Genomic DNA, 45,387 nt, shown 5'->3' with positions numbered 1-45,387 from the left:
TGCTTTTTTAATATCAAAAATTAAAATAACGGTCAGTGACTATTTCACCAACCGTTAAAAATATATAACCTTAATAATCATCTTAGCGCTTCCTCTTTATATTGGGATTTATTTCCCAGATGCTTTATATAATGAATAGTGTGTATGAGGCAATGAAGCGTTATTGATGTGCTTTCGCTTCTTGAAGTTGACGTTTGACTTCGTTTAAGTCTTGTTCAACAAAATCACCTGGTTTTTTCGTAACTTTTGAGACGAGTATTGTAACAATTAAACTTGCTAGAAAACCTGGAACGATCTCATATAAATTAAAGAAGTCATTGAACTTTCCATAAGGATGTGCAAAGACAATCCATAATATCACTGTGAGTGCACCAGCAATCATACCACTGATTGCGCCTGTTCGAGACAATCCTTTCCAATAAAGAGATAAAATCATTAAAGGACCAAATGCAGCACCAAAACCTGCCCACGCATTTCCTACTAAATTTAAAATCGTATCATTTGGTGTCCATGCAATTGCAATAGCAGCTAATGCTACAATGATTACTGAGATTCGACCGACTAAAACAAATTCTTTTTCATGCTTTTCTGTATCTGCTTTGTCCTGACGAATGAGCTTGTAGAAATCCTCTGTTAACGAACTAGATGTAACGAGTAATTGTGATGAAATTGTACTCATAATGGCTGCTAAAATAGCGGCTAACAAGAATCCGCCTACCAATGGATGGAAGAGGACTTGGCTCATCAATATGAACAAAGTTTCAGGGTCTTTAATTGTGACACCTTGAGCCGGTACAAATGCGATTCCTAATAAACCAACAAATACGGCACCTAATAAACCGACAGCCATCCAGCTAATACCGATACGGCGTGTGAAACGGAATAATTTAATCGAACGGATGGACATGAAACGAACGAGAATATGAGGTTGACCGAAGTAACCTAGTCCCCAAGCAAAGAATGAAATAATACCAATCAAAGTTGTACCACGGAATAAATCGAGGTTTGTCGGTTTCATCTCTGCGATGGAATGAAAAGTATCTAATCCGTTAAGTTTAAGTAAGACGACAATTGGCACCATGACCATTGCCACTAACATGATGACCCCTTGGAAGAAATCTGTAATTGAAACAGCAAGATAACCACCAAAGAAAGTATAGAGAATGACAATGACAGCGATAAGCACGAGGCCAGTATGATAATTTAAGCCAAATGCACTATCGAATAACTTTCCTCCTGAAACAAGTCCAGCATGCGTATAAAGTGTAAAGAAAACAACAATAATTAAACCAGAAATAATTTTAATTAAATTGGATTGATCGTTTAATCGGTTTTTAAAAAAGTCTGGCAATGTAATCGCATCGCCCGCTATTTCAGTGTGTACACGTAATCTTGGTGCAACGACTAAATAGTTAATATAAGCACCTAAAGTTAAACCGATGGCAAGCCACAACGCGGACAAACCTGTTGAGTACACTTCTCCCGGCAACCCCATAATCATCCAACCACTCATGTCGGATGCACCAGCAGATAATGCTGTGACCCACGGTCCAATATTTCTGCCACCTAACATGTATTCACTTAAGTTGCTTGTTGCTTGTTTGTATCCGTAGTAGCCAATGCCAAGTAAGATGGCAAAATAGATGATAATCATGATGTATGTTTGCCAGTCTGGATTGACTTGGCTAGATAAAGTAGAACCAACTAAAAACATATGAATCCTCCCCTTTTGATTTAAGTGACATATGGTTTATTATACAGAATAAAAAATGAATGAACAGCAGTATTTCGCTTTTTAAGATAAAAACAATTTCGAAATATGTTGGGAACAGTTGGTGATTATGAATCGATTGTATTATTCATTATAAAACAGTTTTAGCGGACGACTTGGAATCGACTAATTAAAACGTTTGAATTTTGACCGACCAAAGCTAAAGAGGGATAGCTTAGATAAAAAATCAAATTAAAGGCCAGTAAATGCTTTAATGAACTTTGAAATATTTTAGATTTTTAGCTTAGAATTTGGTACAATTTATAGATAAAAGAGTATTTTTAAGGAGGCTATATCATCATGGCTGAAATTACCAAAGACCAGGTTGCACATATTGCTAATCTTGCGCGTTTAAATGTGACTGAAGAAGAAACAAGTGATATGCAGCAAACATTAGAAGGTATTTTAAATTTTTGTCATCAAATTGATGCTGTCGATACAGAAGAAGTGAAACCAACGCATCATGTATTAGATCTACAAAATGTTTTACGTGAAGACGTGGCAGGACAAGGGTTGCCACAAGAAAAAGTATTGAGTAATGCAAAAGAAGTTGAGGCTGGACAATTTAAAGTACCGGCAGTTATGAATGGGGAGGACGCATAAATATGAGCATCCGTTATGAGTCTATTGAAAATCTGCAAAAGATGATCAAGGAGAATCAAATTAAGCCTTCAGAAATTGTGAAAGATATTTATCAAGCAATCGAAGAAACTGATCCTACAATCCAATCATTTTTAGCGTTAGATAAAGAAAATGCAATTAAAAAAGCCGAAGAATTAGATGAATTACAAGCGAAAGGCGAAATCAATGGTAAATTGTTTGGTATTCCAATGGGTATCAAAGACAATATTATCACAGAAGGTCTTGAGACAACTTGTGCAAGTAAAATGTTAGAAGGTTTTGTACCGATTTATGAGTCTACAGTGATGAAAAAGTTGCATCATGAAAATGGTGTGTTAATCGGTAAAGTCAACTTAGATGAGTTTGCTATGGGTGGATCTACAGAAACGTCTTACTTCAAAAAAACTGTTAACCCATTCGATCATAAAGCTGTACCTGGTGGCTCTTCAGGAGGTTCAGCAGCAGCAGTCGCAGCTGGTTTGGTGCCATTCACATTAGGTACTGACACAGGAGGTTCTATCCGGCAACCTGCAGCCTACTGTGGTGTTGTTGGTTTGAAACCTACTTATGGTCGTGTTTCTCGTTACGGCCTTGTCGCATTTGCCTCATCGTTAGACCAAATCGGTCCAATTACAAGAAATGTGAAAGATAATGCGCTTGTTTTAGAAGCCATTGTTGGTGAAGACGAAATGGATTCAACAAGTGCTCCAGATGGATCAACTGATTTCACATCAGAAATTGGGCAAGATATTAAAGGAATGAAAATAGGTTTACCTAAAGAATATATTGGCGAAGGTGTCGACCCAGAAGTCAAAGAAGCGGTATTGAAAGCGGCAGAAACGTTTAAATCTTTAGGTGCAATTGTTGAAGAAGTATCATTACCTAGAACATCTTATGGTATCCCTTCTTACTATGTGATTGCCTCAGCGGAAGCATCATCTAACTTAGCACGTTTTGATGGTATTCGTTACGGTTACCACTCTAAAGAAGCACAAACATTAGAAGAATTATACAAACTTTCAAGAAGTGAAGGTTTCGGTCAAGAAGTAAAACGTCGTATTTTATTAGGTACGTATGTATTAAGTTCAGGCTATTATGATGCCTATTATAAAAAAGCACAAAAAGTCCGTACATTAATCAAACAAGATTTTGAAAGTGTATTTGAAGACTATGATGTTATTTTAGGACCGACAACACCAACTGTCGCATTTGATATCGGAGCTGAAATCAACGATCCATTGACAATGTACGCGAACGATTTGTTAACTACGCCTGTCAACTTAGCAGGTTTACCTGGTATCTCTATACCTTGTGGTTTAGCAGAAAATGGTCGTCCTATCGGTTTACAAATCATTGGTAAGCCATTTGATGAAAAAACAGTTTACCGTGTGGCACATCAATACGAAACGCAATTTAATTTACACGATCAATATCAAAAATTATAAGGAGTGGCAATCAATGCATTTTGAAACAATAATCGGACTTGAAGTCCATGTTGAATTGAAAACAGACTCAAAAATGTTTTCGAATGCACCAGTAGCATACGGTGCTGAGCCAAATACAAACACAACCGTGATCGATTTAGGGTATCCTGGTGTCTTACCAACGGTTAACCGTCGTGCAGTGGATTGGTCAATGCGTGCAGCGATGGCCTTAAATATGGAAATTGCTACAGAATCTAAGTTTGACCGTAAAAACTATTTTTACCCAGACAATCCAAAAGCCTATCAAATCTCTCAATTAGATCAACCTATTGGAGAAAATGGTTATATTGATATTGAAGTGAACGGTAAAACAAAACGTATTGGTATTACAAGATTGCATATGGAAGAAGATGCAGGGAAATCGACACATAAAAACGGCTACTCACTTGTTGACCTAAACCGTCAAGGGACACCTCTTGTTGAAATCGTTTCAGAACCTGATATTCGTTCACCAGAAGAAGCATATGCTTATTTAGAAAAATTACGTTCTATCATTCAATATACAGGTGTATCTGACTGTAAAATGGAAGAGGGTTCGTTACGTTGTGATGCGAACATCTCTCTACGACCTTACGGACAAGAAAAATTTGGTACAAAAGCCGAATTGAAAAATTTAAATTCATTTAACAATGTTCGTAAAGGTTTAGAATATGAAGTTAAACGCCAAGAAGAAGAACTCTTAAATGGTGGCGAAATTCTACAAGAAACACGTCGTTTCGAGGAATCAACAGGTAAAACAATTTTGATGCGTGTTAAAGAAGCATCAGATGATTATCGTTATTTCCCAGAACCAGACATCGTGCCATTGTACATTGATGAAGACTGGAAAGCGCATGTTCGTGCCTCAATCCCTGAACTTCCAGATGCACGTAAAGATAAATATGTGAAAGAATATGGTTTACCTGAATACGATGCACACGTTTTAACATTAACAAAAGAAATGTCTGACTTCTTTGAAGAAGCAGTGGCTGAAGGTGCAGAAGTGAAGCTCATTTCAAACTGGTTAATGGGCGGGGTTAATGAATATTTAAATAAAAACCAAATTGAATTACAAGATACAGCACTTACACCATCGAACTTAGCAGGCATGATCAAATTGATTCAAGATGGTACGATGAGTAGTAAGATTGCGAAAAAAGTATTCCCTGAATTAGCTAAAAATGGTGGGGATGCTAAGCAAATCATGAAAGATAAAGGGCTTGTTCAAATTTCAGATGAAGGTGAAATTCTTAAATTTGTTCAAGAGGCAATTGCAAGTAATCCACAATCTGTTGAAGACTTTAAAAACGGAAAAGGAAAAGCGATGGGCTTCTTAGTAGGTCAAATCATGAAATTATCTAAAGGACAAGCTAATCCACAATTAGCAAACCAATTGTTAAAACAAGAATTAGAAAAGCAATAAGGGTTTAATTTCAATATAACAAACGGGACTGGGTTTTCACGCTCAGCCCCGTTTTTTCTATTAAAAAAAGACTTGCTCAAGTACAAACGTATTATCTAAAATTTAGTCTTAAAATCATAAATGTCCTATCTACTTTTTAAAAACCGATCGTTAGATTATAGATTCTTTTTAAAAAGCATATATACCCCATACACAGATGTATTAACAAGAAATGGTACTAAACAATAAGTAAAAATGACAAAAAAATCTCCATCGGCTTTCAAAATAAAGAAAAACAATATAAGTGAGAAACAGCTAATTATCAGTCCTAAAAAAGGTAAGCTTCTCATATAAATATACAAATTTTCCTTCGCCTTTTTCACTAAGTTACCTCCGATATTCATTTCATTGCAGAAATTCTTAAATAATGTTTATACACAAAAAATACATGATTAATTATATTTAATCAAATAAAATCATAACTATAAACTAGTTTCAAATAATTAATCTTGAAATAAAGGTTGATAATATACCAAATGTTTTAAGTGCATAGAAATAGTTAGATTTACAGCATCAAAAGCCTTTAACGTCAACCTTAAATGTCTATTTGTGATGGGAACAATAGAGGAGCAGTCGCTACTTTGAATAAATTTGATTAAATTTAGACGTTTTTAGCTTTCAATACAACAATGTTTACTATAATATAAGTTGTGAGTACTGAAAAATTGAGGGATAGAAATGAGAAAACGCGCGAGAATAATTTATAATCCTACATCAGGAAAAGAAATGTTTAAACGAGCTTTGCCTGACGTGCTTGTTAAAATGGAACAGGCTGGTTATGAAACAAGTGCCTATGCCACACAAAGGGTAGGCGATGCAACGGAAGAAGCTGCGCGAGCTATAGATGCGCATTATGATTTGTTAGTTGTTGCAGGTGGTGACGGGACATTAAATGAAGTCGTGAATGGTATTGCCGAAAAGCCACAACGTCCTAAGCTTGGATTGATTCCTATGGGAACAGTTAATGACTTTGGAAGAGCGCTCCATTTACCTACAGATATATTTGAAGCGGTTGATGTCATTTTGGAAGGCAAAACAGTTCAAGTCGATATTGGAAAAATGAATAGTCGCTATTTTATTAATTTAGCGGGTGGCGGAAAAATCACAGAGGTTTCGTACGAGGCACCTAGCAAGTTAAAATCAATAGTTGGCCCATTTGCATATTACATTAAAGGATTTGAAATGTTGCCACAGATGCATGCGGTTGATGTCCGAATTGAATATGATTCACATGTTTTTGAGGGTGAAATTATGTTGTTCCTACTTGGATTAACGAATTCAATGGCAGGATTTGAAAAACTAGTGCCGGATGCCAAATTAGATGACGGTAAATTTACTTTATTAATTGTGGAAAAAGCAAATTTAGCTGAACTCGGTCATATTATGACTTTGGCTTCTAGAGGGGAACATATTAAACATCCAAAAGTACACTACCATAAGGCACAGTCGATTAATATTTCTTCGTTCAGCGATATGCCATTAAATGTAGATGGTGAGTACGGGGGTCAGTTACCTGCGAACTTTTTAAACTTAGTTCGTCATATCGAGGTCTTTTCGCCAGGGCAAGATCGCAATGAATTACTGATTGACGAACCAACGCAGTCTGAATAAATTGGATGAAGTGTCACCATCGTATCGTGTTATACTATCTTGATGAAGCAACACATCAACGTGGGGTGGAATTTTAAATCTAGTGTTAGATTTGATTCCACTCCTTTATCTTTGGTTAAAAGGACTTCTAATTCGAAAAAGTGAGTTGAATAACATGGGTTTAGTCAAAAAAAATGAAGTTTATGAAGGGGAAGTTGTGGATCTCACACATGAAGGACATGGTGTAGTTAAAAAGGAACGTTATCCGATATTTATTCCACAAACTTTAGTCGATGAGAAAATAAAATATAAAGTTATTAAAGTTAAAAAGAATTTTGCGATAGGGAAGTTAATAGAAGTTCAATCACCAAGTCAAGACCGTGTCGAACCGCCTTGTGTCTATTATCAACAATGTGGTGGGTGTCAATTACAACATCTTTCTTATGAAGCGCAGTTGGAGATGAAAAGAAAACAAGTGATTAATCTTTACCATCACAAAGGGAAGATGACACATGTGCCTATTCATCCTACAGTTGGAATGGAGCACCCTTGGCATTATCGTAATAAGTCACAAATTCCTGTAGGTACAGGGCGTCATAATGAAGTCGAAATGGGATTTTATCGTCAACGCAGTCATCAAATTATTGATATGGAACAGTGTCTCATTCAATATGATGATCAAAATGAAATGATGAATATGGTGAAGGATTTATTGAAAAAATATCACATCGCGCCTTATGATGAACAACAACATAAAGGCTTAGTCCGTCATTTAGTTGTTAGAAAAGGCTATTATACACAAGAGATTATGGTTATCTTTGTGATAAATGGGACGAAACTTCCATATCAAGATGAAATTGTAGCGGCATTAACACAAAAATTTAAAAATATAAAAAGTATCAAGTTGAACTTTCAACATGATCGATCCAACGTGATTATGGGAAAAACATCTCGTACAATCTATGGTCAAGAAATCATTGAAGATCAATTGGAACAGCTTACTTTTGAAATTGGAGATTTGTCATTCTATCAAATTAATGTCACACAAACACAAAAGTTATACGCGAAAGCACTCGAATATGCTAAGTTAACAGGTCGTGAAACGGTGCTAGATGCATATTGTGGCATAGGGACAATTGGCTTATTTATGGCGCCGCATGCGAAACATGTGTATGGGGTAGAGGTGGTACCTGAAGCGATTGAAGATGCGCAACGAAACGCACAAAAAAATCATATTTCTAATACGACATTTGTTGCGGGTGCTGCTGAAGATGTTATCTTGAAGTGGCAGAAAGAAGGTATTCAACCCGATGTTGTTACCGTCGATCCCCCTCGTAAAGGCTGTGACGAAACATTTATTCAGACTTTGAATCAACTTGCACCTCAACGCATTGTATATGTCTCTTGTAATCCAAGTACGCAGTTAAGAGATATCGAAAGTCTCACCGATCAATATGAATTAAAAGAGATAACGCCAGTAGATATGTTTCCTCATACAACACATGTTGAAACTGTGGCACTTTTAGAAAGAAAATAGGGCTTTAGTCGCTACAACTGTATACAATTGTAAGTTATAATAGAGATAACAGATACATCATAAGAGGGTGAATGCATGTATAGAATTGACCTTTTTCATAATAGGCAAGTGATGAAGCGCTTCTTATTGCTTCAGGTTATAGTTGTGTTAGCTTTTATTGTATTGAGTTATAAATGGGCGATGATTGTCACTACAATTCAAGAACAACGCTTTTTTACAAATATAATTATCGGTATTTTAGGTTTTTTGGTTATCGTTTGTTTTCATGAGGGGATGAAAACATTACTTTTGAAGATGATTTCAAATGAGCAATCACGTTCCTATCAACTGAAAAACGGTGTACTTTTAACATTTTTGCCTAAGTATTTCTTTAATCGAATTACGTTTTTAACGGTAATGTTACTGCCATCCGTTTTAATTTGTTTATTGTTATTTGTTATTTTCATCAACCTGCCTTATACATCTGTTATATTTGTTTTTGCGATTTACATGGGTTATTGTTTAATTTCTTTTTACCTTGTTTTTATCGCGTTGAAAGATAAAAAAGCACAGTATTTTGAAATGACAGAAGACGGATTAATATTATATCAACAGAAGCCAACGCACTATACAAATAAAATGAATGATTAAAATCTTCAATGATAAATGCACATGTGAAGATCAACAATCGACCACACTAAAACGAATGGCATGTCACAGTGCACCGTTCATTAAAGTGTAGTCGATTTTTATTATGAAATGAGTTATAAAGTCAATGGGTCTAACATCATTATCCACGGGAATTCCGAAGCTAATTAGGTATTTATTTTTGCTGTGTCTTAGCAAATTTTCGTACTTTAATCTCTGTGGTGATAACGATGATAAAAGTGATGAAGATAATGACAAAAGCTTGTATGATGATTGATGTTTCTTGAATAAAGTGAAGCAAATCATAAATCAACCAACCGATGCCGATAATGAGTGAAATTATATTGATCTTGAGAAAATCCTTTAAAAATTGGCGCTGAGCAAATAGCCAAATTTCTTTCGATTTTAATGTCGTAGGCGTTCTAAAACCAATCCATAGGTTGGGTTGATCACCAATATGATTTTTTAGCGCAAAGTGTATTAATTTTATAACGAGTATATAAATCAAATTGATGACTGTTAATAACATAGGTTTTCATCTCCTTTGTTAGGTAGGCTGTATAGTTGCTAATCTCTCTTATTATAGTATTTTTTAGCAACTTATAGCATAATTATTTTTGGTAATTGGGCGATTGGTTTTAATTTGTTTTTCAATATTAAATGTTTTGATGTAGCTATAATCATATTTGTCTAAGTAAATAGAGCGCGATTTTCACGAGTTAGATTTAAAGAGCCAGTCAAATTGATAGAACAAAACCAACCTATCCGTTTAAATTAAAGTATGTGAAGGAAAGCGATGGATGAGAGGAGGGTGTTATATGGGTGAGCGTCGTATTATTCATATTGATATGGATTTCTTTTTTGCACAAGTGGAAGTACGTGACCATCCGAAATTACGAGGAAAGCCTGTTATTGTGGGTGGAAAGGCAAGTGGTCGGGGTGTGGTTTCTACAGCATCTTATGAAGCTAGAGCTTTTGGTGTACATTCAGCCATGCCTATGGCGAGAGCCCACCAGTTATGCCCGGATGGTTATTATGTTACGCCGAGATATGAAGTGTATCGAGAAGTTTCTCAACAAATTATGGATATATTTAAAAGTTATACAGATCAAGTGGAACCTTTGTCTTTAGATGAGGCTTTTTTAGACATTACTGATTTAGTACGACCCGACCTTCCTGCATCTCGTATCGCTCAATTTATACGGCGAGACATTTATGAGAAAACGAAGCTGACTTCAAGCGCAGGTGTCTCATATAATAAGTTTCTTGCCAAATTAGCCAGTGGGATGAATAAACCCAATGGACTCACAGTCATTGATTATGACAATGTACATGATATTTTAATGGGGTTAGATATCGGTGATTTTCCAGGTGTAGGGAAGGCATCAAAAGCGAAGATGCAACAACATGACATTTTTACTGGAAAAGATTTATATCAAAAATCAGAAAGAGAGCTTGTGCAACTTTTTGGAAAGAAAGGCCAACATCTTTATGAGCGTGTACGGGGGCGTGATCAGAGAAGTGTTAAATCAGAGCGGATTCGGAAAAGTGTGGGGGCAGAACGTACTTTTTCAATCGATACGAATGATGACGAAGAGATATTACAAAAAATTGAAATGCTGTGTGATAAAATTGCCGAGCGACTGGAAAAATTGAATCAAGCGGGACGAACTGTGACAGTGAAAATTAAGACGGACCGCTTTGAAAATTATTCCAAACAGCGAAGTTTAAATACACCGGTCAGGGAAGCGGAAGACATTTATCAAGTGGCTTACGAACTTTATTATGAGCTTAAAGAAGCAGATACGCCGATTCGATTAATCGGGGTTACAGTCGGTAGTTTGCAAGATGCGTTTTTTCGAAATATGACCATTTATGATTATTTATAATGAATCTTTATCGGTCAGTTGCTTACCGTAAATTTGAAGCACATTTTCTAAACTTGGATAGTGTTTTAAAAGGCGATAAGTAATCATGGCACATGCTTTAGCATCATTTAAAGCGTCATGGTGACCATGAAAATCCAATTTAAAATGTGACATCATATGTTTAAGACCGTGTCTTTTGGAAGCAACAGTACGTTTTGATAATTGATAAGAACAAAAGTAAGTCATTGGAGGCGTTTGCATATTTGCAGCTTGAATGCTAGCATGCAATACAGACATATCAAATGCAGCATTGTGCGCGACAACAGGTAAATTATCTATAAATTGCAACATATAAGGATACACATACGCAAAATCAGGTGCATCTTGTACATCGCTTTGATGAATACCATGTATTCTAATATTTTGCGGTGAGAAGTAATCTTTCGGATTGACTAATGTGTAAAATGTTTCAGTCAGCTGATTATCAATCACTTTGACCATACCCACTGAACAAATGCTTGTTCTTTTATAATTGGCAGTTTCAAAATCGAGTGCTACAAAGGCATTACTCGCCATGTCATTCAACTCCGTTAAAAAAGATATATAAATATTAACATAATCTAAGAAATCATAAAAATAATTTTCATAATGATAGATTGCATGATGAATATAAATAAGACATCCATCAAAACAATAGCGTAGAGATGGATGTCTCATTTAAATTTAAAAGTTTCGCATGATAAAAATATAAATCGTTGTTTAACAGCAACCGACTTTGCTGAATATAACTGATTCTTATTTCAATTATGCTTGGTCGTTAAATCGACGTGAAGCTAATTCTTTTTCGTATAGGTAAAGGGTATTTGCATCATCGCCAATACGTTTTAAATAATCGATATGCGTTTCAAACATCGCTTCTTCTTCAACTTGTTCATCTAAGAACCAGTTTAAAAATGAAATTGTGGCATAATCTTTTTCTTCACGTGCGATTTCAGAGAGTTCATAAAAATGTTTTGTGACATGTTGTTCTTGTTTGAGTCCATCTTCAAACGTTTCAAGTATAGAATTAAAGTCAACTTTAGGTGCATTCAAGTCACTGAATACAGCTTTTTCACCACGGTCATTGATGTAATCATAAATTTTTTGACCGTGAAAACGTTCTTCTTTAGCTTGTTCTATATAGAAATTTGCAAAGCCCTCATAAGAATGATAGTCACAATATGCAGCCATAGCCATATACGCATGAGCTGCAAAATATTCATGATTCATTTGTTGATTTAAAGCATCTAGTAATTTTTGATTTAACATAAAAGTCACCCCATTGTAAGATTGTGCCCCACAGACATTTTACCTTTTTTAACCCATTGATGCAAAAATGCAATTCGACTGGCTGACTATAAATATATCCTAAAAATAGGGGCGTTAATCTTCATCGTTTAATTTATTTTGTAAAATCGCGCGTCATGGTATAATGTTTTAAGTAAATTGGAGGAGAAAGTGCTATGAGACAATGGACAGCAATTCATATGGCAAAACTTGCCAGAAAAGCAAGTCGTGCAACAGGCCGAAAAGGGACAGATTTGCCAGGTCAAGTTGCGAGAAAAATTGATAAAGATATTTTACGTAAATTAGCAGGTCGTGTTGATGAAGTTGTATTTGTGAGTGGCACAAATGGTAAAACGACGACCTCTAATTTAATCGGTCATACATTAAGAGCGAATAACATTGAAATTATTCACAATAATGAAGGAGCAAACATGGCAGCTGGTATCACTTCAGCTTTCATTGTTCAATCTTCAAATCAAACAAAAATTGCAATTATAGAGATTGACGAAGGTTCAATACCTCGTGTTTTAAAGGAAATGACGCCAACGAAAATGGTTTTTACTAATTTTTTCAGAGATCAAATGGATCGTTTTGGAGAAATTGACATTATGGTGAATGGTATTATTTCAGCGATTCAAGGTAAAGGTATTCATCTGTTATTAAATGCAGATGACCCGTTCGTCAGTCGCTTGAAAATTGCGAGTGATCACGTCACTTATTACGGAATGAAAGCACATGCGTATACGTTTGAACAGTCTACGATGAATGAAAGTCGTTACTGTCCGAATTGTGGGGCGCTTTTAAACTATTCCCATATTCATTATAATCAGTTGGGTCATTATACATGTCGATGCGGTTTCAATCGCCAAAACCCAAAATACGAAGTGAAATCATTTACAATTGATCCTTTTATTAAAATGAATGTCAATGATGCGACATTTGATATGAAAATAGCTGGGGATTTTAACGCGTATAATGCGTTAGCGGCCTATACAGTTTTAAAAGAGCTTGGTTTAGATAATGAAGCTATTAAAAAAGGTTTTGAAACATATACGTCTGATAATGGTCGAATGCAGTATTTCGAAAGAGGTACAAAAAAAGCGCTCATTAATTTAGCTAAAAACCCTGCTGGTATGAATGCTTCCATTGCGATGGGAGAGAAATTAAATGAATCTAAAGTATATGTAATCAGCTTAAATGATTTTGCGGCAGATGGTAAAGATACATCATGGATTTATGACGCCGATTTTGAAAAGTTAAGCGAGCAAGAAATAGAAGCGATTATTGTGACAGGGGCAAGAGCGGAAGAATTACAATTACGCTTAAAAATCGCGGAAGTAAATGTTCCAATTATTCTTGAAAAAGATATCTATAAAGCTACAGCAATAACTATGAATTATGATAGTTTTACAGTTGCGATTCCAAACTACACGTCTTTAGCACCAATGCTTGAACAATTAAATCGCTCGTTTGAGGAGGATGAGCCTAATGCATGAGTTAACGGTTTATCATTTTATGCCAGATAAATTAAATTTATATAGTGATATTGGTAATATTATGGCGCTCAAATATCGAGCAAAACAAAGAAATATTCAACTTCATGTCGTAGATATCAACGATACAAGTGATATTGATTTATCAAAAGCGGACCTGTTTTTTATCGGAGGTGGCAGTGACCGAGAACAAAGCTTAGCGACTGAGTCATTGCGTAAAATAAAAACAGAGTTGAAGACAGCCATTGAAGATGGAATGCCAGGATTGACAGTTTGTGGTGGATATCAATTTTTAGGAGAAAAATATATTACACCAAGCGGTGAAGTACTCGAAGGTTTACACATTCTTGATTTTTATACAGAGGCGAATCAAGAGCGATTGACAGGGGACATTGTAATCGAAAGTGAGACTTTTGGTACGATTGTAGGTTTTGAAAATCATGGTGGACGGACGTATCATCAATATGATGCGCTAGGGACTGTGACCTATGGTTATGGTAATAATGATACAGACAAAAAAGAAGGTCTACATTATAAAAATTTGTTAGGAACTTATTTACATGGTCCAATTTTACCAAAGAACCATGAAATGACGGACTATTTATTGAAAGCTGCTGCAGAACGAAAAGGTATTCCTTTTGAACCCCTTCATATTGATAATGCTGAAGAAGAACAAGCTAAACAAGTATTAATTGACCGTACACGAAAACAAAAATAAGTTTGATAAACAATAAAAGCGTGGGATAAGAACTTTCTGAGTTCTACTATCTCACGCTTTTATTGTTAGACTATCTAACGTTTGTTGTCTTAGTTATTTTACCCTGTATCTCAAAAGAAGAAGACGATATATCAACAATATCTCATAAATGGTATGACTTTTAACTTGGTTTTGATCAAAGTCATTTAAACTTTTAACTGAATTTTTAAGTGTTGTAGCCGCCTTTCTTTCTGGCATAAACGTTCCGCATTTGAAAATTTGATCAATGCGTTGAGAAATTGAAATAATAGCGATTTTTTCATCATGACTAAATAACATCATCGCATCTTTTGGTAAATAGATGATGTTGGATAAATGGGTAATCATTAGTCGATTTTCATGTGCCCGGTTGGTTAATTTACGAAGACGCAACCATTCTTCAGAGTGATTTCTTTCTTTATGATATTTCAACTCATCACGTTGATAACCTAAAAGTTCTTCAATACGGGTGTTTAACACATGAAGTGCTTCGACTGCTTTATCACTTTTATCGGATTGAAATAAACCTAACATAAGTTCCTTCATCCGTTCATCAAATAAATGATATATTTCTCTTTCAGATTTTTCGATTAAGGCATCAATTTGATTGTAATATTTGGGAGGCATAATCACAAAGTTGACCAATCCAGCCGTGACTAAGCCTATAATTGCAGTAAGTAAGCGAGAAAAAAAGTTGAATGTATAATTGTCGTGAATATCTGGAATCATCGCTAATGCGGTTAAAGTGGCAACGGTAATTCCCACATGTAAATTAAATCTGATACATAATAAAATGGTAAGTGTCGCAGTTAATCCATATGTAAATGCGGAATCATCGCCCAAAAAATAAGTACAGACGACAGCGATAAATGCGCCCATTACTGTGGCTGGAAGCCTCTTATAGCCTTTTCGAATGGAAGCCTTAACGGTGGGTTCTATTGTCACAACTGCTGATAAAATAGCGAAAATGGGGTTAAGATTCAGTGATAAGCAAAACAATGCAGTTAAAAAAGTGGCTAAGCCGGTTTTAAGTGTGCGGGCACCTACTAAATTTTTGTACCATTTATCCTTCATAATTCAAAATCTCCTGTTCCATAGTTCATTATTAGTATATCAAAAATTTTTTGTTATAATAAGGACTGTATAAATTTTTAAAAGGAACGGGATAAAAATGATAGTAAAAACTGATGAAGAATTACAAGCTTTAAAAGAAATTGGTGCAATCTGCGCAAATATTAGAGATACTATGAAAGCAGCAACAAAACCAGGCATTACAACAAAAGAGCTAGATAATATTGCGAAAGAAATGTTTGAAGCTTCAGGTGCGATTTCTGCACCGATTCATGATGAAAATTTTCCTGGTCAAACTTGTATTAGCGTGAATGAAGAAGTCGCACATGGAATTCCAAGCAAACGTGTGATTCGCGAAGGAGATCTTGTGAATATTGATGTATCTGCACTGAAAAATGGTTATTATGCAGACACAGGTATTTCATTTGTCGTAGGCGAGACAGATCAAGAAATTAAACATAAAGTATGTGAAGTCGCTCAAGAAGCGTTTGATGCTGCCATGAAAAAAGTGAAACCAGGCGCAAAGTTGAGTCAAATCGGGAAAGCTGTTCATGCGACAGCGCGTAAAAATGATTTGAAAGTTATTAAAAACTTAACAGGTCATGGTGTAGGTGAATCTTTACATGAAGCACCTGCACATGTTTTAAACTATTTTGATCCTCAAGAAAAAACGTTACTCAAAGAAGGTATGGTACTTGCAGTCGAACCTTTTATTTCTTCAAATGCAACTTATGTTACAGAAGGTAAAAATGAATGGGCATTTGAAACTAAAGATAAAAGTTTTGTTGCGCAAATTGAACATACGGTGATTGTCACAAAAGATGGACCGGTATTAACAACAAAAAGCATCGATGCTGAATAGATTGAGACTTAAGTCTTAAATAGAAATGGTTCTGTAGCCTATTCCTTAAGGCGCAGGACCATTTTATAATAGGGGTAACATATGAGGTGATTTGATTATGGTACAACTATTAAGAGCCTATTTTGAAAGATTTTTTTATGAACTTTATCATCAAGTATTCAATCAATATTTAAACCACTTAGATTTGAAAATACATGATATCGACCAAGCTTTGTATTATATGCAACATAAAAAAGTACAGTTACAGTTGATGATTGACAGAAGAACAATTGAATTAGAAAATAAATATATCGATCTGATGGATCAACATCATATTCATTGTGCAAAAAATATTTATGGCGTTGATATCAATACAATTAAAGATGATTTGAACGAAATTGAAAAAGAGTATGCGCAATTAGAAGCATTTTACCAACAGTTGAATGAAGATAAAAATTACGTAAAGAGGGAATGCGATTTACTTCAATTATTGTTACGTGCATACTAGAAAGGTGGAAATATGACACAAAAATATATTTCGACCGAGTTGCTCATTATATTTACTGCTCTTATGATTATAGCCAATTTTTACTATATCTTTTTTGAAAAAATCGGCTTTTTATTCGTGTTATTACTCGGTAGTATTTTAATGTATGTCGGTTATATTTATTTTCATAAAGTGCGTGGATTACTCTGTTTTTGGATTGGGACGTTAATGATTTTATTTACATTACTGTCCAATAAATACACGCTGATTATTTTATTTATTTTTATTATCATCGTAGCGGTACGTTATATTATTTATAAACGTAAACCTTTAGAAATATTATCTACGGATGATACGACTGAAAAACATAGTTTTATTAAACAAAAATGGTTTGGTGACCAAAAAACACCAGTTTATGTGTATAAATGGGAAGATTTGCAAATTCAACATGGCATGGGTGATATTGTAATAGACATGACGAAAGCGGCCAATTTGAAGATGCAAAACCATGTTGTCATTCGTCATATTGTAGGTAAAGTACAAGTCATTGTACCTTTAAATTATAATGTAAAATTAAATGTTTCTGCATTTTATGGTAAAGTGACGCTCGACCGTCAACAATGTAAAATCGAAAATGACAACATTCAGTTAACCTCACAACATAAAGCTGAAAATTATACCGTTAATATTTTCGTCTCAACATTTATAGGTGATGTTGAGGTGGTTTATCGATGAACCATTACGTTCGTGCCATAGGCTCAATGTTGATTTTAGTCTACAGTATGTTTACTGCTTTTTTCTTTATTGATAAGGTTTTTACTAATATCATTTATTTTCAAGGTATGTTTTATACCCAGATTTTTGGGATTCCCGTATTTATCTTTTTAAATTTAATTGTTATCTTTCTCTGTATTATTGTGGGTAGCGTACTTGCCTATAAAATCAATCAACAAAATGATTGGTTGAAGCAACAAATTGAACGTGCATTTGAAGGGGAAACAGTAGGTATAAATGACCAACATATCGAATTATATAATGAGACGATTGAACTGTATCAGGCCCTTGTCCCTTTAAATCAAGAACTTCATAAAATGCGTATTAAAACTCAAAATTTAACGAATGAATCTTATAATATGAACGATTTGAAAGTAAAAAAAATTATTGAAGATGAACGACAACGGCTGGCTAGGGAATTACATGATAGTGTGTCCCAACAACTCTTTGCGGCAAGTATGATGTTATCCGCAATCAAAGAAACGGATTTAATCCCACCACTAGATCAGCAAATTCCAACTTTAGAAAAAATGGTTCAAGATTCTCAGTTGGAGATGCGGGCGTTATTGTTACATTTGAGACCGATAGGACTTAAAGACCGCTCGTTAGGTGAAGGTATTAAATCATTAGTTACAGATCTACAAAGAAAAGTTCCAATGAAAGTTGTACAAGAAATTGACGAATTTGAAGTGCCTAAAGGGATAGAAGACCACTTATTTCGAATCACTCAAGAAGCAATCTCTAATACATTGCGTCATGCTAAAGGAAAACAAGTTACTGTCGAATTGCTCAATCGTGAAGACTATTTATTACTGCGTATTCAAGATGACGGTATCGGTTTTAATGTAGATGACAAATTAGAGCAAAGCTATGGACTTAAAAATATGCGTGAACGTGCAATAGAAATCGGGGCAACATTTCATATCGTTTCATTGCCAGACGCTGGGACGAGAATAGAAGTAAAGGCACCACTTGATAAGGAGGTACATAATGACAATTAAAGTGTTATTTGTAGATGATCATGAAATGGTTAGAATTGGAATATCTAGCTATTTATCCACGCAACCGGATATTGAAGTTGTAGGGGAAGGAGCTTCAGGGAATGAGGCTATTCAAAAAGCACATGAACTTCACCCGGATTTAATTTTAATGGACCTTGTGATGACAGACATGGATGGTGTTGAAGCGACAACACAAATCAAAAAAGATTTACCACACATTAAAGTGGTCATGCTCACAAGTTATATTGAGGATAAAGAAGTCTATCGTGCCCTAGATGCAGGTGTCGATAGTTATATTCTTAAAACGACAAGTGCAAGTGATATTGCGGAAGCGATACGAAAAACGAGTCAAGGCGAGTCTGTATTTGAAGCAGAAGTACTTGTGAAAATGCGAAATCGTATGAAACAAAGAGCGGAATTATATGAGTTATTGACTGAGCGTGAAATGGAAATACTATTATTGATATCAAAAGGATATTCAAACCAAGAAATCGCAAGCGCTTCTCATATTACGATTAAAACAGTGAAAACGCACGTGAGTAATATTTTAAGTAAATTAGAAGTACAAGATCGCACGCAAGCAGTGATTTATGCTTTTCAACATGGATTAATTGAATAATATAGAAAGCGGGACAGAAATCGTTTTGACTTCTGTCCCGCTTGTTTAAAAACATTAGATTGAATTTTTTCCGTAACCATCATGGACAAGATCTAACGCACCAGTGTGCGGATCAATGACTAATCCATGAACAGGTACCTTCTTGTCAAATAGGGGGTGAGAATAAATCATTTGTATATTCTTTTCAACATTTTCATAAACGTCATCAAAGCCTTTTAAAAAGTTAGGAACATCAATGCCAGAGTGCTCTAATATATCAAACGTCTTTTGATCGACACCCCGTTGTTCCATCGTTTTCATAACAGCGTCGACATCAATATTCCCCATACCACAATCTTTATGCCCCATAATAATAATTTCTTCAGCACCCAGTGCATAAATACCAACAAGTAAACTACGCATCGTTGAACCATAAGGATGACTAATTGTAGCACCAGCATTTTTAACGACTTTTAAATCACCGTTTGTAAAACCAAGTGCTTTTGTTGATAAATCTTGTAATCGTGTATCCATACAAGTCAGCAATACAGCCTTTTTAGATGGTGTTTTACTTGTACTATATTGTTCATAAGCTTTGCTTGCCACAAAGTCTTTATTGTATTTTAAAATTTGATCTAATAATGTCACCCTAAGCGCCTCCAATGTGTTTCAAATCCAGTCTTATTTATCGTCAGTTGTTTTAATATGCTTTGAACGTCCCGTATGGGAATGTTCAACTTTTTTAGATTCTGAATCTATTGATGATTTTACATCTTGATTTTGATGTTGTTCAAATTTATCCGACTGTGTCCCATAGTTATTGTACGCAGTCGCTAAATCATCGTCCTTATTGGCCTCAAGTTCATCATACGTTTCTTCTTCAGGTGTTTTTCCTTTAATTACTTTACGCTGGTGCATTATCGCATTTACTTCAGCACCAATAATTAAAATGAAGCCAGTGATGTATAACCAAAGCATTAGAACAATGACACCACCGATACTACCATAAGTTTTAGAATAGTTACCAAAGTTTGAAACGTAAAAACCAAAAGCAAGTGTACCTAAAATCCATGCAACTGTTGAAAATAACGCGCCAGGTAGTACGGATTTTAGTTTGATTTTCACATTAGGTGCAACGGTATATAAAATTACAAATACGATAAATATGACTAAAACAGGCAACGCTGTACGAATAAGACTAAATACCCAACGTACTTGCTCGTCTAAACCGAGTGGCCCAAATAACAAGTTCCCGATTTGTTGACCAAAAGTAAATAGAACGAGTGTGACAGGTAGAGTAATTCCAACGAGTAAAGTGAAAAATACTGCTAATGCTTTTGATACGATAAAGTTACGACTATCTTCAACATCATATGCGACGTTAAAAGAATTCATTAACGCAGTGATACCGTTCGAAGCTGTCCACAAAGCCAAAATTAAACCGACTGAGAGCAATCCACCACTGGCATTGCCCATGACATCATTTATGATACTTGTAATGATGGAGGCTGTATCGGCAGGCGCTTTATCTTTAATTTGATCAATAATTGCTTGTCTATCGATATTGAACATTGGAACTAAAGATAAAATAAAGATAAGCATTGGGAACAATGAAAGCATGAAGTAATAAGCCAACTGTGCAGCGAGACCAGAGGCATCATCTTTTCCTATACGATAAATCAAATAACTAACAAAATTAGGACGGTCAGTATATTTTACTGGTTTGTTTATTCTTGAGACAAAGAAGGTTTGGTTGTCTTTAGATGCTTCTTTAGATTGAAACTGTTGAGGCTTAACATAAATACGGTCTTCTTCAATTTCACCTTTTGCATCGCCTTTACGATTAGGATGCTGCCCTTCATTTTTAGAATGATGGTCATTTGAGAACTTGCTTTTCACCTCATCTACAAGGCTTTTTGATTTTTCTTCGTTTTTTGACATATCGAAGCTCCTTCTTTTGATATTAAAAAAGGCAATCTCTGAGTACATTCTAAAAGAATGCATTGAAATTGCCCGTGATAAGAGCGTAACGCCAACGAACTGTACATGTTTTACGGCATAGAGCGGGTGAGCAACTATAGTCCATCAACAAATGCGTGAAATTCAAACTTCATTTAAATTTCTATTAATCTGGTTATTGTAGCTCACACGTTCATAGCGTTGGCATGCGGTGTTGAAGTTGACGTGAATCTGTTGTGCGCTTATCCCCGCTTATTGTTTAAAAGTATTTACTTATAAACCGATTTGTTTATTGTTTTTACGTTCAACGAATGTATCTTTAGCTTGACGCAATGAACGTTCTAATTCTGGATTGTTACGACGAATTTCATCAATTGTATCTTTCCAATAGAAGAACTCATCTTTCAATTCTGCAAATTTAGATGGCTCGCTTGAACGTTCACCTGTTTTAATTTGATGAACTGATGATTTAAGTGAACGACGTGTGTTTTTGTCGATCAATGCAATCGCTCCACCAATTGTAGCGCCAATTAAAATCCCCGGTAATAATTTGTTTTGCATAATGTTGTTACTCCTTTCGCGTATCCTGAATAATATAGTCTATTAAATGATCACAAGAAGATTGTATCATCTCATAGACGCCTTCAAAATTATTTGTGTAATATGGATCAGGTACATCTGTTTCTGTCATATCACTAAACTCTAATAATTTAAATAACTTCCCTTTAAGATGAGGATTAATTTTTTTAATATTATCTACATTGCTTTGATCCATTGCAATAATGTAGTCAAAATCATCTTGTGCTGTAAATAATTCACTAATCATACCATCAAATGGGATGTCGTGCGCTTTTAAAATTTTTTGAGTACCCTCATGAGGGGGCTCTCCTAAATTCCATTTGCCCGTTCCTCTTGAGTATACTTCAATGTTGTCAATATTGCGATCTTTAAGGCGTTGACGCATAATTGCTTCAGCCATTGGAGATCGACAAATATTGCCTAAACATACAAAAGCAACTGTTGTCATGTAGATAACCTCCGTGTCCTAATCTATATGCCCATTTTAGCTGTTTTTAAAACAATACGAAAGTAATTCTGTTAAAAATTTTTCAAATATTCGTCACTTTGATAAAATATTGTAGACGAAAGGATGGTAATCATGTCAAAGACAATTGAAGAAATGATTATAGAAATACGCAATCGATTAAACTTAGTAAATCCAGGTTTGATTGATCCAGATAACTACAGCGAATCCCATCGCGAAGAAATAGAAGATATTTATGCTTTTGTATCGACAAAAAAGGATTTTACACCTCGTGAAATGTCCGGTATTACAGAGGCATTGGGTGATTTAAGAAAATAGACAATTGGGGGGATTTTAATGACAATTGAAGAAAGATTACAGCAATACGCAAGATTACTCGTCAACGTTGGAATGAACGTTCAGAAAGGACAACCTGTGTTTATAAGAACGACAGTTGAGGCTGTAGATTTTACGAGACGTATCATAGAAGAAGCTTATCTTGCAGGTGCTTCTGACGTCAGAGTGAAATACGCCGACCCACAACTGAAACGTTATGCATATGAATATGAACCCGCTTCATTTTTTGAAAAAGAAGTGAAGGCCTATGATGTAGAAGAACGTATGGATTATGCGAATCGTGGTGCAAGTAACTTAGCACTGATTACCGAAGATCCTAATTTGTTGAATGGCATAGATACGAATAAACTTAAAGCCGCTCAATTAAATCAAAGTCGTGCTTTTAAACCGTATATGGTGGAATCACAAAAAAATGCATTTCCTTGGGTTGTGGCTTGTTATCCATCAGAAGCATGGGCGCAGCGTGTTTATCCAGATTTAGAGCCACAAGCTGCTTTTACGAAGTTTTTAGATGACATATTGAATATCGTCAGAATCGATGGAAATGATCCAATCGCCAATTGGGAGCAACATACACAATTATTAAAAGAGAAGGCCGATTACCTTAATGATAAAGCCTATGATGCACTTCATTTTATCTCTGAAGGTACAGATTTAGTCGTTGGCTTGGCGAAAGGTCATATTTGGGAAGATGCAACGAGCTATACACCTGATGGACAAGCATTTATCGCTAATATTCCAACTGAAGAAGTCTTTACAGCGCCTGACTGCCGACGCGTGAATGGTACTGTTTCGAATAAATTGCCTTTAAGTTATAATGGTACAATTATTGATGGCTTCAAACTGACATTTAAAGAAGGTCGTGTCGTTGATTTTGAAGCAGCAGAAGGTCAAGAAGTGCTTGCCTCTTTATTAGATACAGATGAGGGCGCACGCCGCTTAGGTGAAGTGGCTTTAGTTCCTGATGATTCACCGATATCTAATCGTAATACTATTTTTTATAATACATTATTTGATGAAAATGCCTCTTGCCATATCGCATTAGGTGCAGCTTATGCTTTTAACCTAAGAGGAGGTACAGAGATGACGAGCGAAGAATTAAAAGCACATGGCTTAAATGATTCGCTTAAGCATGTCGACTTTATGATTGGTAGCCGTGATTTGTATATTTATGGAGTTAAATCAGATGGATCTGAAGAGTTAGTTTTTAAAGATGGAAACTGGGCAAATTGATATAAAAAGAGGTTTAGAAAATGACAAATATTGAAAAAAGAGCAATGCAAGATTCAAAAGTATATAAATCTAGACAAGTATTTCCAACAGATACAAATCATCTAGGCACACTGTTTGGCGGTACAATGATGGCCAATATCGATGAAATTGCTGCAATTTGTGCGATGAAGCATGCAAATAATACTGTTGTAACTGCTTCAACGGATTCTGTAGACTTTTTAAAACCGATTAAAAATGGTGATATCATGACTTATATCGCTATGGTATCTTATGCAGGGAGTTCTTCAATGGAGATTTGTGTTCAAATTATGATTGAAGATATTCATAACAATAAGCAAGAGCTAGCGGCATTAAGTTTTTTAACTTTTGTTGCTTTGGATGAGGATGGCAAACCTACAAAAGTACCTGACGTCTATCCTGAAACAGAAGCTGAGAAATGGTTCCATGAAACAGCTGAAGTACGGGTAAAACGTCGTAAAGAAAGAAGAAAAGAAAGCAAAAAAACATTACAATTTATTTCTGACTTAAAACGTAAGCAGTAAAACCGATTAAATTGAAATAGTATCACTCACGATGATACGCTACTTGAGGATGGTTTAAATACAAATTTGACGTAATAGTAAACCATACGTTTAGAGTTTAGTTAAAAAGAAAGGCAGAGATGATTTACAGAAGTGACCATTCTACTTTTGTAAACACATCTTTGCCTTTTTAGTATATGGATATTTTCAATGAATTAAGAAAAAATATGGTGCATCCGTTGTTCTTGTTTTTTAAAATCAACGTTTGAGTAATACATATTTTTAACTAGAATGTTAGGACCTAAGCATTCAAATTGAGGACAATGGCAGTTAATCGCTTTTGATAGTGGCGTCGCCATCCAACGCTGAAATACATCTGTTAAACGGTCTTGTTTAATGTTTGAAATTGTACCGGTTTCATCGCCAAAATCTGTAACAATAACGTTACCAGTAAATACATTTACATTTAAACGGCTTCTGCCATCCGGATCATTACGAGTCGATACATTTGGGGCTTGTTTCAATTTTTCTCTTAATTGTGCATCAGCTTCATCTTGTAAACAAGGAAAAATAGGTAATGTTCCGAACAACATCCAAGTGTCTTTATCGCGCACATCTAATAGATGTGAGATAGCAGATTTCATCGTATTAAGATCAAGTACTTCCAATTGACTCGCAAAATCAGCAGGGTACATGGGATGCACTTCGTGACGTTGACATTTCATATCGTGAACTACTTCATGATGAATCGATTCTAAATAAGGCAAAGTGCTTTTATTTAACATTGTTTCTGCTGACACAAACATCCCTTGACGACTTAAATTCTGAGCGTTTGAAATCATCTGTTCATAGAGTTTTAATTTCGCCTTTAATGGGGGCTGTTTATCCATTGCGCCAAATCCAACTTCAGTAAATGTATCAATTGTGCCCCAGTTATGTGAAATGTGTAAAACATCGATATATTCAGCAATATCTAAATATCGATCTAATGGAAGGGTTAAATTAGAATTCAATTGTACATAGATACCCCGTTGTTCGGCATATTTTAATAATGGTTTAACAACTTCACGAATAGACTTTTTAGAAAACATAGGTTCTCCGCCAGTAATAGAAATCGTGCGCAAAGTTGGAATTTCATCTAGTCGTTGCATAATGAGCGACATTGGAAGCGGGTCAGGGTCTCTCGTCTGTAACGTGTAACCCACGGCGCAGTGGCTACAACGCATATTGCACAAGTTCGTTGTTGTAAATTCAACATTACTGAGTACAGGTTGCCCGTATTGATTGATATCTGAATAGGGTTCCCACGGATCATTCTTAATAGTAATAGGATCCTTTTTGGTGCTTATCATAATCAAAACTCCTCATCTTAAAATACATGATTGTTTGATATTGGCTATTGAGGAATATCAATTTCATGTTAATATAGCTATGACAATGCAATTATAAAGGAGAATCGCAAAGTATGAAAGAGCCACAAACGATGAATCAAATAAAAGAAAGATTATCTCAATTTTTAGAAGAATTAGAACATACCAAACCTGATAAGGTGAGTGTTGAAGATATCGATGAGTGGATCCATTTACTAGATCAACTGGAGGTAAAAGTGAGTCAGTTACGTAAATAGTTTATTTTGTGATGTTTAGTCATATTCAATTCGGGTATCTAATACACTAGATACAATAAAGAAAGGTGATTGAATCATGGCAAAAAAAGTAGCAGTATTATTAGCAGACCAATTTGAAGATATTGAATTTACAAGTCCAAAAAAAGCTTTAGAAGAAGCTGGACATGAAATAGAAGTAATCGGAAATGCTGCCAATTCGGAAGTTGTTGGTAAACATGGTGCAAAAGCAACTGTTGATGTAAGTATTGCTGATGCAAAACCTGAAAATTATGATGCGATACTATTGCCAGGTGGTTTCTCTCCAGACTTATTACGTGGAGATGAAGAACAACGATATGGGACTTTCGCAAAATATTTCTTAAAAGAAGACGTACCAACATTTGCCATTTGTCATGGCCCACAAATTTTAATTGATACAGATGAATTAAAAGGTCGTACATTGACTGCAGTGCTTAATGTACGTAAAGATTTATCAAATGCAGGCGCTAAAGTGGTGGATGAGTCAGTTGTCGTGGACAAAAACTTAGTGACAAGTAGAGTTCCTGATGACTTAGATGACTTTAACAGAGAAATTGTTAATGCATTAAAATAATTCAAGACTCAATTTCAGAAGGCTACCGTCAAAACTTATTTTGACGGTAGTTTTTTTGTTTTAATTAGAATTACATTTTTTAAATGAAGAAGTGGACAATAAAAAAGGAGCAAGGTAGAAATCGAAAGGATTTCCAACTCGCTCCGAATGATAACTAGCATACAAATTCTCTAGCAAAAACCTGTATACCTTTCCTTAATATGCGCCTTCAATATAGCTCGCTTATGCTTGGAAGTATTAGTACTTGTATCAATAATTAATTAAAGAAAACGTTTAACAGCTGTAGACAATGAAGGTATTTCGTTAAAAATAAATTTACGCTCTTCAGTTAAACTGCGATATGCCCATTTTGCATAATTTAGCGCTTGCTCTGGCAAGATTTTACCAGGGAGTGGCGCAGCGTTTTTATCGACATAAACATTAACGATAGTGGGTCTATGTTGTTGTACAGCTGTTTGTACAATAGCATCAATGTCGTCAGGGTTGTCAAGCGTATAACCAACACCACCACAAATTTCTGCAAATTTAGCAAAGTCCATATCACTAAAGTCTATGCCATACTCTAATTCTCCAGCTTCTTGCTGTTCGTATTTAATGAATGATAATTCCGTATTGTTGAGCACAAATAGCACCATCGGCAAGCGGTATTGAACAGCGGTAGCAAAGTCTTGCATTACCATTTCAAAAGCACCGTCACCCGTAATGCCAATCACTTGGCGTCCTGGATAAGCAATGCGTGAGGCGATTGCAGTTGGAAGTGCACAGCCCATCGTACCGAGCCAACTTGAAATAACAAAATGGTTATTAACGCCAAGATTCAGGTAACGTGTTGACCACACAGTAGATGTTCCTACGTCAGCTGCAATGACCGTATCGTCAGTGATTACTTTATTTATTGCATCCATTAAGCGCTCTGGACGAATAGGTTTAGCTGTATTTTTCTTGTCTTCATTCATCCAGCCTTCCCAAGTTTCTTTATGGTCTAACATTTCAGATAAAAATGGACGGTCAGAAACTGGGTCAATCGCTTCAATCAGGGCTCGGAGTGCCAGTTGACTATCACCTACAATAGGGGCATCAATATTAAAACGGTGTCCGATAGCTTCAGGGTTTTCATCAATTTGAATAGCTGGAATATCTTTCTTAGGTAAATAGTCTACATACGGATAATTCGTCCCCGCTAAAATAAGCAAGTCTGCGTTTTGCATCGCTTGATACGATGGTTTTGTACCAATTTTACCGATATTTCCTAAATTATAAGCATGTTGATCGCCGACAATCGTTTTAGACGGTAATGTGACAATTGTAGGGATTTTACCTTTTTCTATGAATTGACGTACTTCTGCTTTCGCATTTTCAGTTCCTTTACCAACAAGGATAACTGGACGTTTACTGTCGTTAAATAAACGTGCTGCTTTTTGGATTTCATGTATAGCGGGTTGCTGTCTTTCTTTTTGATAGGGTTTAACTTCTGAAGGGAAGTTATCATCGATTTTAGTGTTCAAAATGTTGTTAGGAAGTGTAAGTACCGCAACCCCTCTCTTTTCATAGGCTGTACGAATGGCTTCATCCACAATTTGGAAGACGTTGTCAGCATCACTGTCTTTTAATTGGTAATTATAGACAGCAACATCTTCAAATAAATTTGGCAAGTTAATTTCTTGGAATGTTTTTGTACCGAGTTTATCACTGTCGGCTTGTCCTGAAAGGATTAATTGCGGTACATTGTCGAGTTTGGCATCATACATGCCGTTTAATAAATGTACTGCACCAGGACCACCTATTCCTAATGCAACCCCAATTTTACCTGTAAGTTTTGTATAAGCTGCAGCTGAAAGACTCGCAACTTCTTCATGACGAACATGAATAAATCTGATTGAATCTTCAGCACTTTTAAGTCCATCCACAACTGCATCAATAGAATCTCCAGGAATACCATATACATGATCAATATCCCAAGCTTTTAATGCTTTTATAAGTGCCATATTCGCTTTTACTTTTCCCATTTATTACGACTCCCTTTCCAATATAGTAACCTATAAGACTCATATACCCATTTTTTCATTTTATGCATCAATATTCAAAATACGTGCTTATCCTCATCCTACAGACTGATTTTTGGTTAAAAATATAGATAAATTCTATTGGACTTGATAAACTCACAGTAATTAGTGAATTGAAATGAGAAAGTAGGTCATCATGGATGAGAAGAAAAGACCGAATGGGGAAGTCTCCCGCACAACCCCATGACAATGCGCCACATTACAATACGTATTACCAGCCTGTGGGTCAACCACCTAAAAAACAGAAGCCAAGACGCATTTTTCGTACATTGATTTTTGTCTTAATTTTTATTGCTGCATTGTTTATTGGTTTGATGTATATGCTCTCACAGCAAGCGGATGTATCTGATTTAAAAAGTATAGAGCAAAAAGATAGTTATGTGAGTGCAACGCAAATGCCTAAATATACGAGGGGCGCCTTTATTGCAGTTGAAGATAAACGGTTTTACCATCACTCGGGTGTCGATTATAAAGGGAGCATTCGAGCCATTTTTGCGTCGATAAAAGATAAAAATCGTTTGCAAGGGGGAAGTACGATTACCCAACAGCTTGCTAAAAACTTTTATTATGATAATCAACAGACGGTGACAAGAAAATTAAAAGAAATGTTTGTTGCGAGACGCATTGAAAGAACATATAGTAAAGAGCAAATTTTAAGTTATTATATGAATAATATTTTTTATGGAGACAATCATTATACGATTGAATCTGCAGCACGTTATTATTTCGGAACAACAACGAATCAACAAAATACGAATTTACCTCAAATCACTGTACTACAAAGTGCTATCCTTGCAAGCAAAGTGAATGCACCTTCAGTATATGATGTTAATGATATGTCACCCGCTTTTATAAATCGAACTAAAATGACGTTAGAAAAAATGAAGCAACAAAATTATATTAGTGGACAAGAATACACTGAGGCGTTGCAACAACTTGGTGCTTAACACAAATATATGGCATAATAAAAGAGTGCGTAGAATTTTTTAAAATTGATCCATTGATAGTATATGGCTGAGTTAAGTCTAGCTTATATTAAGCATTCTTAATGTGAGTCAACCAGACAGGGGTGGGACAATGAAATCTAATCGATTTCTGTTCCACTCCCTTTTGTGATGATTTGGGGTGATAAGATGAATAAAATAACTAAAATAGAAGTTCAAAAAAACAATAAAGAGAGATTTAATATTTATATAGATCAAGTTTTTACAATGGGCATTTCAATGGATACGCTTGTAGCCTTTAATTTAAAAAAGGGTGACATCGTTGATAAAAATCAAATTGATGCGATCAATCAAGAAGAGTATGATAGACAAGCGATCAATCAAGCAATGCAATACTTATCTTATCGTAAACGTACACGTAAGGAGATTAAATTACATCTCTTAAAGCAAGACTTTCCAGAGACGGTCATCGCTCGTGCTATAGATTATTGTGAGCATCTTCAATTAATAGATCATCGTGACTATATGATAAGCTTAAAAAACACATTACTTCGTACGACGGATAAAGGGCCTGAAATTTTTCGACAGAAGTTAATAGAAGCTGGCATAGAAGCGGATTTAATTGATGAAGGCGTTCAATTATATGAAGAAGAGCAGCCCATAGATGCTATTGTGGCATTAGGTGAAAAAATTATGAAACAGAAAAAAGGGCCTGTCTCCAAGGTGAAGTTGAAGATTCAACAATCACTTCAACAAAAAGGATATCGTTTAGAGACGATTTATAAAGTAATGGATCAACTCGAAATAGAACAGGATTCAGAAATGATAGACAAATTATTGCAACGTGATTTAGAGAAAGTCTATAATAAAAATCAGAAGAAATACAGTGGGCAACCTCTCTATATGAAAACTGTAGAAGGGTTGTTGAGAAAAGGCTATCAATACGATGAGATTAGACAAAAATTATCAGAAAGTGGTATCGAAAATGAGTGATAAACGTTTAAGTGAAATGGATAGGCAAGAGATTTTACATGTGATCCAAACGAGTAAAGAGAAAATGCGAAAAGCAGAAATGAACGGTATCATGAATGAATATGATGTCTATGCCAATAAAGTCGTTATTGCTGAAAGCTACCTTATCGATACGGATAAGATAGAAATAGGTAAAATATATAAATTGAAAGATGGTACAGAAGACTTTTTTAAAGTTGAACGTTTGAAAGGAATCTTTGCTTGGGGGTTTAGAATTAATCATAGTGACCCCGAAGAAGGATTGCCAATTTCATTATTAAAATTATAAAAGGGGTAGCGCGCATGGGTAGTTCAATTGTCTTGAAGATGATTAATGTAACACATTATTATCGCAATCAAAAAAAACAAAATGTGCTTAAACCTTTTAGTTATCAGCCCGAAGATATTGAGCTGAATAATATTTCGCTATATGTCTATGAAGGTGAAGCGTTAGGTATCATCGGTGAAACGGATGCTTCCAAATCATTAGTAGGTGAAATATTAGCAGGCACGGTTCAACCTGATAAAGGTCGAATTGTAAGAAAAGCTTCGATGTTTTATGCAAATATGAATCAAAAATCAGTTGAGGATACAACGGTTGAAGATTATGTCAATGACGTCGTTCAACTTTATCCTTATGATGCGGCTGCACACAAGGTGTCACAAATTATTAAATATGCACATCTAGAAGAGGTGAAAACAGAGCGAGTAAGTCAACTTACAGATGCACAATATGCACAATTGCTATTTAGTTTGGCCCGTTCTTCTGATGCTGAAATTGTGATATTAAGTCATATTTTAAGTTATTTGAATGAAGCGTTTTTTGAAAAAGCAAAACTAATGATGCAAGAATATGTTGAGCGTGAGTGGACGTGGATTACAATCGACAATGATGTTGATAAAGTGAAAGCTGTGAGCAACTATTTGGCTTGGATATCGCATGGTCAATTAAGAAAAGAAGGTGCCATTAGCCAAGTTTATCCTAAATTTAGGGCACATCAGCGTGACATGGATTCACTTAAAACTGATGAAGAGAAAAAGCATTTTGATGAAGATTGGAAGCGAAATCGCAGTAGAATGCCGGAACTCACCTATAATTTTAAAAGAATTGAGCGTTATCATCACGCAAAGCCGCCTGCTTTTCTTTCAAGAATCTGGTTATGGTCTATCTTGTTTTTGGTTGGCATGTGTGCGGCAAGTCTCCTCGTAATTAGTGGGGTAGGTAAAATAGACAGTACACAAATAACAACACAACCTACAATTTCCAAACAAGCAAAAGATCCTTATGAAGAAAAACTTGCATATGGGATTGTTAATGAAAGTTCGGTCACTTTAACGTCTTTAGAGCATGGACGCAAAACGATTACGATGCCGCACTATGCGATAGCAACTATCGTAGGTGAAAATAAAGCGACATATAAAATACAAGTCAACGGTTCTTTTTATAAAGCTGATAAAGGAAAGTTTGAATATTTTAATCCTGCTTCTTTATACAAAGATGTGAATCGCAAAGATTTAGAACCTTATATGAAAAGTAATTATATCAATTATGTTGATTACTTTAATGGGGAATTACATAAATCTCATGAGAAAGTGAATGATACACTTGTACCTGGAAAGAAAGACCGCTTCGTTGAGCCAGTCATTGAACAACCGATTTCAATGTTATTTGACGACCGTAATCATTTAATGGGCTTTACGTATCCAATTGTGGACAAGTCAAAATTAGAAGATAAATACCATATTAAAAGTGATGTATGGATAACGAAAACGGATGAGGGCTATTTTATTGCAGATTTGAAAAATTCAAAATGGCTTTATATCGAATTGTAGGTGGAAAAATGGTTGAGAATTTAATTCGTTTTTACAAAAACATTCCTAGAATATACCGACATAGTATATATCGCCTAAAAATGCATAGAAAATGGACGTTATTGACTTTCGCTATAGGTATCCTACTGACATTAATCATCACGATGATTTTTAGGTGGTTAGGAACTGTTGATGTCAAATTAGCGACAATAGATTATAGACTTACAGGCTTAATGACTTTCGGCGTCATTTGGATTGCCATCTTTATTAATTACCGCTTTTTTCCGAGAGACTATTATGTGACCCGTCATTACAATAGTACACCGTTTTTTCACGTGTTATTGTCGAGTGCGCTCTATAGTTTAGTCTTACTCATATTAACGCTTGTGATGGCTTGGTTAAAACCTCTCAATACAGACACAACAGTAATCGGTGTGTTGTTCTATATTGTAATGAGTTTGTTTTTTATTACGGTGATCTCATGTTTATTAGGAATGATTTATATTTTATATCCAAAATTAGATAAAGTATTTTATATCGTGTCTTTAATCGTATTTTGTCTATCACCTATTTTATATATTCCAGATGGCGGATGGCAAACACGGTTATTGATGCTGAATCCTATCTTTTATTTAGTGAACGGAATGCAACAGTCAGTGATTATAGGTAAAGATGCAATTAATAATTTGGGATATCATATTTACTTCTTTTGTTTTATGGGCTTAATGATTGTCTTTAGCTTCGCATTGAAGGATTACGTGACACAGTTGAGACCCAATGAACATCAACAACTTAAATCTTAATTTAATCAATGGATTGAGTGAAATTCATCAAAAAACCTAGTCCCGTATAATGGGGACTAGGTTTTGTCATGTATGATTCAATGTGCATATAACTTTTTCATCAGCTTTTCTTCGCTAAATACCCAACCCGTATACGAATGTACAACTTTCATTTCTTTATCGAGATGGGCGATAGCAACAAATTGATAATGACCTTTTTTTAAATATCGTAAGTCAATAAATCGAAGCTCAGTTGTGTCATTATCAATATGTTTAATATGCCAACGGTAAATCGAAGAAAAATTTAAAAATGCTCTTATATTATGATCATATTGTGCATATTGCATAATTTCTGGACTTGGATAAGGTTGGCGCTCAACTTTATCACTAAACACAATACTTCGACCATAACTACGTCCGACATAATCATGTTTTTCTGTTTGAATTGCAATACGCCACTCTTTAAATCGAATGGTCGGTGCGACAAACACTTTGATCGGAGTGCCTAAATGTTCTACTTGATTTAAAGCTTGTTTTTTTAACCAAAAACGCATTTGAAAGCGCAAAATGTAATAAAGAATCAAGATGATTAATACAGGTCCGAAAACAACATAAGGATGTAATCCTAATGCCCATAATAAAATGCCGATAAGCAAAATTGTAAAAATAATAGGGTCAAACGTGTTAATAACACTAAGTTGTATCCATTTATTTGTAATAGGCCGCAATGCTTGTGTACCGTATGAATTAAATATATCGACAAATACATGCAAAAATACAGCGAGTTGTGCCCATAACCAAATATGAAATGGATCTAAATCTTTAAAAAACACATAAACTAATAAAGTTAATAGTAAAGGCCAAAATATTGTAAATGGAATAGAATGGGTAATCCCTCTATGATTCGAAATATAGGTTGCGTTATTTTTTAATTTTAGTACAGTATCACTATCAGGAATTAACGAACCAGCAATTAATACAGTAGCAGTTGCAGCAAAATTTCCGCCTAATGCAGTATCTGTTGTTGCTACTGCTGTTAGGCCTATACCGATAGCAATATGAGTAGCAGTATCCATAGTGTCTCACTCTTTTCAAAATATCTTAATCTTATTATAATCTACAACTGAGTTGAAGGTAAATTATTCAAATTTAAAAGGGGAATAGAAATGTTAAACGAAATTTCTTTTAAGCCGCATTTGTTAGAATGGTTTGCACTCGAGCAACGACAAATGCCTTGGAGAGAAACTAAAAATCCATATTACATATGGGTGAGTGAAGTCATGTTACAACAAACACAAGTCGATACGGTTAGAGATTATTATCAACGTTTTATCAGACAATTTCCACGTATTGAAGATTTAGCCGCAGCAAAAGAAGAGGACGTATTAAAATTATGGGAAGGCTTGGGATATTATAGTCGTGCACGTAATTTTCATACAGCTGCTAAAGAAGTCGTTGATCAGTATAATGGCATCGTACCTCAGCATCCTGATACATTTTTGTCTTTAAAAGGTGTTGGTCCCTATACACAAGCGGCAGTGATGAGTATAGCTTATGGTTTACCTTTAGCCACAGTTGATGGCAACGTTTTTCGTGTGTGGTCTCGCTTGAATGATGATAGTCGTGATACAGCGTTGCAATCGACCCGAAAAGCATATGAGCAAGAACTATTGCCATATGTTGCTTCTGAAGCAGGCGATTTTAATCAAGCGATGATGGAATTAGGTGCTCTTGTTTGTACGCCGAAATCACCTCTATGCATGTTTTGTCCAGTTCAAGACCACTGCGAAGCATACGCAAATGGGACAGTGTTAGAGCGTCCTGTGAAAACTAAAAAACTAAAGAAAAAAGAACTGAACTTTGATGTTTATGTAATTCAAGACCATCTAGGCCGTTATTTAATTGAACAAAGAACATCTTCATTGTTAAAAGGAATGTGGCAATTTCCAATGGCTGAACAAAATAGTCAAACATCATCCGAAGCTGTTATCGCAGCTTCATTAAAAATTAAAGAAAAAGACGTCATGATATTAAAGCATCAATTTACACACCTTACTTGGAAGCTTCATGTCCATTTGGCAGAAATTGCACAAGAAGATGAGCGCAAGGTGGCAGAAGAAAGACTTTGGTTGGTGCCTGAACAAAAAGAACACTATTCTTTTCCAGTCCCAATGACTAAAATTTTTAAAAAGCTTCATCAAGCTGAATAATTAAGTAACCGGATTGATTGTGATATAATAGTCGAGGTTATAACAATTAAGGAGGTGTGGCAAGTGGTCAAGTCGTGTGTACCTCGAGAAGGGGAATCGATTAAAATACAATCTTATAAACATGATGGCAAAATTCATCGTGTCTGGTCAGAAACGACTATTCTCAAGGGAACAGCCGATGTGGTTATTGGTGGAAATGATCATACATTAGTGACCGAAAGTGATGGCCGAACTTGGATAACGCGTGAACCTGCGATTGTCTATTTTCATTCAGAATATTGGTTTAATGTCATATGTATGTTTAGAGAAGATGGTATTTACTATTACTGCAACTTATCATCTCCATTTGTCTGCGATGAAGAAGCCCTTAAGTATATCGACTATGATTTAGATATTAAAGTCTATCCGAATGGTAAATATCACTTACTTGATGAGGATGAATATGAACAACATATGAATCAAATGAATTATCCGAAAGATATAGATTTGATTTTAAGACGTAATGTAGATATTCTTCAACAATGGATTGAACAGAAAAAGGGACCATTTGCCCCAGATTTTATTAAAGTGTGGCGTCAACGTTTTCAAAAATATAAAAATATTTAAAATTAAGCGTGTAAATATCATGAATTTTGTCGATTTTGAAGTTTAATTTTGCAAATGGTTCGATAAGCAATGGAGTAGATGCTATGAAAACATCTTCTTACATAGCCTGTTTAAGTCGGTGTCATGGGATACATCGGATAGTGTATATCGTTCAAACAATGATTTTAAATACGGGAGTAAGATTTGGAAGCGAATGGTGTTCCGTCTTACTCCCGTTCAAATCGTTGTACTTTATATCAATACAATCATATTATATTGACCGATTACCTATTTTAATCAATATATGAGGTTCAGTGAGATGATGATGACGGTTGTTCGATTGAAGCAATACGCAGAATAGCTGACTTATTTGAAAACGAATTATCAAAAATGTGCGCACAAATTCTTAATTGGAAGCATATAATTTTGGGGGGCAAGCGCATGATTAAGCGTTATTTAGAGTTTGTGAAGCCGTATAAATGGCTAATATTTGGAACAATTATTATAGGGATATTAAAATTTGGTATTCCTTTACTCATACCACTCCTCATCAAGTTTGTCATTGATGATGTCATCAACAATGTTGCACTAACTGTGGATGATAAGGTAATGAGACTGTTTGTTGCAATGTTAATTGCAGCATTTATTTTTATTATTGTACGTCCACCTATTGAGTTTTTGAGACAGTATATGGCACAGTGGACAAGTAACAAAATTTTATACGATATACGTAAAAAATTGTATGATCATCTTCAAGCTTTAAGTGCTAAGTTTTATGCGAATAATAAAGCGGGCGAAGTCATTTCACGTGTCATTAATGACGTAGAACAGACAAAAGACTTTATTATGACAGGCCTAATGAATATTTGGCTCGATTGTATCACTATTATAATCGCACTTTCTGTCATGTTCTTTTTAGACGTTCAATTAACGTTTGCGGCGATTGTCATCTTACCATTTTACGTGCTGACTGTGTATTTTTTCTTTGGAAGATTAAGAGCACTTACACGTCAGCGTTCTCAAAAATTAGCTGAAGCACAAGGTTTTTTACATGAACGTGTAAATGGTATGGCAGTCATTAAAAGTTTTGCTATTGAAGATAATGAAGCCAAAAACTTTGATCATCGAAATAAAAATTTTCTAAATAAAGCATTTCAACATACACGTTGGAACGCCTATTCTTTTTCAGCGATTAATACAGTAACTGATATTGGTCCATTAATTGTAATCGGCTACGGTGCTTATTTAGCAATTACAGGTTCAGTTACAGTAGGGACACTAGCTGCTTTTGTGAGTTACTTAGAACAACTCTATGGCCCTTTACGAAGACTCGTCTCTTCTTTTACTACATTGACACAAAGTTTTGCATCAATGGACCGTGTTTTTCAACTATTTGATGAACCATATGATATTAAAAATACTGACTATGCAAAACCGATAGCGATTAAGGAAGGTCACATCGAAATAGAAAATGTTTCTTTTCGCTATCAACCTGATGAAAAAGATGTGTTAAAGCATTTGAATTTAGATATTAAACATGGTGAAACAGTCGCTTTTGTAGGCATGAGTGGAGGCGGTAAGTCAACTTTAATCAATTTGATTCCTCGTTTTTATGATGTTACAAAGGGACGTATATCCATTGATGGTCACGATATTAAAGCGTTCGATATGGGTAGTTTGAGACGACAAATCGGTATGGTACAACAAGACAATATTTTATTTTCTGATACAGTAAAAGAAAATATCTTGCTTGGACGACCTGACGCAACTTTTGAAGAAGTGGTTGAGGCTGCTAAGCTTGCGAATGCCCATGACTTTATTATGGACTTACCGCAAGGCTATGATACTGAAGTAGGCGAACGAGGTGTGAAATTATCAGGTGGGCAGAAACAAAGATTATCTATTGCACGTATCTTTTTAAATGATCCACCTATCTTGATTCTTGATGAGGCAACAAGTGCACTTGACTTAGAAAGTGAAGCAATCATACAAGAAGCACTTGATACATTAAGTCATGATAGAACTACAATCATTGTGGCGCACCGCCTGTCAACCATTACACACGCCGATAAAATTGTAGTTATTGAAAATGGTGAAATTGTAGAACAAGGTTCACATCAAACACTCATTGACAAGCAAGGCGCATATGAACGACTTTATTCTATACAAAATCTATAATAATCGAAAAAGGGTATTAAATTAGAGCAAACAAATGGAATCTTTGTTGAATAAGATTTCTTGTTTGCTCTTTTTTAGTAATGAGACTTCAAAAGATATTCTTTTGTGAGATTTTGGTTATTCTGCTTTGAAAGACAGAACAATCCTGCTTTTGATTTGAAACTAAAAAGGAGTCAAATATGATATGACGATACAATATAGGGTATAATACAATCAAAAATATAAGGGGATGGGCAAGTGTCTTTTCTAACAATATTGCAATTGATCGTCAATATCATTTTAGTGGGGTTACTTCTGTTTTTAATTATTGCTACAGTAGCATTTTTAATTTTTGATAAAGGTCAAAAGCAACATAGCGTTCTCAGGAATTATCCAGTTCTTGCGAGAGTCCGATACTTTCTTGAACATATTGGTCCTGAATTAAGGCAATATCTTTTTTTAAATGATAATGAAGATAAACCTTTTTCTAGACTAGATTATCAAGATATTGTTTTAGCAGGGAAATATAAAAATAGAGGTGCTAGTTTTGGGACACAAAAAAATTATCAACATGGCTTTTTTATTAACAATGCGATGTTTCCAACACAAAAGCCTGCTTTAAAAGTTGATAATACACATCAAATTACAACTTTCTTATATCAAATAAAAAATGAGGGTCTCGTCAATCGTAAAGAAAAAGCAGTAGAAAAAAATGTCGATCCTTTTTTACTTTCACCTGAACAGTACGTTAAAATTGGTGAAAATATTGAGCACCCCTATTTTGCAAAGCGTCTTGTCGGTCAATCGGGTATGAGCTATGGTGCGTTAGGGAAGAATGCCATAACCGCTCTTTCAAAAGGTCTAGGGATGGCGAACACATGGATGAACACAGGTGAAGGCGGACTTTCCCCACATCATTTAAAAGGGGAAGCGGATATTATTTTTCAAATTGGGCCAGGACTATTTGGTGTTAGAAATGAGCAAGGTCAATTTGATTCAAAAGCATTTGTTGAAATTGCCAAAAAAGATCAAGTAAAAGCTTTTGAAATTAAACTGGCTCAAGGTGCTAAAACAAGAGGAGGACATATTGAAGGTAAAAAAGTAACAGAAGAGATTGCTAAAATTAGAAGACTTAAGCCATATGAAACAATCGATTCACCTAACCGCTTTGAATTTATACAAAATGCTAAAGATTTATTAGAATGGCTAGAAGAATTACGTCAGTTAGGCCAAAAACCTGTAGGCTTTAAAATGGTATTAGGTCATGCAAATGAATTTGTAACACTCATTGAAACGATGAAACATTTAGACATTTATCCTGACTTTATTACGATAGATGGAGGTGAAGGGGGTACTGGCGCATCTTTTCAAGAATTGCAAGATGGTGTAGGATTACCTTTATTTACATCTTTACCAATCATAGACGGGTTGCTTAAAACGCATGGGATTAGAGAACGTATCAAAATATTTGCTTCTGGAAAATTAATAACACCAGATAAAATTGCTATTGCTTTAGCATTAGGGGCAGATCTAGTTAATGTTGCAAGAGCGATGATGATCAGTGTCGGATGTATTATGAGTAAACAATGTCATAAAAATACTTGTCCCGCGGGTGTAGCGACAACAGATACAAAGAAAGAACGCGCCTTAGTGGTAGATGAAAAACAATATCGTGTTGTTAATTATATTACGAGTTTGCATGAGGGCTTGTTTAATATTGCTGCAGCAGTTGGCGTCGAAAGCCCTACAGAAATCGGACCGGGACATGTTACGATTAAACATCAAAATGGACAATTGGATACTATTAAACGTTATCAACTCAAACTGGTCAATGACAGTTTGATGGAGTAAAAATAAAAAGACGGCCTATCTCATCTCACATTAAAGTGTTGATGTGCTTAGCCGTCTTTTTTAACGCCGTTTATAATAAAACAGGCAATGTCTTTTTATAAGTCAAAGTCCTCTTCAATAATATCAATATCCGGATCTGTCGCATGATATTTAAAATAACTAACACGCAGTCGATCTAAATGTTCCAGATTATAACGATATTCTTCTAATGAAGAGATGATATGCATAATATTCGCATAAGAGAACCCACAAGGATTCGGATTATGAATCACTTCCTCTTGAAATGCTGTCATAATATCTTTTTTGAGAGGATTGGGTACAAATTGCTGATCGTGCGAGACGTCAAATTTTGCTTTTTTAGTAATACTAATTAATATTTGCTCATGAAACTGTGTTAGCTCGTCAATCTCTAACTTAATTTGAAGTAGCAACGAATGAGTGAGATGGACAAGGTCATTTTGATATCGATTCATGCGACGTAAAACATCATAAGCATCACGTGTCGATAACACAATCTCTTTAAATAAAATTTTCTTACGTGTTTGAGCAAAGACCTGTTTTTTTGTAAAAGCGCGTTCCTCTTTATAAAACTCTAAAAATTGTTCTAGTTTTACGATTCTTTGTCGTAAATGTTCCAAATCTTGCTTTACATGATTAAACTCCGTTGCATCATTTAGGACTAAATTAAACCATTTGAAAATATCTGTTGAAATGTTTAATGAATTATAATAAATTTTTGTCTCAAATTTCGGAGGTAAAAATGTTAAATTGACGATAAAAGAACTGATGACACCAATCATGACAAGTGAAAAACGATAAAATGCGGATATATAAAACGATCCATTGTGTTGCCCCATAATGACTAGGGCAGTGACTGTAGCTAAAGTTGCAACGTGTGCAATGTTCATTCTAAAAAGCAAAGCAATGAGCAAAATCACTGTCGCACCCATAATGATGACATTGTTACCAAATATCGTAACCATCGTTACAGCGAGTAATGCGCCAATCACATTACCTTGAAATTGGTCAACAATTGTTTTGAAAGTACGATAGACACTAGGCTGCATCGCAACAACCGCTGCAATGCCTGCTACAGTCACCATGCCTGTTGATCCGGGTAACAATGAAGCAATTGAAACCGCAAGTATAATGGCGATACCGGTTTTTAATATTCGAGCTCCCAGTTTCAAGTCATCGCGCTCCTTTATGTTATATTTCAATTAATATTGAATATGTTTAATCATGTTATACACTGTTGTAACGCATTTTTCAATATAGAAGTTTACAATTGGCTAAACGCATAATCAGCAGCAGCTATTGTTTTATCGATATCAGCTTCTGTGTGTTCTGTTGTTAAGAACCAAGCCTCATATTTAGAAGGTGCCAAATTGATGCCTTGATTGAGCATAAGTTTGAAAAATTTACCGAACTGTTCGCCATTAGAAGCATCTGCTTGGTCATAATGCGTTACTTTTTCATCTGTAAAGTAGACTGTTAACGCACCTCGAATTCGATTAATTGTAGCTTTTATATTATATTTATCAATTGCTGCTTGTAAGCCTTCTTCCAGTCTTTTACCAAGTTGATCAAGCTTTTCATATACGCCGTCTTGTTCTAACACTTCTAATAATGCAATACCTGCTTTCATTGATAATGGATTACCTGCCATTGTACCCGCTTGATAAGCAGGTCCTAATGGTGCAACTTGTTCCATGATATCTTGACGGCCACCATAACCACCAATCGGTAGACCACCACCGATAATTTTACCGAATGCCGTTAAGTCTGGATAAACGCCTAATAAATCTTGCGCAGCGCCATAATGGAAACGAAAAGCAGTAATCACTTCGTCATAGATAACAAGACCACCATGTTCATGTGTGATACGATTCACTTCTTCTAAAAAGCCTGGTTGCGGCTCAACCATACCGAAATTGCCGACAATCGGTTCTACAAGTACACCTGCAACTTGATCGCCCCAATGTGCCATTGCTTCCTTAAAGGCATCAACATTATTAAAAGGTACGGTAATCACTTCTTGTGCGACACTTTTTGGTACACCTGCTGAATCAGGAGAACCGAGTTGAGATGGTCCACTTCCTGCAGCCACTAGGACTAAATCTGAATGTCCATGATAACAACCAGCAAATTTAATGATTTTATCTCGTTTTGTATAAGCTCTTGCGACACGTATTGTTGTCATAACGGCCTCTGTACCAGAATTGACAAAACGTATTTTTTCTAAAGAAGGGATTGCGTCACGTAATTTACGTGCAAAATCAATTTCTAATTCTGTCGGTGTTCCATATAATACGCCAAGCGCAGCTTGTTCTTGAATTGCTTTCGTAATATGAGGATGTGCATGTCCTGTAATAATTGGGCCGTATGCCTGCAAATAATCAATATATTGGTTACCATCCACATCGTAGAGATATGCACCTTTACCAGACTTCATGACAACAGGTGCGCCACCGCCCACTGCTTTATAAGAACGGGAAGGGGAGTTCACACCGCCTAATATATATTCATCAGATTGTTTCTGAAGTGCTTCACTTAATGTAAATTTCATATTTAACCAACCTCTTTTAATTTAATATTTTCACCTCTTATCGTATCATAAAATTAAACGTTATTAGAAAGAGGGATTGTGATGTTAAAAAAAGGCGACCAATTTCCAGAATTTAAATTAGAAACACAAAATGAGGAATGGATTACAAATGACACATTAAAAGGTCAAAAAGCAGTGCTTTATTTTTATCCTCGTGATAACACACCGACGTGTACAACAGAAGCATGTGACTTTAGAGATAATTTAAGCTATTTTAATGATTTGAATGTCAAAGTTTATGGTATTAGTGGTGATTCCAAACGAAAACATCAAAATTTTGTTCAAAAACATGATTTGAATTTTGACTTACTTGTAGATGAAGACTATCAATTATCTGAAGCAGTGGGTGTATATCAATTAAAGAAATCTTTTGGCAAAGAATCTATGGGAATTGTTAGAACGACGTTTGTGATTGACGAGGACGGTAAAGTTTTAGATGTAATTGAAAAAGTTAAAGTTAAGGAACAGATGGAACAATTAAAAGCTATATTAGAAGGGTGATGTATAATATGATTGTTGTCAGTTTAATGCGATTAGATGATCAAGAATTGCGTCTAAAAGAAGCTTACCCAGATGTGACATTTCATTTTTATAAGCACCCATCAGAATTACCTCATGATATTCAAAAAGAAATGGATGTATTAATTACTTACAACGCAGAAGTAAATCAAACATTTATAGAAAAGGCACCAAATTTAAAATGGATTGCATGGTATGCAACGGGTGTCAATACGCTACCGTTTGAAACTTTGAATGAAAGAGGTATTACACTTACGAACGCCGGGGGTGTCCATGCACAACAATTGACGGAATTTTTATTTGCTTATATTTTAGATGACTATAAAGAACTGAAAGAAGCTTATAGTGAGCAACAGGAAAGAATCTACAATCATAAACGTGTGACACCATCTGTCAGTGAACAACGTATTCTTTTTTTAGGTACTGGTAAAATACCTCAGAGAGCGTCACAAGTTGCTAAAGTTTTAGGTATGGAGACTATAGGACTTAATACGACTGGCCATGAGGCTGACTATTTTGATCGAACATACCCGTTAGCTCGACGCCAAGAGATTTATTCATCAGCTGATATTATAGTCAACTTATTACCAGAGACTGAGGAAACCTATCATTTATTAAAACGTGAAGACTTCCAAGCGATGAATCAACATACTTTATTCATCAATATTGGGAGGGGAACAATTACAAAAGAAGCGGTTTTAGTAGATAGTTTAAAAGAACATGAGATTAGAAAAGCTTATTTGGATGTATTTGACAAAGAACCATTAGAAGCTACATCTAAACTATATGATCTTGATAATGTTTATATTACAGCGCATATTTCAGGAAATCGTGATGACAATAAAAAACAAGCAACAGACATATTTTTAAATAATTTAGAAAATTTTCTCAATAACGGTGAAGTTAATGAGAATGTAGTTGATGTGAATAAAGGATATTAACATATCCATTGACATAAGCAGTCTTTAACCTTTATATTGTTATTAAGTAAGAATTATTATTAACTAGAGAGACGGGTGAAACTAATGGCTGCTGAATTGGAATCTCATGAACATCAATTACAAGAGTCAATAGCGTCTTTACGAAAAGCAGGCGTTCGTATTACACCACAACGTCAAGCAATATTGAATTTCCTAATTAAAGCACATTCACATCCAACTGCTGATGAAATTTATCAAGCATTATCGCCTGATTTTCCAAATATTAGTGTAGCTACAATCTACAATAATCTTAAAGTTTTTAAGAAAACAGGTATAGTCAAAGAGCTCACATACGGTGATGCATCTAGTCGTTTTGATTTCGATACACAAAACCACTATCATGTGATATGTGAAAAATGTGGGAAAATCGTTGACTTTCATTATCCGCTATTGCATGAAGTTGAACAACTTGCGCAGCATGTCACACATTTCGATGTAACACACCATCGAATGGAAATATATGGAATTTGTCAATCATGTAAAGAAGCTGAAGAAAAGAAAAAAGAATCATAGAAACTTTCAAACGCATTTAATGATAGGGTACGTGACTTATCCTTTCATTAAATGCGTCTTTTTTATTGATGGCTTCCATAATCCTATTATTACTTTCGCAGTGCAGACTTTCAGATACAAAAATGTTCATGAGTAAGTAGAAGTCAATCCTCTTTTTAATAAAGTGAGACCTTTTATGTGAAAGTTAGGGGCATATTATCCATCCTTAAACCACGTTTTTCTTATGCAAAGATATAAAATTCTCTCTTAACGCGTCAGTTTACAAAATGATAGTAATATTTATTAATAAACATCTCTATTTTCTGTTGACGTATTTCATTCTGCTTGATAAGATATAAAAGTCGTTTCGAGCAAACAATATTTAAATTAACTTTACTTTGTAAATCAGGTTTTAAAAGTGTAAAATTAACGCTTGAATCTTCTCTGATAACAATATAAGATAATAAATGTTGAATGAAAGACAACAACTTATTAACAAAGAATTAAAAAAACTTTTAAATAATTGTTGACACAACAAAAGATTTAAAGTATAATTGATTCTTGTAACGGTAAAAATGAACATTGAAAACTGAATGACAATATGTCAACGTTAATTCCGATAATTTGAGTACTTTAACGTACTTTGAAGAGTGATTGACTTAATCAATCAACGAGCTATATCAAGCTTACTTCTTTTATGGAGAGTTTGATCCTGGCTCAGGATGAACGCTGGCGGCGTGCCTAATACMTKYAAGTCGAGCGAACGGACAAGGAGCTGTATCTTATACACCTCT

Annotated in this window: 45 protein-coding genes; 31 read left to right on the top strand and 14 right to left on the bottom strand. The window is 35.1% G+C overall.

Translation table 11 applies throughout. The features are described from left to right. Positions 1-160 precede the first annotated feature (160 nt). Complete coding sequence (putP, locus tag C1H58_RS10655) at positions 161-1,714, bottom strand: sodium/proline symporter PutP (RefSeq protein ID WP_060829670.1); 1,554 nt, start codon at positions 1,712-1,714, stop codon at positions 161-163. A gap of 357 nt (positions 1,715-2,071) precedes the next feature. Between putP and gatC the strand changes: the two genes are divergently transcribed. The 6 genes from gatC to C1H58_RS10620 all read left to right on the top strand — a co-directional run bounded on the left by gatC (position 2,072) and on the right by C1H58_RS10620 (position 9,074). Then, complete coding sequence (gene gatC, locus C1H58_RS10650) at positions 2,072-2,374, top strand: Asp-tRNA(Asn)/Glu-tRNA(Gln) amidotransferase subunit GatC (protein WP_050345415.1); 303 nt, start codon at positions 2,072-2,074, stop codon at positions 2,372-2,374. A gap of 2 nt (positions 2,375-2,376) precedes the next feature. Then, a complete protein-coding gene (gatA, locus tag C1H58_RS10645) occupies positions 2,377-3,837 on the top strand; it encodes an Asp-tRNA(Asn)/Glu-tRNA(Gln) amidotransferase subunit GatA (protein ID WP_016425527.1) in 1,461 nt (486 codons plus the stop codon). Positions 3,838-3,850: 13 nt separating this feature from the next. Continuing rightward, positions 3,851-5,278 carry an Asp-tRNA(Asn)/Glu-tRNA(Gln) amidotransferase subunit GatB gene (gatB, locus tag C1H58_RS10640; protein WP_165546149.1) on the top strand — a complete coding sequence of 476 codons (1,428 nt, stop codon included), beginning with the start codon at positions 3,851-3,853 and terminating at the stop codon, positions 5,276-5,278. Positions 5,279-5,995: 717 nt separating this feature from the next. Then, positions 5,996-6,928 (top strand): diacylglycerol kinase, encoded by a 933-nt coding sequence (locus C1H58_RS10630; RefSeq protein ID WP_016425524.1) that lies wholly within the window; start codon positions 5,996-5,998, stop codon positions 6,926-6,928. Between the two features lie 154 nt (positions 6,929-7,082). Next, positions 7,083-8,444, top strand: a complete 1,362-nt coding sequence (rlmD, locus tag C1H58_RS10625) for a 23S rRNA (uracil(1939)-C(5))-methyltransferase RlmD (RefSeq protein ID WP_165546147.1) — start codon at positions 7,083-7,085, stop codon at positions 8,442-8,444. A gap of 75 nt (positions 8,445-8,519) precedes the next feature. After that, positions 8,520-9,074 carry a metalloprotease family protein gene (locus C1H58_RS10620; protein ID WP_165546146.1) on the top strand — a complete coding sequence of 185 codons (555 nt, stop codon included), beginning with the start codon at positions 8,520-8,522 and terminating at the stop codon, positions 9,072-9,074. Between the two features lie 172 nt (positions 9,075-9,246). On the opposite strand, the gene C1H58_RS10615 is transcribed toward C1H58_RS10620, so the two are convergent. Then, complete coding sequence (locus tag C1H58_RS10615) at positions 9,247-9,600, bottom strand: SdpI family protein (protein WP_165546145.1); 354 nt, start codon at positions 9,598-9,600, stop codon at positions 9,247-9,249. A gap of 289 nt (positions 9,601-9,889) precedes the next feature. On the opposite strand from C1H58_RS10615, the gene dinB reads away from it, so the two are divergent. After that, entirely contained in the window at positions 9,890-10,960 is a 1,071-nt protein-coding gene (dinB, locus tag C1H58_RS10610) for a DNA polymerase IV (RefSeq protein WP_165546144.1), read from the top strand. Here dinB and C1H58_RS10605 read toward each other — a convergent pair. Both C1H58_RS10605 and C1H58_RS10600 read right to left on the bottom strand, forming a co-directional pair. Continuing rightward, a complete protein-coding gene (locus C1H58_RS10605) occupies positions 10,955-11,515 on the bottom strand; it encodes a 3'-5' exonuclease (RefSeq protein ID WP_050330542.1) in 561 nt (186 codons plus the stop codon). The genes dinB and C1H58_RS10605 overlap by 6 nt on opposite strands. Positions 11,516-11,743: 228 nt before the next feature. Next, positions 11,744-12,247 (bottom strand): ferritin, encoded by a 504-nt coding sequence (locus C1H58_RS10600; protein WP_016425518.1) that lies wholly within the window; start codon positions 12,245-12,247, stop codon positions 11,744-11,746. Positions 12,248-12,441: 194 nt separating this feature from the next. On the opposite strand from C1H58_RS10600, the gene murT reads away from it, so the two are divergent. Both murT and gatD read left to right on the top strand, forming a co-directional pair. Beyond that, positions 12,442-13,761, top strand: coding sequence for a lipid II isoglutaminyl synthase subunit MurT (gene murT, locus C1H58_RS10595; RefSeq protein WP_165546143.1), 1,320 nt, complete (start codon positions 12,442-12,444; stop codon positions 13,759-13,761). Continuing rightward, on the top strand, positions 13,754-14,476 hold the full coding sequence (gene gatD / locus C1H58_RS10590) for a lipid II isoglutaminyl synthase subunit GatD (RefSeq protein ID WP_050345420.1): 723 nt from the start codon (positions 13,754-13,756) through the stop codon (positions 14,474-14,476). The genes murT and gatD overlap by 8 nt, the downstream gene beginning before the upstream one ends. 93 nt (positions 14,477-14,569) lie before the next feature. Here gatD and C1H58_RS10585 read toward each other — a convergent pair whose 3' ends face one another. Next, positions 14,570-15,568 (bottom strand): FUSC family protein, encoded by a 999-nt coding sequence (locus C1H58_RS10585; RefSeq protein WP_050345421.1) that lies wholly within the window; start codon positions 15,566-15,568, stop codon positions 14,570-14,572. A gap of 97 nt (positions 15,569-15,665) precedes the next feature. On the opposite strand from C1H58_RS10585, the gene map reads away from it, so the two are divergent. The 5 genes from map to vraR all read left to right on the top strand — a co-directional run bounded on the left by map (position 15,666) and on the right by vraR (position 19,287). Then, the gene (gene map, locus C1H58_RS10580) at positions 15,666-16,427 is read left to right on the top strand and encodes a type I methionyl aminopeptidase (protein WP_165546142.1); all 762 of its coding nucleotides are present in this window, start codon (positions 15,666-15,668) and stop codon (positions 16,425-16,427) included. 97 nt (positions 16,428-16,524) lie between these two features. Further along, positions 16,525-16,914 (top strand): hypothetical protein, encoded by a 390-nt coding sequence (locus C1H58_RS10575; RefSeq protein WP_050345422.1) that lies wholly within the window; start codon positions 16,525-16,527, stop codon positions 16,912-16,914. Between the two features lie 12 nt (positions 16,915-16,926). Further along, entirely contained in the window at positions 16,927-17,628 is a 702-nt protein-coding gene (gene vraT / locus C1H58_RS10570; protein ID WP_050330548.1) for a cell wall-active antibiotics response protein VraT, read from the top strand. After that, positions 17,625-18,668: a sensor histidine kinase VraS gene (vraS, locus tag C1H58_RS10565; protein ID WP_165546141.1), complete on the top strand. Its 1,044-nt coding sequence runs from the start codon at positions 17,625-17,627 to the stop codon at positions 18,666-18,668. The genes vraT and vraS overlap by 4 nt, the downstream gene beginning before the upstream one ends. Further along, positions 18,658-19,287 (top strand): response regulator transcription factor VraR, encoded by a 630-nt coding sequence (vraR, locus tag C1H58_RS10560; RefSeq protein WP_050330550.1) that lies wholly within the window; start codon positions 18,658-18,660, stop codon positions 19,285-19,287. The genes vraS and vraR overlap by 11 nt, the downstream gene beginning before the upstream one ends. Before the next feature lie 54 nt (positions 19,288-19,341). Here the strand turns inward: vraR and C1H58_RS10555 are convergent, their stop codons facing one another. From C1H58_RS10555 to C1H58_RS10540, 4 genes are all read right to left on the bottom strand, one after another. Then, the gene (locus C1H58_RS10555) at positions 19,342-19,914 is read right to left on the bottom strand and encodes a beta-class carbonic anhydrase (RefSeq protein ID WP_165546140.1); all 573 of its coding nucleotides are present in this window, start codon (positions 19,912-19,914) and stop codon (positions 19,342-19,344) included. 33 nt (positions 19,915-19,947) lie between these two features. Continuing rightward, positions 19,948-21,207: a YihY/virulence factor BrkB family protein gene (locus tag C1H58_RS10550; RefSeq protein ID WP_060829677.1), complete on the bottom strand. Its 1,260-nt coding sequence runs from the start codon at positions 21,205-21,207 to the stop codon at positions 19,948-19,950. Between the two features lie 291 nt (positions 21,208-21,498). Further along, a complete protein-coding gene (locus C1H58_RS10545) occupies positions 21,499-21,786 on the bottom strand; it encodes a YtxH domain-containing protein (protein ID WP_050345425.1) in 288 nt (95 codons plus the stop codon). Between the two features lie 7 nt (positions 21,787-21,793). Beyond that, complete coding sequence (locus C1H58_RS10540; RefSeq protein WP_050345426.1) at positions 21,794-22,252, bottom strand: low molecular weight protein-tyrosine-phosphatase; 459 nt, start codon at positions 22,250-22,252, stop codon at positions 21,794-21,796. Positions 22,253-22,384: 132 nt separating this feature from the next. Between C1H58_RS10540 and C1H58_RS10535 the strand changes: the two genes are divergently transcribed. Genes C1H58_RS10535 through C1H58_RS10525 form a run of 3 tightly spaced genes read left to right on the top strand, consistent with a single transcriptional unit; the run spans position 22,385 to position 24,381 of the window. Then, complete coding sequence (locus tag C1H58_RS10535; RefSeq protein ID WP_165546139.1) at positions 22,385-22,588, top strand: DUF1128 family protein; 204 nt, start codon at positions 22,385-22,387, stop codon at positions 22,586-22,588. 18 nt (positions 22,589-22,606) lie between these two features. After that, on the top strand, positions 22,607-23,839 hold the full coding sequence (locus C1H58_RS10530) for an aminopeptidase (RefSeq protein WP_165546138.1): 1,233 nt from the start codon (positions 22,607-22,609) through the stop codon (positions 23,837-23,839). 20 nt (positions 23,840-23,859) lie between these two features. Next, positions 23,860-24,381, top strand: coding sequence for an acyl-CoA thioesterase (locus C1H58_RS10525; RefSeq protein WP_165546137.1), 522 nt, complete (start codon positions 23,860-23,862; stop codon positions 24,379-24,381). A gap of 194 nt (positions 24,382-24,575) precedes the next feature. On the opposite strand, the gene yfkAB is transcribed toward C1H58_RS10525, so the two are convergent. Then, on the bottom strand, positions 24,576-25,712 hold the full coding sequence (yfkAB, locus tag C1H58_RS10520; protein ID WP_165546136.1) for a radical SAM/CxCxxxxC motif protein YfkAB: 1,137 nt from the start codon (positions 25,710-25,712) through the stop codon (positions 24,576-24,578). Between the two features lie 113 nt (positions 25,713-25,825). On the opposite strand from yfkAB, the gene C1H58_RS10515 reads away from it, so the two are divergent. Both C1H58_RS10515 and C1H58_RS10510 read left to right on the top strand, forming a co-directional pair. Further along, positions 25,826-25,987 (top strand): SE1561 family protein, encoded by a 162-nt coding sequence (locus C1H58_RS10515; protein ID WP_164905411.1) that lies wholly within the window; start codon positions 25,826-25,828, stop codon positions 25,985-25,987. Between the two features lie 76 nt (positions 25,988-26,063). After that, on the top strand, positions 26,064-26,579 hold the full coding sequence (locus C1H58_RS10510) for a type 1 glutamine amidotransferase domain-containing protein (RefSeq protein ID WP_165546135.1): 516 nt from the start codon (positions 26,064-26,066) through the stop codon (positions 26,577-26,579). Between the two features lie 260 nt (positions 26,580-26,839). Here the strand turns inward: C1H58_RS10510 and C1H58_RS10505 are convergent, their stop codons facing one another. Then, positions 26,840-28,585, bottom strand: coding sequence for a pyruvate oxidase (locus tag C1H58_RS10505; RefSeq protein WP_165546134.1), 1,746 nt, complete (start codon positions 28,583-28,585; stop codon positions 26,840-26,842). A 197-nt stretch (positions 28,586-28,782) separates the two neighbouring features. On the opposite strand from C1H58_RS10505, the gene sgtB reads away from it, so the two are divergent. The 5 genes from sgtB (at position 28,783) to C1H58_RS10480 (ending at position 33,212) form a co-directional block, all read left to right on the top strand. After that, positions 28,783-29,589 carry a monofunctional peptidoglycan glycosyltransferase SgtB gene (gene sgtB / locus C1H58_RS10500; protein WP_165546133.1) on the top strand — a complete coding sequence of 269 codons (807 nt, stop codon included), beginning with the start codon at positions 28,783-28,785 and terminating at the stop codon, positions 29,587-29,589. Positions 29,590-29,775: 186 nt separating this feature from the next. Continuing rightward, positions 29,776-30,579 (top strand): recombination regulator RecX, encoded by an 804-nt coding sequence (gene recX / locus C1H58_RS10495; RefSeq protein WP_165546132.1) that lies wholly within the window; start codon positions 29,776-29,778, stop codon positions 30,577-30,579. Next, a complete protein-coding gene (locus C1H58_RS10490) occupies positions 30,572-30,886 on the top strand; it encodes a YfhH family protein (RefSeq protein ID WP_037559167.1) in 315 nt (104 codons plus the stop codon). The genes recX and C1H58_RS10490 overlap by 8 nt, the downstream gene beginning before the upstream one ends. Before the next feature lie 14 nt (positions 30,887-30,900). Continuing rightward, positions 30,901-32,430: an ATP-binding cassette domain-containing protein gene (locus C1H58_RS10485; RefSeq protein WP_165546131.1), complete on the top strand. Its 1,530-nt coding sequence runs from the start codon at positions 30,901-30,903 to the stop codon at positions 32,428-32,430. Beyond that, a complete protein-coding gene (locus C1H58_RS10480) occupies positions 32,409-33,212 on the top strand; it encodes a teichoic acid translocation permease (RefSeq protein WP_235433170.1) in 804 nt (267 codons plus the stop codon). Before C1H58_RS10485 ends, C1H58_RS10480 begins: the two co-directional genes overlap by 22 nt. 77 nt (positions 33,213-33,289) lie before the next feature. Here the strand turns inward: C1H58_RS10480 and C1H58_RS10475 are convergent, their stop codons facing one another. Further along, positions 33,290-34,267 (bottom strand): metal-dependent hydrolase, encoded by a 978-nt coding sequence (locus C1H58_RS10475; RefSeq protein ID WP_060829685.1) that lies wholly within the window; start codon positions 34,265-34,267, stop codon positions 33,290-33,292. A 90-nt stretch (positions 34,268-34,357) separates the two neighbouring features. On the opposite strand from C1H58_RS10475, the gene mutY reads away from it, so the two are divergent. The 4 genes from mutY to C1H58_RS10455 all read left to right on the top strand — a co-directional run bounded on the left by mutY (position 34,358) and on the right by C1H58_RS10455 (position 39,994). Further along, entirely contained in the window at positions 34,358-35,401 is a 1,044-nt protein-coding gene (mutY, locus tag C1H58_RS10470; protein WP_165546130.1) for an A/G-specific adenine glycosylase, read from the top strand. A 63-nt stretch (positions 35,402-35,464) separates the two neighbouring features. Beyond that, positions 35,465-36,007, top strand: a complete 543-nt coding sequence (ntdP, locus tag C1H58_RS10465; protein ID WP_126496349.1) for a nucleoside tri-diphosphate phosphatase — start codon at positions 35,465-35,467, stop codon at positions 36,005-36,007. A 420-nt stretch (positions 36,008-36,427) separates the two neighbouring features. After that, entirely contained in the window at positions 36,428-38,164 is a 1,737-nt protein-coding gene (locus C1H58_RS10460) for an ABC transporter ATP-binding protein (protein ID WP_165546129.1), read from the top strand. Positions 38,165-38,401: 237 nt separating this feature from the next. Next, positions 38,402-39,994, top strand: coding sequence for a glutamate synthase-related protein (locus tag C1H58_RS10455; RefSeq protein ID WP_165546128.1), 1,593 nt, complete (start codon positions 38,402-38,404; stop codon positions 39,992-39,994). A gap of 95 nt (positions 39,995-40,089) precedes the next feature. Here the strand turns inward: C1H58_RS10455 and C1H58_RS10450 are convergent, their stop codons facing one another. Next, positions 40,090-41,184 (bottom strand): FUSC family protein, encoded by a 1,095-nt coding sequence (locus C1H58_RS10450; protein ID WP_165546127.1) that lies wholly within the window; start codon positions 41,182-41,184, stop codon positions 40,090-40,092. Positions 41,185-41,276: 92 nt separating this feature from the next. Next, a complete protein-coding gene (locus tag C1H58_RS10445) occupies positions 41,277-42,563 on the bottom strand; it encodes a glutamate-1-semialdehyde 2,1-aminomutase (protein ID WP_165546126.1) in 1,287 nt (428 codons plus the stop codon). 81 nt (positions 42,564-42,644) lie between these two features. Here C1H58_RS10445 and bcp point away from each other — a divergent pair, with 81 nt between their 5' ends. From bcp to perR, 3 genes are all read left to right on the top strand, one after another. Further along, positions 42,645-43,103 carry a thioredoxin-dependent thiol peroxidase gene (gene bcp, locus C1H58_RS10440; protein WP_050330570.1) on the top strand — a complete coding sequence of 153 codons (459 nt, stop codon included), beginning with the start codon at positions 42,645-42,647 and terminating at the stop codon, positions 43,101-43,103. A gap of 8 nt (positions 43,104-43,111) precedes the next feature. Continuing rightward, positions 43,112-44,062 carry an NAD(P)-dependent oxidoreductase gene (locus tag C1H58_RS10435; RefSeq protein WP_165546125.1) on the top strand — a complete coding sequence of 317 codons (951 nt, stop codon included), beginning with the start codon at positions 43,112-43,114 and terminating at the stop codon, positions 44,060-44,062. An 84-nt stretch (positions 44,063-44,146) separates the two neighbouring features. Beyond that, on the top strand, positions 44,147-44,614 hold the full coding sequence (gene perR, locus C1H58_RS10430) for a peroxide-responsive transcriptional repressor PerR (protein ID WP_016425479.1): 468 nt from the start codon (positions 44,147-44,149) through the stop codon (positions 44,612-44,614). Positions 44,615-45,387 lie beyond the last annotated feature (773 nt).

Origin of the sequence: Staphylococcus sp. 191 (genome assembly GCF_011174885.1) — a bacterium.
GTDB classification, from domain to species: domain Bacteria; phylum Bacillota; class Bacilli; order Staphylococcales; family Staphylococcaceae; genus Staphylococcus; species Staphylococcus coagulans.
This window is presented reverse-complemented; position numbering and strand designations above follow the sequence as displayed.

Bases quoted from the DNA above. Each gene is read 5' to 3' on its own strand.
- putP (WP_060829670.1), bottom strand. From the start codon at position 1,714: ATGTTTTTAGTTGGTTCTACTTTATCTAGCCAAGTCAATCCAGACTGG.
- gatC (WP_050345415.1), top strand. From the start codon at position 2,072: ATGGCTGAAATTACCAAAGACCAGGTTGCACATATTGCTAATCTTGCG.
- gatA (WP_016425527.1), top strand. From the start codon at position 2,377: ATGAGCATCCGTTATGAGTCTATTGAAAATCTGCAAAAGATGATCAAG.
- gatB (WP_165546149.1), top strand. From the start codon at position 3,851: ATGCATTTTGAAACAATAATCGGACTTGAAGTCCATGTTGAATTGAAA.
- C1H58_RS10630 (WP_016425524.1), top strand. From the start codon at position 5,996: ATGAGAAAACGCGCGAGAATAATTTATAATCCTACATCAGGAAAAGAA.
- rlmD (WP_165546147.1), top strand. From the start codon at position 7,083: ATGGGTTTAGTCAAAAAAAATGAAGTTTATGAAGGGGAAGTTGTGGAT.
- C1H58_RS10620 (WP_165546146.1), top strand. From the start codon at position 8,520: ATGTATAGAATTGACCTTTTTCATAATAGGCAAGTGATGAAGCGCTTC.
- C1H58_RS10615 (WP_165546145.1), bottom strand. From the start codon at position 9,600: ATGTTATTAACAGTCATCAATTTGATTTATATACTCGTTATAAAATTA.
- dinB (WP_165546144.1), top strand. From the start codon at position 9,890: ATGGGTGAGCGTCGTATTATTCATATTGATATGGATTTCTTTTTTGCA.
- C1H58_RS10605 (WP_050330542.1), bottom strand. From the start codon at position 11,515: ATGGCGAGTAATGCCTTTGTAGCACTCGATTTTGAAACTGCCAATTAT.
- C1H58_RS10600 (WP_016425518.1), bottom strand. From the start codon at position 12,247: ATGTTAAATCAAAAATTACTAGATGCTTTAAATCAACAAATGAATCAT.
- murT (WP_165546143.1), top strand. From the start codon at position 12,442: ATGAGACAATGGACAGCAATTCATATGGCAAAACTTGCCAGAAAAGCA.
- gatD (WP_050345420.1), top strand. From the start codon at position 13,754: ATGCATGAGTTAACGGTTTATCATTTTATGCCAGATAAATTAAATTTA.
- C1H58_RS10585 (WP_050345421.1), bottom strand. From the start codon at position 15,568: ATGAAGGATAAATGGTACAAAAATTTAGTAGGTGCCCGCACACTTAAA.
- map (WP_165546142.1), top strand. From the start codon at position 15,666: ATGATAGTAAAAACTGATGAAGAATTACAAGCTTTAAAAGAAATTGGT.
- C1H58_RS10575 (WP_050345422.1), top strand. From the start codon at position 16,525: ATGGTACAACTATTAAGAGCCTATTTTGAAAGATTTTTTTATGAACTT.
- vraT (WP_050330548.1), top strand. From the start codon at position 16,927: ATGACACAAAAATATATTTCGACCGAGTTGCTCATTATATTTACTGCT.
- vraS (WP_165546141.1), top strand. From the start codon at position 17,625: ATGAACCATTACGTTCGTGCCATAGGCTCAATGTTGATTTTAGTCTAC.
- vraR (WP_050330550.1), top strand. From the start codon at position 18,658: ATGACAATTAAAGTGTTATTTGTAGATGATCATGAAATGGTTAGAATT.
- C1H58_RS10550 (WP_060829677.1), bottom strand. From the start codon at position 21,207: ATGTCAAAAAACGAAGAAAAATCAAAAAGCCTTGTAGATGAGGTGAAA.
- C1H58_RS10545 (WP_050345425.1), bottom strand. From the start codon at position 21,786: ATGCAAAACAAATTATTACCGGGGATTTTAATTGGCGCTACAATTGGT.
- C1H58_RS10540 (WP_050345426.1), bottom strand. From the start codon at position 22,252: ATGACAACAGTTGCTTTTGTATGTTTAGGCAATATTTGTCGATCTCCA.
- C1H58_RS10535 (WP_165546139.1), top strand. From the start codon at position 22,385: ATGTCAAAGACAATTGAAGAAATGATTATAGAAATACGCAATCGATTA.
- C1H58_RS10530 (WP_165546138.1), top strand. From the start codon at position 22,607: ATGACAATTGAAGAAAGATTACAGCAATACGCAAGATTACTCGTCAAC.
- C1H58_RS10525 (WP_165546137.1), top strand. From the start codon at position 23,860: ATGACAAATATTGAAAAAAGAGCAATGCAAGATTCAAAAGTATATAAA.
- yfkAB (WP_165546136.1), bottom strand. From the start codon at position 25,712: ATGATAAGCACCAAAAAGGATCCTATTACTATTAAGAATGATCCGTGG.
- C1H58_RS10515 (WP_164905411.1), top strand. From the start codon at position 25,826: ATGAAAGAGCCACAAACGATGAATCAAATAAAAGAAAGATTATCTCAA.
- C1H58_RS10510 (WP_165546135.1), top strand. From the start codon at position 26,064: ATGGCAAAAAAAGTAGCAGTATTATTAGCAGACCAATTTGAAGATATT.
- C1H58_RS10505 (WP_165546134.1), bottom strand. From the start codon at position 28,585: ATGGGAAAAGTAAAAGCGAATATGGCACTTATAAAAGCATTAAAAGCT.
- sgtB (WP_165546133.1), top strand. From the start codon at position 28,783: ATGAGAAGAAAAGACCGAATGGGGAAGTCTCCCGCACAACCCCATGAC.
- recX (WP_165546132.1), top strand. From the start codon at position 29,776: ATGAATAAAATAACTAAAATAGAAGTTCAAAAAAACAATAAAGAGAGA.
- C1H58_RS10490 (WP_037559167.1), top strand. From the start codon at position 30,572: ATGAGTGATAAACGTTTAAGTGAAATGGATAGGCAAGAGATTTTACAT.
- C1H58_RS10485 (WP_165546131.1), top strand. From the start codon at position 30,901: ATGGGTAGTTCAATTGTCTTGAAGATGATTAATGTAACACATTATTAT.
- C1H58_RS10480 (WP_235433170.1), top strand. From the start codon at position 32,409: ATGGCTTTATATCGAATTGTAGGTGGAAAAATGGTTGAGAATTTAATT.
- C1H58_RS10475 (WP_060829685.1), bottom strand. From the start codon at position 34,267: ATGGATACTGCTACTCATATTGCTATCGGTATAGGCCTAACAGCAGTA.
- mutY (WP_165546130.1), top strand. From the start codon at position 34,358: ATGTTAAACGAAATTTCTTTTAAGCCGCATTTGTTAGAATGGTTTGCA.
- C1H58_RS10460 (WP_165546129.1), top strand. From the start codon at position 36,428: ATGATTAAGCGTTATTTAGAGTTTGTGAAGCCGTATAAATGGCTAATA.
- C1H58_RS10445 (WP_165546126.1), bottom strand. From the start codon at position 42,563: ATGAAATTTACATTAAGTGAAGCACTTCAGAAACAATCTGATGAATAT.
- bcp (WP_050330570.1), top strand. From the start codon at position 42,645: ATGTTAAAAAAAGGCGACCAATTTCCAGAATTTAAATTAGAAACACAA.
- C1H58_RS10435 (WP_165546125.1), top strand. From the start codon at position 43,112: ATGATTGTTGTCAGTTTAATGCGATTAGATGATCAAGAATTGCGTCTA.
- perR (WP_016425479.1), top strand. From the start codon at position 44,147: ATGGCTGCTGAATTGGAATCTCATGAACATCAATTACAAGAGTCAATA.